Raw genomic sequence first — 45,478 nt, forward strand, 5'->3', positions numbered from 1 at the left:
AGGAGTCACTCCCATGAAAAGCGTAAGGGTTGTTGGGCTGGCGCTAGTCGCCAGTGCATTGCTTTCTGCTTCGCTGATGGTGGCACAGCAAATGTCGCAAGGCCCCCCCGTCGAGATGAAAGGCGTGAAGGCGCAGAAGAAGCACGAGGCAACGCTCGCTGGCTTTTTCACACCGATCAACGGCAAGCTCAAGATGCGAGCCACGGAGATCGAGATCGCGCCCCAAGGGTCAATCGGAGATCACTTGCACGTTGGCCCCGGCATCCGGTACTTGGTTGAGGGCGACCTGACACTCGTGGATGCCGATACCGGCAGAGAGCAACAGCTGCGAGCTGGCGATTATTTCGATGAATCTGGAGATCGTGACGTCCGTGCCCAGAACCGCGGCGCTGTGCCCGTCAAGATCGTGGTTGTCGAGTTGGTTCCGGGGGACTTGCAGGGCAGTGCGATGGTTCCGCTGAGTCGGCGTCCTGATTTGGAAAAGCAGGGCCCGCAGCTAAAGGAGGCGATCTGCGGCGCAAAGTAGAAGCGGCCCCCCCCCAGAATCTCATGATTGCGACGCCACACGGCGATGGCGTCAGGGCGGAGGACATCGAGCGGGCTCGAACAGGTCGCAGCCGAGTTGCGGGAAGTGCTACCACAGGGCACCCAGTATCCGGATCTGCGATCTCCCCACCCAGAAGGCCCCCGCAGGGGCGCCGCCGCCGACGCTTCTTGATAAGCCTTTGCCAAGTTGCCTCGTTCGAACGATTTCGGGTTAGTCGAGCACCGGCGACGACGAAGTTGGGGTTACGCGGGACCAAGCCGCCGTACACGTTCGAGAAGCTGTTCAGCAAGGCAGTCGAAGTTGGCAGCGACATCGGGTGCTGCAACCGTGTCGTGGAGCGCCTCGCCCATCATAGCCAGAACATCATGGAAATCATCGGGGAGGGCTTGATCCGTCAAGTCCCGTTCCCATTCTTCGGAGTTGGCAGAAAACAGGTCAACGGCCCAACAATTCGCATAGCTGCGGCCCACTCCCGCAAGATATTCCAGTAACTCCTCAAGGCTCTTCTTGAGCACTGCTAGGTCTAGCGGGTTTGAAAGGAGGGCGGAGTAAACCTGTTGCAGATAACGGGTTGCCATGTCCCACCTCCGGGGAGTTCAGCGATCTAGTGATTGAAAGATTTCAAGAGACTCCGCGAGCGAACCCCAGGCTCGCCATTCGGATCTTCCTTCAGCGTCTGCTCGAACTCCTGCTTCGCGCCAGAGGAATCCGTTAGCTGTAACAGAATACGGGCGCGCAAATAGTGGACGAAGGCGCGAATCTGCGGCGGCACGCTGCCTGGAGTCAATCGAAGGGCCTCTGTGACCTCGCGCAATGCCGCTGGGTAATCCTTCTTTCGGTTCAGCGCACGAGCCATCTCGAAGTGACTTTGCCAGGAGGAGGGCAGCAACCGTATTGCTCTTGGTAGGAAGACTAAAGCGTCGTCGCTTCGACCCGCATCGTTGTATACAGAGGCGAGCACCAGGCAAGAAAGCCCATAGGCAGGATCCGCATGGGTGGCTTCTTCGAGATCTGCTGTTGCCGCTCCGATTCGCCCTTCGTTCAGTTCTAAAATCCCACGAAGCGTCAACGCCACTGCGTACTTGGGGTAGCCGCCCAAAGCGCGAGACAGTTGCCTTTGTGCTTCAGGTTTGTCGTTGTGTGCAATTGCACGGGCAGCTTTTTCGACTGCGCTCCGTGCCTTAGCAGACACGAGCATTTGATTCCTCGTAACGCTCTGCTGTCCAGGGGTTCCTGCCAATCGTGCCACGCCAGGTATGGGCTTAGCGGAACCATCCTGAACCAAGGGCTGTTCGGCGGCAGAGGGCGATACAGGAATGCCGCCCGACTCCGGCGTGGAGGGTAATTGCTGTGAGCTGGCAGGAGGTGAGCAGAGCAGAAGAAGCACAAGCAGTGCACGTGAAGACTTCATGGTGGCCCCCTAAGAGGCGCACATTCGTTTCTCGATTCGGTTGTTCGTCCCGGGAACCGGGTCGCTCTGCCTCAGGGGGTGATGCACTTCCTTCGGCGGAAAACTGCTCTTCGGAGAGGCGAGTTGAAACGATCTCTTATCGCACTCGCGCACATGTGTCTGTGCTATATGTCACAGATATGTGTGAGAAATCGCCAGGCGTGAATTGTAGTCAACGAGCGATAAATCGACTAATGAGATGGTCCGCCGCTGGTCATGCCTCGTTGGCATGATGCAGCAACTCAGAAGCGGAGGATCATCTCATGCAGATCACGTCGGTTGGAATCGACTTCGGCAAGACCACGTTTCACTTCGTCGCCCTGGACGAGCACAGCAAGATTGTAACCATGAAAAAGTTCTCCCGTTAGCAACTGCTGGCCTACACGGCGAACCTGCCAAGTTCGCTGATTGGCATCGAAGCCTGCTCGGGCGCGCACTTCATCGGTGCGGCGCTGCGTGACCAAGGCCACGATGTGCGGCTGATTCCGGCGCAGTTCATAAAACCGTTTCTCAAGTCGAACAAGAACGACTTCCTGGATGCCGAAGCGATCGCGGAAGCGGTGGCGCGGCAGAACATGCGCTTTGTGCCCATCAAGACCGACGACCAGCTCGATCTGCAGGCGCTGCACCGCGTGCGCGACCGGCTGGTGCATCGTCGCACGGCGCCACTTCGCCCGCGCTCACGCCTTCGGGTATATGGCATGAATAAGCAGGAAGGTCAGCGCGGCGACTGCCGCGGAGGCTGGAATGGTGAGGATCCATGCCCACACAATACGAGCTGCGACCCCCCAACGCACCGCCGACAGCCGGTGGGTTGCGCCGACTCCCACGATGGCGCCGGTGATGGTGTGCGTAGTACTGACGGGAATGCCGGCGAGTGCGGTGCCGAATAGCGTGATGGCGCCCGCAGTTTCAGCGCAGAATCCGCCAACCGGGCGCAATTTGGTGATCTTGGAACCCATGGTATGCACGATTCGCCATCCGCCCAGGTAGGTGCCGGCCGCAATCGCGGCGTGCGCTCCCAGGATGATGAACCATTTGTAGGGTCCCCAATCTCCTGCCATCTGTTGCTTGCTCATGTAGCCGGCGGTGAACAAAGCGCCGGCGATGATGCCCATCGTTTTCTGCGCATCGTTGCCGCCGTGCCCCAGACTATAAGCGGCGGCCGACAATAATTGCGCCTTGCGGAAGATTCTGTCCACCTGCTGCGGAGACGTATGCTGGAAAATCCAGTACACGGCCACCATCAGCCCAAACCCCAGGACCAGGCCCATGACCGGCGCGACTACGATGAAAATCAGGGTCTTGGTCCAACCACCGGGAACAATGGCGCTCAACGCATGCGACGGGCCACGCACCAACGCCGCCCGCGCGATGGCCGCGCCAGCGTAGCCGCCGATCAGGGCATGGGAAGACGACGTGGGCAGGCCCAACAACCACGTCACGATGTCCCAGACAATTGCGCCCCACAGGCCTCCTAACACAACGAATTGGGTGACGATGCTGAGATCGACCATGCCCCTGCCAATCGTTTTGGCTACAGCGGTGCCGAGCAGGAAGGCGGCGACGAAGTTAAAGAAGGCCGCCCATGCTACCGCAAGTCGTGGCGACAGCACGCGCGTGGAGACTACGGTAGCGATGCTGTTGGCCGCGTCATGAAATCCATTGAGGAAGTCGAAGGTCAGCGCAACCACGACCGTGACCACAACCAGCACGAGGCCAGTGTCCACCTGCAGATCCTTTTTTTGCAGAGATTTACGCGCTCTTGACGGCTATTGACTCGAGCACGTTCGCGGCATCTTCCGCCTTGTCCGTTGCTTTCTCGAGCACTTCGATAAGTTCCTTGAACTTGATCAGCTGGATACAGTCTTTTTCGTTCTCGAACAAGGCGGCGACGGCCCGGCGCTCTACCTGGTCCGCCTCGTTTTCCAGGCGATTGATCTCCACACAGTGCCGCATCATTTCCTGGTTCTTGCCCAGCTTTGACAGAGCTGCCGCCAACTCTTCCGTTTGTCGAATGATGATGGTAGCCAGTACCGCCGCCGCGACCGGAGGAACAGCAATTTTGTAGTTCAGCAGACGTTCGGCAGCTCCGAGGATAAAGTCGAGAACATCATCGAGTGAAGTGGCCAGCTTGTGGATATCTTCGCGATCGAAAGGCGTGATGAACGTCTGGTTCAAGGCAACCATGATTTCATGGGTAATTTCGTCACCGCGATGTTCGATCGCCTTGATTTTCAGCACGCGCTCCTCAAGATCGCTGTAGTGCTGCAGGGTCTCGAGGAGCAGCCGCGCTCCCACACCCAGGTTCTTAGCCATGCCATGAAACATCTCCACGAACTTTGTGTCCCGAGGAATGAGACGTACCATCAGAAGGCTCTCCTGCTCGCAGCAAATGATTAAGACGATGTTAAAAAAGCTCGTAACTATCTCACGGCGCGGGCCCAATCGCCAAGGCTGTAGATCACACCCTGCAGGTAGCGATGAATGACGACAGCTGAAAGCCAGCTGCGATCAACGTCTAGTCTATCGAGACGCGGCCCGCTGCGGGCAATGACTCCACGTCGCCCGACGGCGCCGGCTGACAATTCGCGAGCGGTAGTGAGAAGAAAAATGTCGCACCGTGCCCGAGTTCGCTTTCCACTCGGACCTGGCCCGCGTGCGCTTGCACGATGTGCTTGACAATCGCCAACCCCAATCCAGTGCCACCGGCGTCGCGGGAGCGCGCCTTGTCAACACGGTAGAAGCGCTCGAATAGTCTGGAGTGATGTTGCGAACTTATTCCCGGGCCGAAATCGCGCACGAAAAACTCCACTTGCTGGGCTGCTTCCCGGGCCCCTACCACGACCCGCTTACCGCCCAGACCATACTTGATCGCATTGGCAATCAGATTTGCGAACACCCGGTGTATGGCATCGCGATCTGCGAGCACCAGCACCGACGTAGTGTTGTCGCACCCGAGTTCCATGCCGGCCATCTCTGCCTGGTGTCGTGAACTGTGAACCGCCTCCGCCAGCAGCTCGTCGGCCCTGACCGGGACAAAATTGTAACGTTCCTCGCCTGATTCAACCCTTGCCAATACCAGCAGGTCTGAGGTCAAACGAGTCATGCGGGTCGCGTTCTTGAGAATGATCTCCAGAAAATCCCGGTGAGTGGGGTCAGCATTGGCCGGTACAGACTCGATGAGCGTCTCGGCGTATCCCTGTATCGAGGTCAATGGCGTCCGCAGCTCGTGAGAGACATTTGCGATGAAGTCGCGCCGGGTTTTTTCGACGCGCTCGGATTCCGTGACGTCACGCAGCACCATCACCGCCCCCGCAGTTGCCATCGGAGCCGCGGTAAGCTCAAACACCCGGCCGAGAGCAAGGGATGATATCCGCGTTCTGCAGACCTCGTTGCGATGAAGCGCTCCATTCAGCGCGGCAAGGAAGCTGGGATCGCGGACGCTTTCGATAACCGGCGAACCGGTCTTGGCCGCCGCGGGCGCCAACGTCCTCATCAGATCATTTGCCCACAACACCTTTCCGTCACTGCTGACAGCGATGACGGCTTCCTGGATGCTGTTGAGCAGCGTCTCCATTTCATCCCGGCTGTTTTGCAAGGAATCGAAGGTGAGCTGCAGCTTTCGGGCGGTCTGATCCAGGGCGGCAGTTACCGCCGCCAGTTCATCCGTAGATAAATCAGCGATGCGCGCGTTCAAGTCGCCGGAGGTAATTTTCTGCGCGAATGCCGCCAGACGAGATAGTCGTTGCGATACTCGCCGGGCCAAAAGCGCAGCCAGCAAGCTGGCAAAGACCAGGGCGACGGTAGAGGCAAGAAGCAGCGAGCGGCGCACGCTGGAGAGGTCGTGCTGGATGCTCGAAAGCGAGTAGGCGAATCGCACGGCGCCGCCGCGAGTGGGAACAGCGACATACAAAAATGGAATTCCGACCGTTCGACTCAAGCGGGTGGAACTGCCGGTCCGCCCAGCTAATGCGCTGATGAATTCCGGGCGGGTAGCGTGGTTTTCCATGGTGGCTGAATCGGCAGACGAATCGGCAAGAACCCTGCCGGACGAGTCGATCACCGTAGCCCGCGCCTCCGCGGCAGCGGCTGCGTCATTGACCAACTGCTGCAAAGGAAGGGTCTTATTCGTTTCGACAGTGTGGGCGAAAAGCTGCGCCTTTCCGACCAGCCCACGTTCAATCTCGCGACGCAACGAATCTTCCCAGGTCCGCTGAATGACAATGTCCACCGTGACCATGGCAATGACGATCACGAGCAAAAATGCCGCGAGTAGCTTGACAAAAACGCCGTGTCTCACGAGGTCGCCTCAATCACAGGCTTGACGGTGCTATGTACCTGCTCCGACCGCACTCCACATGTTAGACATTGTACCGACACAACCTGCTGGAGAGCTCATTGGAGCGGCACTCCGCGATGTTATGTCGATTGCGAGCAGTTTGGCGGGTCGGCGGGACTTGCCACCGCCCGCAAGGCTTGGTTGCGCTCCCCCGGCGCTGCTTCCGCTGCTTTCCGCCTACTCCCCCGGCACGACTTTTTTGGGCCTTCGTTTCAAACGGGAATGCACGTCATAAGTTTCTCCTTCTCATCATCAACGCCGCACCCGCCGAGTGGTAGCGTGATGGTGTCTTCGCCCGGAACCGTGGGCAGTACGCGCATGGGCATTCCGCGCGCAGATGGAGAAACCGTGAGCCAGCAGATTGGGCCTCGCTCCAATGCGGCGGTACAAGCATTGGTGGTATGCCTGGATACGAGGACGATCGACCAGGTCGGCGAGGTGCTGCAAACGATGAGCATCGAGATGGAAACCTGCGTTGAGCCGCAGGCCGCCATCCGCCGCATGGGCCGGGAGAAGGTGGACGCGTTGTTTGTAGATTGGCACAACCGCGACGCCGCCCGGGAAGTGCTGCGATTTGTCCGCAATTCCTCCTCGAACCGCACCGTCATCGTGTTCGCCATCGCCGAGGGCAATGGCGACGCCGAGGACGCGTTTCGCAGCGGCGCGCATTTCGTCATCGAACGTCCGCTCACCAAATCACGTTTGATGCGCATCATGCGCACCACCTATGGGCTGATTCTTCGCGAGCGGCGCCGCTATTTCCGCTACCCGGTGGCGATCCCGGTGTTCTTTTCCAAGTCGTTTGGCCGGGAAGTTGAAACCGTAAGTTTAGACATCAGCGAACGCGGCATTGCCATCATGCTTCCGGAAGGAGCGAAAACCGGGGACGAAGTTTCCGTGCGCTTTCAATTGCCGGGAAAGACGGGGTTGCTGCGCCTGAAAGCGCAGGTTTGCTGGTGCGACGAGGGCAGGCGGGCCGGATTGCAGTTCGGCGCTGTGCCGTCTGAATACGCGAAGGAATTGCAGGAATGGATGGCGCGTCGCCTGGAGGAATGCACTCCTACAGCGATTCGAGCTGCCGTCGATTGTGTTCCGCAGTAGATGCGGCAGCTGCCAGGTAACGAACGAGGGAAGCTATGAACGATTCATCAATTTCGCTGAGCGCAATGCCGGCAGCCCGTTCCAGCGAACGACGCGCGGCGGGGTGGCTGGAACGCCGGCTCCAGGAAGTGAACCGCGAGCTGTGGCTGGTGCTGTCGATGTTCGTACTGGCGGCCTTCCTGAATTTCGCCGCCGGCACCGAACGGATGGTTCTGGGCTTCTACTCGCTGCCCACCCTTTTTTCCGCTTACGTGTACGGACGCAGGCACGCCGTGCTGAGCGCCTTCGCCAGCGCCTTCCTGGTGGGGCTGCTGAGTTATTTCAATCCGCAGCTGTTCACGCGCACGTCCGTAAGGCTGCCGGTGGATGATCGCTGGTTCGATCTCGTCATCTGGGCCGGGATCCTGGTCCTGACCGCCTATGCCATGGGCACGCTGTATGAACGGCGCGAGCGCAGCATGAGCGAGCTGCGCGATGCCTACCACGGAATCCTCCTCATCCTGCAGTCGGTCATCGCGAAAGACAAGGACATCGAGAACCATTCCTACCGCGTATCCATCTACGCTACGAGAATCGCGCAAATCATGCGAATGGAAGCGGAGCGGATTGAAGACCTCCGCTCGGCGGCGCTGTTGCACGAATTGGTAAACGTGGATATCGGCCACGACGTCCTGCTGAAGGCGGCCCGCAGTACCGGCGGCACCTCGCTGCAATCCCGCGGAGCCGCCCGCGCTGGCGGTTCGTTGCCGCGCGTGTTGCCCATTCTCCTGGCAGCCGGAGAAGCTCGCCAGGCGGGCGGAAGCGAACTTCCAATCGAAAGCCGGGTGCTTTCCGTGGCGGACGTGTTCGACTCGCTCACCAGCGACCGGCCGTATCGTAAGGCGATGTCGCCATTCGATGCCAAGGAGATCATCCTGCGCGGGGCCGGCAGCGATTTCGATCCCACCGTGGTCAGCGCGTTTGCATTCGCCTTCGACCGGCGGCAATTAGAACCACCGGCCTTCACCGGCACTGCCAGTGGATGATCGCTTGTACTGGTGTCGCTAACGGTGCGGCAGTTCCAATCGCGCTCCCACTTTTACCAGAACCGGCGGGCCCCAGGACGGGGTCGGAGTGCGGCCGACGATATAGCGCTGATCGAGAGCGTTCTCCGCGGCGCAGTAAAGCGAGACACCACGGGCGAGCCGCCGCGACGCAAATACGTCGAGATTGAACATGGAATCGAGCGGCAGCAGGTTCTGGTCGTCATCAAACTGGCGACTGGAGGCGCGCGCCTGTGCCGAGAAGGTCCACTTGTGCCCACTATAAGCGATAGCAGCGCTCATCGCGTGCCGTGGAACTTGCGGAATCACGAGGCCCACCAGCGCCAGGTTGGCGGGGGAGGTCAATACCGTCGCGTCCAGGAACTGGTACGCGGTGCGGATGGTAAAGCGGTGGGCAAGGCGCGACTCGAGCGATAGCTCCAGCCCGCGAGAACGCAAGCTGCCCAGGTTCTGGCGTTGGCGCGTGATCAGCTGCGGCGTGACCCGCAAGGTGGAGTTGGCGACCGGATCCGTCACCTGGTTCCAGAAAAAATTGGCGCGGGCGCGAATTGTGGCAGTCGAAAATCCGATCCCGGTTTCGGCGCCATCCAGGTGCTCAGGGTTGAGCGCCGGGTTGGCAAGGGTGAGGATATTGCCGACCCGAAAATTGCGGTACAGCTCATTCAGTGTCGGCACGCGAAACGAGCGGTAAGCCGAGCTTGTCCAGCTGAAGCCGCGACCGAGCGACACGACCGCGCCGGCATGGGGGCTGGCGGCCAAGCCGTCTCGTGAACCCTGGACAAGCAAAGGTTCGTTGCTCCAGCGGTCCAGCCGAGCGCCAAGAGTGAGGGTCAGGCGGCGAAAGCGGATGGAATCACCCACATAATTTCCGAACAGTGTCTGGCCTCCGCCGGCTGAAGACGGGGTTGCTTTGCCGCCGTTGAAGCTGATCTCGTTGCTGACGCCGCGAACCACCCGCAGCTCGCTGCCGGCAAAAATCGAGTGGCGATTTGCCAGCAGGCCCGTCCACTGCGCGCCGCCGCCGGCCTGCTGCGCCGGAACCAGCTGCCAGGAGGTCAACGTCTCACGCGAACGATCGACCGCGATGGCGGAGAATGTCTGCGAGTAACGTTGAGCGTCGCCGTAGGCCCGTAAAGCAAGGAGGCCCGGACCGGCGCGAAGGTCCAGCCCGGCGCGCACTTCCGCCAGGCGCGTGCTGTTCACCTGCAAAGGTGTTCCGTTGCCGCGCCCCTCGTTGAACAGAGACACGGAAGCGAAGGCATTGCCATCGCCGGCGAGGCGGCGTTGCAGGCGGGTGGCGACGCTGGCGTAGTGCAAGGTCAAGGGAGTATCGACGCTGCCACGATCCGGGCGCAGCACCGCCACGTAACCGTCGGTGCGAAATCCTTCCGCGGATGCGTTCAGAGTCCAAGGGCCGAACGGGTGGCTCGCGACGACGGAGCCCTCCGGCGTGTTCTGGTTGCCGAAGTTAATGTCGGCGGCAAGTTGTTCCGGGGGATGCTGCTGGAAGATGTTGACCACGCCGGCCAGGGCAGAACTGCCGTAGAGGTGGGAAGCGCCCCCGGCCATCAGTTCAACCGCGTCGATGGTCTCGGCCGGTACGCGATCCCAGTAAACCCAGCCTCCGAAGGGATCGTTGAGGGGAACGTCATCGTCGATGACCAGGAGTCTGCTGGCGCCGCTCGCCGCCAGTCCGCGCAGTGATGCGCCCTGGGTGGTGGGATTGGCAGCGCGGCTGCCGGTGCGCCGCAGCAGCGAGAATCCCGGCGCCTGGCGAAGTTTCTCGTCGAGCGTAGCGCCGCCGGAATCGGCAATTGCTTTCCCGGAAAAACGGACTACGGCGGCATCGGTCTGGGCGACCGGCGTGGCCGAGCGCTGCGGCGTCACCACGATTTCCTGGGTTAATGGAAGCACCGGCAACACTACGTCGATGCGTGCGCTGCGATCGATGACACGCTGCCGCACCGGGGAAAAGCCGGCGGCCTGCACCAGGAGTTCGGCACCGGGAGCAACGTCGGGAAAACTGAAGCGGCCACCTCCGTCCGAGACGCGTTCGGTGCGCTGCCCGGCATCGTCCACCACGATGCGTGCCCCGGGAATGACCGCGCCGGAGGCGTCGCGCACGGTGCCACGCAAGCCCTCCGCCTGGGCGCACAATGAGCACGCGGCCAACACGAAAACGGGGAACAGCTTGATCATAGTTGGGCCCGGCGTGTTATGCCAGGCGGCGATGCGACGGGCTGTCCCTGCAAATCCACCCACCCCGGGCAAGATAGTGCGGGACTTCCGAGAAGAGATGCGGAATCCAGAGTCTCAGGTTGGCAGCGGGCTGAAGTGGTGGATCGAAAGTGACGGATCGCGGAAAGAAGGCTGCAGGCGGCTCCGTATACAATCACTACGGAGAAAATCATGTCATCTGCTCTTCAAGACCTTGAACCGAAGCGGCTGTGGAAGCACTTTGAAGCGCTGGCGGCGATCCCGCGGGCGTCCACCAAGGAAGCGGCGGCGCGCGACTACGTGCTGGCACAGGCCAAGCGATTGGGCCTGGAGTCGGTACACGACAAGGTCGGCAACACGGTCATCCGTAAACCGGCGCGCAAGGGCCGCGAGAATGCTCCCATGGCGCTGCTGCAGGGACATCTCGACATGGTGTGCGAGAAGAATGAAGGCACCGCGCACAACTTCGAGCGCGATCCCATCAAGGTGGTGCGAGATGGTGATTGGCTGAAGGCCGACGGGACCACGCTGGGATCCGATAACGGTGTCGGGGTGGCGGCGGCCTTGGCAGTCTTGGAGAGCGACGACATCGCGCACGGGCCGCTGGAGTTCGCCTTCACCATCGACGAGGAAACGGGTCTCACGGGCGCCTCGGAATTTCCCGCCGGACTGCTAAAGTCAAAGTATTTCCTGAACCTGGATAACGAAGAGAAGGGAACGCTGTGCATCGGCTGCTCGGGAGGAATCAACACTACCGCGCGGCGCAAGGTGACGCTTCGCAAAGCCAAGGGCGGCGCGCCGTACCGGATCAAGGTTTCCGGGCTGAAGGGCGGCCATTCCGGGGTGGACATCCACCAGGGCCGCGGCAATGCCATTCGCATGCTGGGACGGGTCTTGCAGCGCGCGATGGAAGCCGTTTCCGTTGAGATTGCCGACCTGAAGGGCGGAAGCGCGCGCAACGCGATTCCGCGAGAAGCCTCGGCAACCGTGGTAACGGATGCGGCGCGTGAAAAAGACTTGCAGGCGCTGGTGGCCGAGATGCAGGCGGAATTCCAGTCTGACCTGGGGAATTTTGATCCTGGAGTACAGGTCGCGCTGGAGAAGAGCTCGGGCGCGCCTGAGGTGCTCGCCGCCGACGACGCGCGCAGCGCGGTGGACCTGCTGGCCAGCCTTCATCACGGAGTCCTGGCGATGAGCCCGGACATTGCCGGGCTGGTGCAGACCTCCACCAACCTTGCGACTGTGGGCCTGAACGATGGGGTACTGGAGATCGGCACCAGCCAACGCAGCGCGATCGCGAGCAGCAAAGACGCTGCCGCGCGCATGATCGCCACCATTTGCCGCCTGGCGGGGTTCGATACTTCCCATGGCGCCGGCTATCCGGGATGGAAGCCGGACCCGAATAGCGAAATCGTCAGGAAGATGCAGTCGGTGCACCAGGAACTTTTCGGCCAGCCGGCGAAGCTCATTGCCATGCACGCCGGCTTGGAGTGCGGCGTGATCGGCGAAAAGTATCCGGGAATGCAGATGATCTCGCTGGGGCCGCAGATCGAGAACCCCCACAGTCCCAACGAGCGCGTGCAAATCTCGTCGGTGGAGAGTTTTTGGAATTTCCTGAAGACAGCGCTGGAACGGATCTGAGGAATTAAGATTTTTGAGAATGCAGAATCCGTTATTCTTCATTTTGAATTTTTCATTCTGAATTGTGTCCAAAACTGCCCATGCAGTGCCGGAGCTACCGCCTACGCCGTTTCGCGATCCGGAAGGCGCCCGCCGCAACCTGGCGAAGATTGCCGAGCGCGTGCCGGCCGGGGTGTCGCGAGCGATTCCGGCGCTGCTCGCCGATGTTCCCGACCCGGACGCGGCGCTGAACCTGTTCGAACGTCTCACTGAAAGCGCGCCGGCGGAGTTGTTTCGTGCCTTCGACCGCGACCGGGTGCTGGCGCACTACGCCTTGGCGGTATTCGGATACAGCCACTTTCTCGGCGAAACCCTGATCCAGAACAGCGACCTGTTTCACATGCTGCAGCGCGACAAGATCCTGGACCACTCGCGCTCCCGCGAGGAGTACCGCGAGGCTTTCGCGCGCTTCCGGTCGCGATCCTTCGATACCGACCTGGCGCTGCTGCTGGCGCGCTTCAAGCGCCGCGAGTACGTGCGCATCATGCTGCGCGACGTGCTGGGCACGGCCACCTTGGCGGATACCACCAATGAAATTTCTTCCCTCGCCGACGTGCTGATCGAGGAGGCGCTGCGCGAGACCGACGCCGCCTTCCGCAGCCGCTACGGCCCGCCGCAGCACTTCGACGCGGAAGGCAGGCTGACCGACATTCCGGTGACGGTGGTGTCGCTGGGCAAGCTGGGCGGCAACGAGCTGAACTACAGCTCCGACATCGACCTGCTGTTTCTCTTTGGCGACGGCGAGGATGCGGGCACGACCTCGATTTCCGTTCGCGAGTATTTTGTCCGCCTGGCGCAAACCGTGACCGACACGCTGTCGCGGATCACGAAAGACGGTTCGGCATTTCGCGTCGACCTCCGCTTGCGGCCACAGGGCGGGGAAGGCGAGCCGGCGATCGGGCTATCGCAGGCGCTGCAATATTACGGCAACTCTGCCGCCGATTGGGAGCTGCAGGCGATGATCAAGGCGCGGCAGTCGGCAGGAGACGTATCGCTGGCCCGGAAATTCATTCGCGCCGTCCAGCCCTTCGTGTACCGCGAGCAGCTGAACTTCGCGGCGATTGAAACGGCGCTGAGGGCACGGGACCGAATCGGCGCCCGGCGCCGCGTGGCCACCGCGAAAGGCGGCACCATTGACGTCAAGCTCGATCGCGGCGGCATTCGCGACATCGAGTTCCTGGTGCAGTGCCTGCAGCGCGTTTACGGCGGCAACGAGCGCTGGCTGCGCTCCGGCGGCACCTTGTTCTCGCTGCAGAAGCTGCACGATAAAGAACACCTGGCCGGCCGCGACTTCAACGAGCTGACCACCGCTTACGAGTTTCTGCGAAAGCTGGAGCACCGGTTGCAACTTCGCCAGGGACAGCAGACGCACAAGCTACCCAAATCGCGGGAACAGCTGGAAGTCCTGGCGCGTTCGATGGCGAGCGGGCAGGTGGCACTGGCCGACGACCTGGAGCAGTCAGTGCGGCGGCGCATGGCGGCGGTCGCCGAAATCTACAACCGGATCATCCATCACCAGCAGTGGCAGCAACAGCGCGACACGCCGGAGTTTCACTTGGAAAGCGCGGAGCCGGGGCGCGACCAGAGCGAGCGGCAGATCATGGCGCGCCTGGCGGCCGATGCTCCCGCGCTGCACGAAGTCATGAGCAGCGCAAACCTGAAGGGTCCGGCGAGAAGGAACCTGCTTCGTTTTTTGTCAGCCGCTTTCACCAGCTCGGAGCGGTACGCAACCGTCGCGCGTGCGCCAGAAGCGGTGCAAGGCGCGGTAGAGATTCTGCGCCTGAGCGATTATCTGACCGACATTCTGACTCGGCATCCGGAAGAGATTGCCGGGCTGGCGAGCCGCGGAGGGGGCGCGGCACCGAACGGCGCCGGCCAGCTATTTGAGCAGGAGGAGGAAGAACAGCGCGCGTTTGGCGACCCCGTGTTCGCTTATCTGGCCTCAGCCGAAGTCGGCCATAACGAGAAGATGTCGTTGCTGCGCCGCCACTATCGGCACCGCGTATTTGCCTCCGGCGCGCGCGACGTGGTGGAAAACCGCAACGTGTACGAGTCCCTGGCGGAAAATAGCGCCGCTGCCGACGAGGCGATTGCGGCCGCATTGGCCATCGCAGGACAACCGCCCGGATTCGCGGTGCTGGCGCTAGGGCGGCTGGGCACCAGCGAGTTCGACCTGCTTTCCGACGCGGACTTGCTGTTTGTGCGCGATGAATCGCTGGATGCCGCCGCCGCCACGCACGCCGCCGAACAGCTGATGCACACCTTGTCCGCATATACGCGCGAGGGTACCGTGTTCCCCGTGGATGCGCGGCTGCGTCCGCGCGGCGCGGAAGGCGAACTGGTGATGAGCGTTGCCTACCTGGGGGAGTATTTCCGCCGCGAGGCGCAGGCCTGGGAGGCGCTGAGCTTCACCAAGCTGCGGCATGTCGCCGGAAACGTCGGCCTGTTCACCAGCGCCACCGCGAATGTCTCGGCGCTGCTGGCGCGATTCTCCGCCGATGAAGGGTTTATCGAAGCAGTCCGGGAGATGCGTTCCAAGCTCGACAAATCCGACCCGGGCGAATTCAGCTTGAAGACCGGTGCCGGCGGCATGTACGACGTGGACTTCCTGGTCTCGGCGCTGGCGGTGAAACACCGCGTCGCACTGCGCGGGAACACGCGCCAGCGGCTGCGCGCCCTGCGTTATGCGCGGCTGCTCGGCGACAGCGAATTCGAGTTGCTGGACCGGGCGGCGGAGTTTTATCGCGTCCTGGACCACGCCATTCGCCTCGTCACTGGCCGGCGGCGCCGGGCCTTGCCGGTCGGCGAACAGGCACGCAGCGCGATCGAAGAACTGGCTGCGCGTATGCTCGGCGGCGCCCTGGACGGAGATGTAGCGGCCCAGTTAGAACGAACCTCGACGGCGGTGCGCGCCCTCTATGAGCACGTGATGGTGTGACCGCCAACACCAGCTTCTTGTCCATGCCGGTCTTGCGGCGGGAATTCCGGTCCAACGCAGCCGGGTCAGGATCCTGCCACCCATGCGGGGAACCGGCGCTGCTGCTGATTTTCAGCTGCTGCTTTCGAAATCCGCACCCGCCACTCCGGACGACGGTATCCTGAGGGAGCTGGACGGCATGGTCACTCGTCACATTCTTTAGTGATCTGCGTCATGCCCCCTTGTACAACCCGTGGGCCTATAATTGGCGAGTCTCTGATAACCCCGAGGAGGTGGTTGATGGCGGATTCTTATAACGGCCTTCCTGTGCCGAAGGACGGCGCCCGAATTACTTACAGCAACGGCAAGTTCAATATTCCTGATAATCCCATCATTCCGTTCATTGAAGGTGATGGAACCGGCCGCGACATCTGGAAAGCCTCAGTGCGCGTGTTCGACGCGGCGGTAAAAAAGGCCTACGGCGGCAAGCGCCGCATCGTGTGGTACGAAGTGTTCGCCGGCGAAAAGGCGATGTCCACGTTCAAGAACTGGCTTCCCGAAGGCACCATCGAGGCGCTGAAGGACATGCGCGTCAGCATCAAGGGCCCGCTGACCACGCCCGTCGGCGGCGGCATCCGCTCGCTGAACGTCGCGCTCCGCCAGATCCTGGATCTGTATGACTGCGTGCGCCCCGTGAAGCACTATGGCGCGCCCTCCCCGGTGAAGCACCCCGAGCGTATGAACGTGGTCATCCATCGCGAGAACACGGAAGACGTCTACGCCGGCATCGAGTGGGAAGAGGGAAGCGACAAGGTCAAGAAGCTGATCAGCTTCCTGAACAACGAGATGCTGGCCGGCACGGGCAAGAAGATCCGCGAGGACAGCGGCGTCGGTATCAAGCCCATCTCCATCACCGGCACCAAGCGACTGGTCCGCAATGCCATCAAAGACGCACTGCGGAGCGGCCGCAAGAAGGTCACGCTCGTCCACAAGGGCAACATCCAGAAATTCACCGAAGGCGCTTTCCGCGCCTGGGGCTACGAACTGGCCACCAGCGAATTCCGCGACCAGGTGGTCACCGAGCGCGAGAGCTGGATCCTCGACAATAAGGACAAGAACCCGAACATCACCATCGAGCAGAACGCTGCCCTGGTCGAGCCGGGCCTGGAGTACGCTGCCAAGGAGTTCCAACAGACCGTGTACAAAGAAGTGAAAGACGTGTTGGACAAGATCTACAAGTCGCACGGCAACGGCCAGTGGAAGAAGAAGCTGATGGTCAATGACCGCATCGCAGACTCCATCTTCCAGCAGGTCGTAACCCGCGCCGACGAGTACGACATCCTGGCGACACCCAATCTGAACGGCGACTACATCAGCGACGCCTGCGCGGCTCAGATCGGCGGCCTGGGCATCGCAGCCGGCGCCAACATCGGCGATGGCTATGCCATCTTCGAAGCCACCCACGGTACGGCGCCCAAGTATGCCGACCTGGACGTCATTAACCCGACCTCGGTCATCCTGTCGGGCGCCATGATGTTCGAATTCCTGGGATGGAAAGAAGCGGCGAAACTGATCGAAGACGGCGTGCGCAAGACCATCGAGCAGAAGAAGGTCACCTATGACTTCCACCGCTTGATGGATGGCGCCACCAAGGTGAAATGCAGCGAGTTCGGCAGCTACATTATCGAGAACATGAACGCCTCGTCTTCGGCGGCGGCCGACTGATCGCAGCCGCGGGAAGGTCACAGTTTTTGAAATGGGGCGGGTCCCGACCCGCCCCGCTTTTTCGCCGGCGATGCGTACGCAAACCGCAATTTTGGGCGTAGACTAATCCGTTTTCATCCACGGGCAGGCCGCACCGAGCGTGCCCGCCAGAAGGGATTCATACCATGCGCAAGAAAGTAACGGTCGTGGGCTCGGGCAATGTAGGCGCGACGGCCGCGCACTGGATCGCGGCGGCCGAGCTTGCCGACGTGACCCTGATCGACATCATTGAGGGCGTACCCGAAGGCAAAGGCCTGGATTTGCTGGAGGCCATGCCCATCATCAAGAAGGATTCGTACGTGGTCGGAACCGAAAATTACGCCGACACGGCGAATTCCGACATCGTGGTCATCACCGCCGGGGTGCCGCGCAAGCCCGGCATGAGCCGCGACGACCTACTGAACATCAATCACAAGATCATGAAGGACGTGGTCAGCAAGGTGGTGCAGTATTCGCGCGACTGCATCCTGATCATCGTTTCCAATCCGCTGGACGCGATGGCGCAGGCGGCTTACAAGCTGAGCGGCTTTTCGCGCAACCGCGTGATCGGCATGGCCGGCGTGCTCGATTCGGCGCGCTTCCGCGCCTTCATCGCGCAGGAGTTGAAGGTGTCGGTGGAGAACGTCACCGCGTTCGTACTGGGCGGGCATGGTGACACCATGGTTCCACTGGCTCGTTATTCCACGGTCGCCGGCATCCCGTTGCCCGAGCTGATGGACCAGGCCACCATCGATCGCCTGGTGCAGCGCACGCGCGACGGCGGCGCCGAGATCGTCAAGTACCTCAAGACCGGCAGCGCCTATTACGCGCCCTCGGCTGCGGTCGCGGAAATGGTGGAAGCGATCTTGAAAGACAAGAAGAAGATCCTGCCCTGCGCCGCGTATCTGGAAGGCGAATACGGGATCAACGGCTTATTCGTCGGCGTGCCCTGCAAGCTGGGAGCGCGCGGAATTGAAGACGTCATCCAGATCCGGCTCACTGCCGAAGAGAAAGCGGCGCTGGAAAAGAGCGCCGGCGCGGTGAAGGATCTGGTCGCCGTGATCGGAGTGTAGCCGCAATCGCGGCGAAACTTGGCAGGCCCCGCGCCATCGCCGGGGCCTGTCTTACTTCAGTGGGCCGATTTCGCAACTCCTACCAGGTAAGCGCCGATCGCTTCCTTCCAGTGTCCCATCTTGGCGGCGTAATTTGCTTCCGTGAGTTGTTCGACGAAGAGGTTGCCGTGCCGGGACAGGCCGACGTAGGAATCGGTTACCTCCACCTCAACCCGTCCAGCACCCGCCGGACGACACCGCACTTCGATGTTCCGCACTACGAAATCAGGCGCCACCACGTTGTACGCGACTAGGTGATGGGTCGGGTCGTAACGCACCACGGTCCATGTCAGCACCATGTCGCCGTGGTCACGCGTGCGGAACACCATGCCTTCCGAGATGTCGCGGTCGCGCGGGTACAGCACCTCGGGATCCCACCCTTTCGCCCAGTGCCGCTCGCCCTGCGGCGTAAACAGGTCGAAGATGGTGGCCATCGCTCCTTCAAATTCCAGGTGACCAGTTCGGGTAATGGCCGCGGCGGTGAACTGCTCCGGCGAACCCTCAGGAGCAACGGCAGCACCCAGGACAGCGGCCGCCAGAGCTACCAGGACTTGTGTCGTCATGTTTCCCTCCAAAAGGAAAACGCCCGCACGCGTTGCGCGCGTACGGGCGGAATTTCGCTGCAAAATGCAAAACGCCCGCGCCGGAGAGCACGGGCGTTGCACTGAAAAAATTCTAGCCTGTCTTCTTGCTCCGGGCAATAACTATTCTGGCCTGCGCGGCTACTTCTTCGGGGATGCGCGTCGGACCCGAGCCGTGGAGTTGGCGGCGACCGCGGACCGGATCAATTCCTTGAAGGCGGCCTGGTTGAGCTTTTCGCCTTCGCGAATGTCGATGGCTCGGCGCGTGTTCCCCTCAAGGCTGGAGTTAAACAGCCTCTGTGGGTCCCGGAGGGAAGCGCCCCGGGCGAAGGTGAGCTTCACGACCTGTTTATAGGTTTCCCCCGTGCAGACGATCCCGTCGTGGGACCAGACCGGGATCCCCGGGGACTTTGCCTTTGCCCATTTCCATTCCTCCTGGATCTCGCGGTCCGCGTCGTGGATGAGCCGGCGAACCCGGGCGAGCGTCTCGCCCCTCCAGTCCCCCAGCTCCTGGATTCTTTTCGTGATGTTCTCAGAAGCAGCCGTGCTGCTCTCGACACGTTTCGACGTCATGATCTCTCCGACCCGAGACTCTATCTCGCCCAGGAGCTCGCCGGCGTGGCCTGCGGACGGCGCCCAAACGAAGTACTAGAGCCCCCAGAGACGCCGGTGACCGCCGCCCTGTGTCCCACGCCTCCGGCATCGCCCCCCCGAACGGCTTACGCGCGCTCGATCTTCACCGACTTTACGGTGACATCCTTCAGCGGCTTGTCTTGCGCGTTGCGGCCTACACTCACAATTTTGTTCACCACGTCTTCTCCTTCGACCACCTCGCCGAAGATGGTATGGTTCCCGGTGAGCCAGGGAGTCGCCGCAACCGTGATGAAAAATTGGCTGCCGTTGGTGTTAGGGCCGGCATTGGCCATCGCCAGCTTGCCGGGTTTGTCGAACTTGTGAGGCGAGCCCTTGGTCTCGTCCTCGAAGCGGTATCCGGGGCCGCCGAAACCGGTGCCGGCCGGGTCTCCGCCCTGGATCATGAAGCCCGGAATCACGCGATGGAAGATGGTTCCGTCGTACAGCCGGTTGGTGGACTTCTGGTGCGTGACCGGATGCGTCCACTCGCGCTTTCCTTCCGCCAGGTCAACAAAGTTCTGCACTGTTTTGGGGGCATCTTTTTCAAAGAGCCTGCAGACAATGGTTCCTTCCGATGTCTCCAAATTCGCGTATGTTCCCGGTTGGCGTGCCATGGCGCGTCCTTTCTGGCATCGAATCTCGATCCGTATGTGGGTTGACGGGTCTTTCAGTCCGCCAGTCTTTCAGTCATTCGGTATATCGCCGAGGCTGGAAATTGCCTCACGACGGATGGACTGACGGCCTGATCGACTCAAGAGCTCTGAAGAAATCCTGTCGGTTTCATTTCACTTTTTCGATGCAGCGCCTCCGGGAACGATCTTGATATGCGTAATTCGTACCGGCGTGGTGGGCTTGTCGGTTGCATCACGTGGGACGTGAGCGATCTTGCTCACCAGCGAAACCGGTTCGCACTGACCGAAAATGGTGTGCCGCCCGTTCAAGTGCGGGGTGGGAACCTCGGTGATGAAAAACTGCGAGCCATTGGTGTTGGGGCCGGAGTTGGCCATGGCGAGGCGGCCGGGACGATCGAACTTCAGCGTGGGATCAAATTCATCCTTGAATTTATAGCCGGGATCACCGGTGCCGTTACCGGCCGGGTCGCCGCCCTGGATCATGAAGTTGGGAATCACGCGGTGAAAGATGGTGCCGTCATAGAGTGGCGTGTTGTGCTTCTTGGCGCCGGAAGCCGGGTTGGTCCAGTCCTTCGTGCCTTGGGCAAGGCCGATAAAATTCTCCACCGTGACGGGCGCCTTGTCCTTAAACAGCGAGCAGTTGAAAGTGCCCATCGTGGTCTCGATGACGGCGGTGGGATTGCCGTTGGCATCGGCCGCCAGCAGCAGGGAAGGGACGCAGAGGCAAAAAAGCGCAATCAGTTTTCGCATAATCACCTTGATCAAGTGTTATCGGTTGTCAGTTATCGGTGGTCGGTTTTGGAACCGAACATTTTACTCGTGGCTGCCAGTTTTTGCGTTGAGTTCGCGGCTGACCTGTTCCACCTGACGGAATACGCGCAGCAGGTTGCCGCCCAGAATTCCCCGGATCTGCGTGGCGGTGTAGCCGCGATCGAGCAGCGCCTGCGTGATCTTGGGCAGGTCGGCGGCGGAATCCATGCCCTGCGGCATGGCGGGATTGCCGTCAAAATCAGAACCCAATCCGACGTGCTCCACGCCGGCAACCTTGGCGATGTGGTCGATGTGGTCGATCAGCACCTTGAACGGTGGACGCGGCAGCTTGGCAGCCCACTCTTTTTCCACGTCCTCTTCGACGTCGGCATAATTGAGAGGCTTGCCTGCGGCGCGCATCTTCTCTTCATGGGCTTTGACGGCGGCGTCTCGCTCCGGCGCCTGCGCGTCGAAGGCGCGGCGAAAGTCTTCATCGAGAAACGCGTCGAAGAAATTGACCATCACCACGCCGCCATTTTTCGTCATTGCTTTCAGCATGTCGTCGGTCATGTTACGCGGCGCCTGCGTCAGCGCCCGCGCCGAGGAATGTGAGGCGATGATCGGCGCCTTGCTCACGGCGATCGTGTCCCAGAACGTCTTGTCGGCGACGTGCGAAATATCCACCATCATTCCCAGGCGATTCATCTCTTCGACCACCTGCTTGCCGAACGGCGTCAGGCCGTCATGGTGGCTGATTTTCGGATTGTTGATGTCGCCCGATGAATCCGCCCATTCATTGGTGTTGGACCAGGTCAGCGTCATGTAGCGCACGCCGAGGCGGTAGAAAGCACGGAGCAGATGGATGTCGTTCTCGATGGCGTGGCCGCCTTCGAGCCCGAGCAGCGCGGCAAATTTCTTGTTCTTGCCAGTGCGCGCCCGCATGATGTCATCCGCGCTATAGGCCATCACCATCCGGTCGGGATGACGGCGCGCTTGCTCGTAGACGGAATCGATCAGGTCCATCGCGCGCCGGGCGTAATGTCCGCCGAAATACCCGGGTTCGACCCAAATGGAAAAGAACTCGGCGCCCAGATTGCCTTGCGAGATCTTCTCCAGATCGATGCTGCCGGTGCGGGTCACGGCCGCGATGTCGAAGCCCTGGTCAAGAAAGTTTTGCGGGGTGTCGGCGTGCGTGTCGATCACAATCGCTGCCTCATGGATCTGGCGCGCCTTTGCCGAAACCGTGGGACCTGAATCAGGCATGGTTTGTCCGCCGGCAGCAAGACACCACGACAGGGCGAGCAAGGCCGCCGTCGCCGGAAAATAAGGATGATGATCGGGATCAGTTGGAGTTGCGCGTCGCGCCCGCAGCCACCGCAAGTTTTTCGCTATCACGCCACGAAGTATAACGGTCGGAGACCATTACGTGAAAGCAGGCCTGGCGGCGCTCTTCCACGGCTTCCACCAGTCCGAGGTTGCGCAGGTTGACGAGATACTTTTCCGCGAACGCGCGCTGGCGGCGCGTCATGCCGCGTTTCGCGATGTCGACGGTAAGGCCGGCAAGATGCGACGATGCGGTCTCGCCTTCGGCGGGCGCTGCGTTGTGGTTGTAGCGGGCAAGCCGTTCCTGCTGTTCGACGGTGCGGACCGCCGAGTTCACCTGGATGGGCTGGTGAAATTCTTTGTAGTACGCCTGGCCAAAGTCTTCCAGGAACAGGCGCGTCCACGGACGGCAGTAGCGGCGCGATTCTTCCAGGCGTGGATCCACGCGAACGAAATTGCTCTGCGGCAGGCCGACCAGCTGGTCGCGCGCGATTAATTCTTCGAGGTCGTGGTCGTTCTGAATCCGCACCAGTTGCAGGCGATCGATTTCCGCGTTCTGCTTGACCAGGGACTCATGCGAGCCCTTCAGCATGACCGGAACCCAGCGTATGTGCCGGAGGTGATGGTAGGAGCTGTGGCGATAGCGCGTCTTGATGGTCGCGGCGAATGATGCGGTGGATAGCATCACCAGCAGGATTACGGTGATACCGGCCCGAAAAGTGGCGCGCAAACGGCCCCCTGAACTCGACAGAGTAGTTGGATGATGACTCTTTTGGAAGTGTAAACCCAAGTCTCACGCCTCTGACTCAGGTTTATCTCCTACCGCACCAAGAAAAGCAAGGGTCCGGGCTTAATCCCGTGGGTCCGGGGGGAGTTACTTTCGTCACCGGCTAAACAAATCGGCAATTGCCTGTTTCATGACCGCGCCTCCCACCTCCGCGATGGAGCGGGTGAGGGGGATGTCCTTGGGACAGACCTCGACGCAGTTCTGGGCGTATCCGCACTCGTGAATTCCGCCGTCGCCCATCAGCGCGTGCAACCGTTCGCTCCTGAGCGCCTTGCCGGTGGGATGGGTGTTGAACAGGCGCACCTGGGAAATCGTGGCGGCGCCCACGAATCCCGTGGACTCGTTGAACTGCGGGCAGGCTTCCATGCAGCAGCAGCAGGAGATGCAGCGCGACAACGGGTAAGCCTGCTCCTGGTCTTCCGGCATCAGCCGCGGTCCGGAGCCGAGGTCATAAGTGCCGTCCACCGGGACCCAAGCCTTCACCTTCTTCAGATTCTCGAACAGGACGGAGCGGTCCACCTGCAGGTCGCGGATTGTCGGGAACTTGCTGAACGGTTCCAGGACAATCGGCTGCTCGAGATGGTCCACCAGCGCGGAACAGGCCATGCGGGTGCGGCCGTTGATGAGCATGGCGCAGGAACCGCAAACTTCTTCCAGGCAGTTGGAATCGTAAATGATGGGCGTGGTCGGCTTGCCGTCGCGGGTCACCGGGTTTACGGCAATCTCCATCAGCACCGAGATCACGTTCATGTTCGGGCGGTAGGGAATCTCAAATTCTTCCCATACCGCTTTGTGCTGCGGGTTGCTCTGGCGCTTGATTTTCAGAATGATCGATTTGTTGGCCATGTTATGAGTGCCTTGTCAAAACAGTCGAAATAACTTAACCACAAAGGACAGCTGCTCGGCTCACAGTTTCTGGAGTAGTCGCAGTAGCTGTGCCAGCATTCATTTCCTTCGTGTCCCCTCGTGCCCTTCGTAGTTTAATTTTTCACCGATAAAGAACGCCTGTAATCAACAGTAAAATTCCGCCTATAAGCAAAAGTGCGAACGGAATGCCCGGCAGGATCAAATGAAATACCAGGCCGCAAACGATCATCAGAACACCGATAACGATGTCAACGATCAGCAGCGCCGGGATGCGTTTTCCGTTCATGCGTTCTCTGGCAAACTATGCGGAAGCTACGCCAGCATTCATTTCCTGCATGTTCCTCCGCGTCCTCTGTGGCAAAACTTTTTCATTTTGCGACATCGTATTTTCTCGGCCGCGGCGGGATGAGCGACGTATCCACCGCCTCGAATTCAAACCGGGGCTCGTCGGCGTCGGGCGCGAAGTAAGCCTTCGTCGTCTTCAAGAAGTTCTTGTCGTCGCGCTCGGGGAAATCCGGCTTGTAGTGCGCGCCGCGCGATTCGTTGCGCATGGCCGCCCCCTGCGTGATCACGCGCGCCAACTGCAGCATGTTGTAAAGTTGCCGGGCAAAGGCGAAGGTGCTGTTCGCCCATTGCGTCTTGTCGCTCAAGTTCACCTTGCGGAAGCGCTCTAGAAGTTCCACTAACTTCGTGTCCGTCTCCTGCAAATTCTTGTTGTAGCGGATGACGGTGCAATTGCGCGTCATCACGTCGCCCAGTTCGCGCCAAATCCTGAACGGGTTCTCGTTGCCCTGGTTGTTGAGGAGCAGGGCATTGGCTTCTTCCTGGCGCTTGCGCTCGGCATCGAAGGCGCCATTGCTCGCCGCCGTTGTCTGAGAACCCGCGTATTGCACCGCCGCCGGTCCACCGATGAAGCCACCCCAGATGCAGGAAACCAGCGAGTTCGCGCCCAAACGATTGGCGCCATGATATTGGTACTCGCATTCGCCGGCGGCAAACAGGCCGGGGATGTTGGTGGCCTGCTTGAAATCTACCCATAAGCCGCCCATGGTGTAGTGCATGCCGGGGAAGATTTTCATCGGGATGTCGCGCGGGTCGTCGCCGACGAATTTCTCGTAAATCTCAAGTATGCCTTCAAGTTTACGGTCCAGCACCTTGCGGTCAATATGGGTTAGGTCGAGATAAACCATGGGGCCGCCATCGATGCCCAGGCCATCCTCGTAAACCACTTTGTGGATCTCGCGGGTAGCAATGTCGCGCGGCACCAGGTTGCCGTACTTGGGATAGCGCTCCTCCAGGAAGTAATAGCGCTCGTTTTCAGGAATGCTCTTGGCATCGCGCTTGTCGCCCTTCTTCTTGGGAACCCAGACGCGCCCGCCCTCGCCGCGCGCCGATTCCGACATCAGACGCAACTTGTCTTCGCCGGGGATCGCCGTCGGGTGCACCTGGATGAATTCGCCGTTGGCGTAGAACGCGCCCTGCTGATAGAGAGCCGACTGCGCCGAACCGGTGCAGACCACTGAGTTGGTGGATTTCCCGAAGATGGCGCCGATGCCTCCGGTGCAGATGATGACCGCGTCGGCGGGAAAGGTGACCACCTGCATGGAACGCAAATCCATGGCGCAGATGCCGCGGCAAATGCCCTTGGAATCGAGCACCGCGGACAGGAATTCCCAGTGCTCGTACTTCTTGACCTTGCCCTCGGCTTCGTGACGGCGCACCTGCTCATCGAGCGCGTAGAGCAGTTGCTGGCCAGTGGTCGCTCCCGCGAAGGCAGTGCGGTTGTAGAGCGTGCCGCCGAAGCGGCGGAAATCGAGCAGTCCTTCGGGCGTGCGGTTGAAGGGAACGCCCATGCGGTCGAGCAGGTCGATGATGCCGGGCGCGGCATCACACATCGCCTTCACCGGGGGCTGGTTGGCAAGGAAGTCGCCGCCGAATACGGTGTCATCAAAGTGCTGCCAGGTGGAGTCGCCCTCGCCCTTCAGGTTCTTGGCGGCGTTGATCCCGCCCTGGGCGCAGACAGAGTGCGACCGCTTCACGGGCACGATGGAGAACAGGTCCACTTGCCCGCCCATTTCGGCGATCTTGATCACGGCCGCCAGGCCGGCCAGACCGCCGCCAACTACGATGATCTTAGGATTGGATGCCATATGAAATTTCCCGCAGGGCCGAACCGCTCATGAATTCAATTCTGGTAAGACGTACGCTGCTGAAGAGTGCTGCTGCTGCCGGAACTCCTCCATATGAGGCACCTGCGCTTCGGGTGTAGTGACGAATGCGTAGAGCGAGCTGGCGGCCAGCCCGGTCAGCGCCAGCCCGATCACCAAGCAGACATAGCCGAACTTCTTCCGTCCCTGCTCGCCCACAATGAAGCCCCATTTCGCGGCAAACAGCCAGATGCCGTAAGCGAAATGCCACGATGCCGCCACCAGTCCGATCGCGTAGAACGCCACCAGCCATGGGTTCTGCAGCTCAGCCCACACCTTGGCATAGGCGAGGTCGGAATGGGTAATGATGTGCGCCCCGGTAAAGCGCATGGTCCAGGTGTGGTAGCCGATGTAGAAGAAGGCCACGATGCCGGTGTAGCGCTGCGCCGTGTACATCCAGTTTCCGATCCAGGGGTAGTCGGTGACATTGGATTCGCCGCGCCACCAGATCCAGAAGCCGTAAAGCGCGTGGTAGGCGATGGGGATGTAAATGAAGCAGATTTCCAGGACCAGCACGAAGGGCAGGCCGGTCAGGAACTTCACGTTCTCGTTGTACGCAGCGCCGCCATTGACGGCGAAGGCATTGGAGAAAAAATGCTCGAGCAGGAAAAAGCCGATGGGAAAAATGCCGCTGACGGAGTGCAGGCGTCGCCAGAGGAAAGAATTGCCCTGGCCCGCGCGCAGCGCCGGAACTCCTGCCGCCACCCGGGCCGCGCCTGCCTGTGCCGCAGAACTGACCGATGTCGCCACGGTGCAGCTCCTTATAAGAGTATGAATTGTAAGAACGAACCGCTCATTATTGGCCCGCTACGTCACCAAGTCAAGAAACGCCGGTCACCCATTTATGTGATGTCACGCCGGGGTGTGACGATTCCGCCGCCGCCGTTCCGGCGCGGAACAGGCGCATTTTCCGGGAAAACAGGGTTTTGAAATCCCTCGCCAGCCGCTTGTTCGCCCTCATCGCTCGATATAATGACCTCCGAAAAGCTCCCCCGCGGCGCAGGAGAATACCCATGATGGCGACACTGGCGTCGTCCTTTGTGCAGCTGGCCGAGGAGTGCGAAAGGGAGGGATTGACGCTCAAGAACGCGGAAAAAATCGGCCATGAGCTGGCCCAGTTCTTCGGCGTCAAGCAGGACGAGGTCGGGATCCTGCGGCTGGAGCACAAAAACCTGGTGTTCTGTTACCCGGCAAAGCTTCATGACGTGGGCAGCATTCCATTAAATACTTCCACGTCGGTCGCGGTGCGCGCTGCCAATACCCATCGCGGCGAGGTGATCAACAATTTCGCGCAAGTGAAGCACACCAGCATCTTCGAGGCGGTGGACCTGGGGGCGGACAGGACGTCGCACCTGGTGGGGGACGAAAAGCCCGATCAGCACGTGCACGTGATTCAGAAGCTGATGGCGGCCCCGGTCATGGCGGCGGAAGGAGCCCTCGGAGTGATCGAGATTTCGCGTAAAGGGGTTTCGGCGCCCGTTTCAGGACCCGACTTCACTACTGTCGACCTGCAAAAGCTGGTAGCCTGCGCCTCGGCATTGGCAAAGTGCTTCAAGTAGCAAGCGTCGCTGGCGGGCATCGCTCATCGCCGGGCCTCCTTTTCGAACCACTCTAGAAATTTTCGAAACGCGGCCCCGCGATGGCTCACCTGCGCCTTCTCCTCCGCTGTCAGCTCGGCAAATGTTTTTTTCAGCGCCGGGAAGTAGAACAGCGGATCGTAGCCGAAGCCCCCGCTGCCCCGTGCGATGCGCATGATCTGTCCTTCGGCGGCGCCCTGGAACGTGGCCAGCGTCCGTCCGTCACGCGCTGCGGCGATGGCGCAAACGAATTGCGCACTGCGTTCGCTGTCGCGGACCGATGCAAGTTCGCGCAACAAGCGGCGGTTGTTGGCTTCGTCGGAGGAGTTGGTTCGATCGTGTGCGGCGGCGTAGCGGGCCGAGTGCACCCCTGGCGCCCCACTCAGCGCATCCACCATCAGGCCGGAATCATCCGCCACCACCAGTTCACCGGGGACGTACTGGCTGTAGTGCTCGGCTTTTTTGCGCGCATTGGCGTCGAAGGTGGCGCCGTCTTCCGTTGCCTCGGGTAACTCGGCGAAGCCGGGCAGCGTGGCGACCTCCACGCCGTGTGCGGCGGCTGCGGCCGCAAAATCGCGCAGCTTGCCGGCATTGGAGGTGGCAATCAGTATGCGGCGCATGTGGCGTAGGTTAGCAGACAGGATTTGTATTCAAGAAGAGTAGGGGTGAGACAACATCAAAACGTGAAGGCTTCGCGATCCTGCCCACCCTCCCCAGAGAGGCCGGACGCGAAGCCTTCAGGTCTGGAATGGGGAGAGCATCGCCCGGGATTAACCGGTCTGGCTAGTCTCCATTTGGCGTAGGCACAAGGTGCTAGCCCAAAGTACTAGCCGTTTTGGTTAGAGAAAAGAGCGTCACAGTTGCACCGCAGGCACTTAGCTTTGCTGCCGTCGAAATCCGGTGCCGCCGATTTTACCTTCGCGAAAGTTAAGGTTTGCCCGAGCGCATCGCCCGTCGTTCGTCCTTCGCCCGGCACTGCACTTTGGTAATGCAGAATTTGTGTTGCCGGGGCAGTGGGACGGAGTTATGGTGTCGCGAAAACAACCTGGTTGGGAAAACCACTGTCCTTTGCGGCGAAACCGGAGGCAATATGAGTTGCAAAGAGCGCGAACAACTCCGCAAGGTTCAACAGGAAGCGTTTGAGGAGTGGTACAAGCACAGAAGTGAGTTGGAAAGGCTTGCAACCCTCAAGAAGCACAGCTCCATGGGCAAAGTACGTCTGGTGGCGGATAAGGCCTACACGAGACTGCGCCAGTCGATGGATGCTCTTATCAGTCACAACCGCGAACATGATTGCCGCAAAGGTCGGTAGCTAACCTTCCGAACCTCGCTGCACTCTGCTCGTTGGGAGATTTTCCGCGACTTCACAACGCCGCCGCGGGCTCGAACACCGCCTGCGCCTTCCCTTGCTCTAAATGGCCCGCCCGCCACCTGCACAGCGATTGTGCAAATCCGGGTTGGTCCCAAAATGGGAATCACGGGATGTTAGCGTTGATTTTAACGTTAGCGAAAGCGTATTCGGGCGTACGTTCGTAAAACGATTCCTAATGGCCGTCCGGTGATGACGCACTTGTTCTGAGTGATACGCGGAGGGGCACATGACTGGAAACCCGATTCCCACAACCTCGTTTTTGCGGACGGAAACGAGGAAGACGGCCGACGAAGTCACTATCTGCTGCTCCGGCCAGTTCACCCTGAAGAGCTGTGAGCAGATTCAAAAGACCGTTCGAGGGTTGGTTCCTGCGAGCAAACGTGTCGTACTCGATTTTGCGCAGGTCAACTACATTGAGAAAGCTGCGCTGGGTTCGATTGTCGGCCTGTACCTGTCCTCGAAGCACCTCGGCTGTCAACTCAACGTGCACAATATGCCCCCGTGGGCGATTGATCTGCTGAGCAGGTGGCCCGAGGACGCGTTCGAGACAGGAAAGTCAATTCCCGCACGCCCACAGGCGCTTAGAACGAACACATAACGGCTTGGGCTCTGGGGATCAGAAGATGATTTCGTGAAGCGTCTGCGTCCACGCGACGCTCTAGCGCAAGTTAAAATTCTGCACTTGGCCGCGGCTGCTTGGAGGGACTTGCAAGCGCGCAGATCGGAGCAATCTTGTGGATTGCTCCGTGCTACCTACTCACAACTCTCCCAAGCACGAGCAAACGGGCGTACATGGCGACCACCGGCAGGCCCTTTTTTTCCCATTCGTCGGTGAACGGCTAGGGATCACTGTGATATGCTCTGCCCACTCCGCGCCATTCCTGCGGCATTATCCGGGCCCCAAATTCCAATCGTGAAAGAGGGATATAAAGTGAGAAGAACAGCTTATGCGCTTGTTGTGATCTGCCTGTTGTTATCCGCCTCACCGCTCCTGGCACAGTCGAAGCCCTACCACAACGGATCGGTCTGGGAGATCCAATTGATTCACGTTAAAGCGGGGATGGAAGACCGGTATGCCCGTTACCTGGCAGGGGACTGGAAAAAAGAGATGGATGCCATGAAAAAAGCGGGCTATCTGATCAGTTACAAAGTCCTGGCAACGGAATCGCACACTCCCACAGAGGCGAATGTGGTCCTGATGACCGAGTACAAAGATCTAGCCAGCATGGAAGCCAACCAGGACAAGGCGGAGCAATTGGGGCAGCAACTGTTCGGCGGGACGCCGAAAATTGAAGCTGGCTACGTCGACCGGGCTTCCTACAGGGACGTCGTCGGCAGCCGGTTGGCACGCGAGATCATCCTGGAAGCGAAATAGTGAGACTCTCCCAACCTTCTCCAAACGCGCCCTGTATAAAACAGGGCGTTTTCGTGCCGCACGGCGGGCGCTTTGACGCTCCTGGCGGGCCCGCGAGCAGCCGCGAATCAGCGGCAAAATTCTGCTCAACTTCTGCCCCACAGCCACGGACGGCAACAAACAAACGGCGCAGTGGGGGAATCGGCCTCCGCTAGCAAGCCAGTAGCACAGATGGGTTGCCGGTCCGCCTATACCGCTCAAAACGCAGTAAGATGGCGCGCCCTGAGAGATTCGAACTCCCGACCTTCTGGTTCGTAGCCAGACGCTCTATCCAGCTGAGCTAAGGGCGCGCTCCGGTGATTATACCGGAGGCTTCGCGCGCGCCGCCACCGCCGCAGCGGCGAAACTAGAACGCCGACAAGCAACAGAGCAAATCTAAAAAAAGAGCACCGGATTGCTCCGGTGCTCCCGGCTCGTACCCTCCCCCAGGTACTTCGCCAAACTTGAGGCGCTTACGCGGCATGGGCGAAGCAGGAGCCCGCGCGCCGAAATCAGCTCAGACTACTGCAGCGGGCTGTCGCTGGCGCTGGCGGTCTGGCTGACGTTGAAGCGAATCACGCCCGACTGGTCGCTGAAGAAGTGCCGCTGACCGGTCTGCGAGTTCTGCGGGTCGCCATTGATGGTATAGATCGTCGCTGCGCCGCCGCCGCTGGGGGCGCCGCTGGTCACCACGGAGAACACATAGCCGCTCTTGGTGCCGCTGGCTAACACGGAATCCAGCAAGCCAGCGCCGGTGTCGCCAACTGAGCCTGAGCTCGGCGGCCCAAGGTTAGCCAAGGTGGCAAAGCCATGGTTTGGATAGGTGGAAGCAAAGGTGACTTCCGCGGTGTTGATGGTGCGAGTCGAGCCCACCGCTGACGCTTCATTCGCGGCAATTCGCGAACGCAGCAGGTTGGGAATCGCGATCGCGGCGATAATCAAAATGATCGCCACTACGATCAGCAACTCGATCAGTGAGAAACCCTTCTGTTTGCGCATTGTGTCTTCACTCTCCGAACCTGGATACCAGGAATATCCGGGGAATTTGCATTTTGTGCACCAAGGTGACCAGCCTGCATCCCTTTGGTAACCGACCGTGCGTTAAGTGAAAGCAGGCAGGGTGATTAAGACTGAACCAGAATGGCGTTTCGGGGCTGCGCAGCAGGCGCTCGCTTGGACAGAAACCCGTTTTCCGACAAAAATTGTCACGCATCGAACCGTATTTGTCATCCGAACGATACGCCACCGTTTCTGTGCAAACAAAAAAGAGCACCGGATTGCTCCGGTGCTCCCGGCTCGTACCCTCCCCCAGGTACTTCGCCAAACTTACAAGTCAGACTACTGCAGCGGGCTGTCGCTGGCGCTGGCGGTCTGGCTGACGTTGAAGCGGATCACGCCCGACTGGTCGCTGAAGAAGTGCCGCTGACCGGTCTGCGAGTTCTGCGGGTCGCCATTGATGGTATAGATCGTCGCTGCGCCGCCGCCGCTGGGGGCGCCGCTGGTTACGACGGAAAACACGTAACCGCTCTTGGTACCGCTGGCCAACACGGAATCCAGCAAGCCGGCGCCGGTGTCGCCAACCGAGCCCGAGCTCGGCGGGCCGAGGTCGGCCAAAACGGCAAAGCCGTGGTTCGGATAGGTGGAAGCAAAGGTGACTTCCGCGGTGTTGATGGTGCGAGTCGAGCCCACCGCTGACGCTTCATTCGCGGCAATTCGCGAACGCAGCAGGTTGGGAATCGCGATCGCGGCGATGATCAGGATGATCGCCACCACGATCAGCAACTCGATCAGTGAGAAACCTTTCTGTTTGCGCATTGTGTCGAATCTCCCCTAGCAGATCTTTTGTAGCCCGTCCGCTGGCACAATAGTGGGGCAAGCGTGCTGCCAGAATCGGCGTCGAGCGGTATACGAGCCGATTCCCGAAGTAACATGCCTGTATTTCAACGAGCTTCGAGGCACTTTCGTGGATTGTAAAGAGTTGTTCGTCGAGATTTCCGATGACCGAATTCGGCAATCATGACAGTTTTTGTCAGATGAGCATCGCATTTTGCCAACTTTGGTTCCAGTTTGAGACGGAGCTTGAGACGGGAATGGCCTCGGCTACAATGTACTGACCGATCCCCAGCTGGAACCATTCGCAATGTTCGCAGAGCCAGGCGAGTCCGCCAAGCCGCGTTTTTCGACCCCAGTCCTGTTGGGAATTGTCCTGGCGGTCACCTTTCTGGTTTATGTCGGCACGCTGCAGTTCGAATTTGTCTATGACGACCTGGGGCAGATCGTCGCCAATCCGGCGGTCCAGAGCTGGAAGTACTTTCCGCTGTATTTTCGGGCCAATGTCTGGATGCAGCAGTTCTCCGTGGGAAACTACTACCGGCCGCTGTTCCTGGCCTGGTTCCTGGTCAATCACACGCTATTCGGCTTACATCCGTCATTCTGGCATCTGACCACGGTTTTGGCGCATGTTGGAGTCACCGCGCTGGTCTTTGTCCTGACTCTGCGCTTGACCCGTGATCGCCGCGTGGCGCTGATTGCGGCGTTGCTGTTCGGCTTGCACCCCGTGCACCTGGAATCGGTGGCTTGGATTTCCGGCGTCACCGATTCGCTGATGGCGCTGCTGCTCATCCCGGCGTTCCTCTCGTATTTGAATTATCGCGAGCGGCGTGGCCAAGGCTGGCTGATCCTATCGCTTGCTCTTTACGCGCTGGCGCTGCTCTCGAAAGAAACGGCGGTGGTGCTTCCGGCGCTTCTATTTGCCTACGAATGTACGTATGGCGCCGACGCCCGGAGCTGGCATGCCCGTGTGCGTGGCGCGCTGCTGCCGCTGCTTTCCTTCGTGGTAGTGACCGGCGCATACCTGGTGGCGCGCGCGCAAGCGCTGCATGGCATCGCGCACAAAACTGTAGAGCTGCCGCTCAGCATAGCGCTGCTTACGGTGCCGTCGGCGCTGTGGTGGTACATCCGACTGCTGGTTGCGCCGTTCGGGCTGAGTGTTTTTTATGACACGCCGTACGTAACGCAGGTCAGCATGAAATACGTCATGTGGCCGGCGGTCGGAATCGCGCTTACCGCCGGGTTGCTGGGGTGGTGGTGGAGGAAAAAGCGATCGCCGCTGGTTGCCTTCGCTTCGGTGTGGCTGTTGGTTCCCATCCTGCCGCTGCTGAATCTGACGGTGCTGCCGATGGGCGACTTCATCCACGACCGCTATCTTTACCTGCCGTCAGTGGGCTTCTCGCTGCTGCTGGCGACGGCGCTGGCGCAGCTCGACACGCGGGAGATTTTCGGGCGCCCGGCGGGACTGGTGGCCGCCATCGCGCTGGCGGTGGTCATGGCATTTGCCACCGTGGCACAGAGCGTGCCCTGGGCGAATGACGTGGTGCTCTACTACCACGGGATGGCGGTTGCGCCGAACAACGATCTGCCGCGCAACAAGCTGGCGGCAACGTTTGTGCAGCGCGGGATGTATGACCAGGGCATCCGGCTCTATCACGCGGTGCTGGCCGACGATCCCGATTACTGGTACGCGAACTACCGCATGGGATACGCCCAGTACATGACCGGACACTACTTGGAAGCCGAACGTTACCTGGTGCGCGCCACCGAACTGCACGGCACGCCCGACGAGTTCTACTACCTTGGATTGGCACAGGTGAAATTGGGCCGCAAGGAAGCTGCCGGCCATTCCTTGCAACAAGCGGTCCGCATGCAGCCGGACTCGTCGGAATACAAACAAGCACTAGCCTCCTTGGGGCAGCAGAGTAGATAACTGATCGCAGCCATGGGAACGCCAACCACACAAACATTGATTGCGGCAACGCCAACCGCCCCGCGAACGGCAGCGGAATCATGGTGGAGTATGCACGCTGACGGCCTGCTGCTGCGGCTGGCGCTGCTGCTTACCTTCGCCGCGTACGCGCGCACCATCGTCTTCGATTTCGTCTTTGACGACCACCTCCAGATCGCCCTGAACGCCTGGGTGCAAGCGTGGGAGTTTGTGCCGCATTACTTCACCGGCCACGTCTGGCACTTCCAGCAGCCGAACTGGGCCGGAAACTATTACCGTCCGTTGTTCCTGTTGTGGCTGCGGGTCAACCATGCGGTGTTTGGCCTGACCCCCGCCTGGTGGCACCTGATGAGCATTGCGCTGCAAGTGCTGGCGACATGGCTGGTCTATCGTCTCGGTTTACGTCTGCTGGGTTCGCCGCGGGCGGCGGCAGTGGCGGCGCTGCTGTTCGGCGTGAATCCGGTCCACATCGAGGCCGTTGCCTGGGTCTCCGGCAACACCGAAACCTTGGTGGGAGTCGCCTGCATGGCGTCGTTCCTTGCCTACCTGAACTGGCGAGACGGCGGGGCAAAGCGGACGTGGTGGCTGGCGGCTTCGGTCGCTCTCTACGTCGTGTGCGTGTTGCTGAAAGAAACCGGCCTGGTGGTGCCGGGAGTCATTCTGGCGTACGAGATTCTCTCGCCCGACCGCGAAGATTCCGGACGTCGATGGAACTTTCGGCAGACTGCTCTTCTGCTGGCGCCGTATGCCGTCGTCACGCTTGCGTATCTGGCGGCCCGCGGCGCAGTGTTGCGAGGAGTGGTCAGCCCGATGCATCACCGGCCGCTCGCCTCTGTCGTGCTGACATGGCCGAAAATCCTGTGGTCTTATTTGGCCCTGCTGGCTTGGCCATTCGGTCTGAACGCCTACTACGACGACTTTGACCTGGTGAAGGCGGTGGGGTCGCGAAATTTCGTGCTCCCCACGCTTGCCATTGTGGCGGTGCTGGCTGCATACATCGCGTTGTTTCGCCGTTCGCGACGAATGTTGTTAGCAGGAATTGCGATCCTGCTGCCGCTGGCGCCGGTGGTCGTGGGCTCCGTGGTTTTCCAGATGCACGATTTCATTCACGACCGGTTTCTCTATGTCCCTTCGATAGCGCCCGCATTTATGCTCGCAGCTCTGCTCATGCGGACCTCATCCAGAGGTCAATTCGGCGGGTCGCGTCCGGGCCAGCATGACGATTGGAGGCTAGCCGCAGCGCTCGCGCTGGGCTTGGTGCTGACAGTTTCCACCGTCGTGCAGACTGGTGCCTGGGACAATGACATCGCGCTGTTCACGCACGCCCGCAAGCTGGCGCCTCACAATGTTCGCGCCACCGAAGGACTCGCCGAGGCCTACGGCATGATCGGCGATCTGGATAATGCCGTGCGCATTCAGCGTGAGGCCACCGTCGAAAGGCCGACCTACTGGGCAGGGTGGTGCAACCTGGGGATTTATCAGTACCGGGCCAAGGATTTCGCGGCAGCGGAGCGTACACTCATGCACGCCATCGAGATTTGGCCGCAGGAAATCCAGCCCATGAGCGGAGGCCAGTTCTATTACCTGGGAATGTCTCGCCTGCAGCAGGGCCGGGCCGCCGATGCGGAACCGCCTTTGCGCCGCGCCGTCGAGTTGCGCGGCGACTCGCCCGGATATCATTTCGCATTGGCGACGGCGCTGAAACAGTTGGGAAGGCCCCAGGAAGCTGAGGCGGAACTTCGCGCCGAGGCTGTGAATCGCAAGATTGTCGATGAGCAGATGAAGGTGCTGGCCAACGCCATTCGCTAGGCCGCGAGCTGTTCGCGCGAGATCTTCAAACCGTTCAGGTTGCCCAACACCGTCACCGCGATGTGCTCGGGCTTGAAGAATTCATTCGCCAACTTGACGAGATCTTCCTTCGTCACCTTCTCAATGCTGTTCAGGATTTCATCCAGGCCAATGAAACGGTCGAAGTACATCTCCTGCCGCGCCAGGTTGGACATGCGCGCGGTGGAGGATTCCAGGCTCAGCATCAGGCTGCCTTTGAGCTGGTCCTTGGCGCGGCGCAATTCCTCTTCCGGGATTGCCTCCGCCTTCAGATTGTGGAATTCGTTCACAATCGACAGCACGACCTTGGGCGCCGACTCGCGCGAGGTCCCGGCGTAAATCGAGAGGCAGCCGGTATCGCGATAAGGGTTCAGCTCGCTGTAGATCGCGTAGGCTAGCCCCTGGCGCTCGCGAATGTTCTGGAACAGCCGGGAACTCATGCCGCCGCCCAGGACGGTGCTCAGGATGTAGCCGGCATAACGGCTCTCGTGGCCGACGGGATGGGAAGGCACGCCGACGCAGATCTGCACCTGCTCCAGCGCCTTTTTATTGCGCATGATGATGCGCGCGGAAACTTTCGGCGGCGCCTGGTGGAAACCATTCTTGCCCGCCTGCAACCCCAGGAATTTCTCTTTTACCAGGTCGACGAAACGCTCGTGGTTGAGGTTGCCAGCGGCGGAGATGATCATGTTGTTGGGGATGAAAAATCTCTGCCAGTAATTGAGCAGCAGGTCCTGCTCGAACCGGCGCACCGTGTCCTTAGTGCCCAGGATGGGCTTGCCCAGGGGGTGATCCTTCCAGAAATTCTGGGTGAAGATCTCATGGACAAGGTAGTCGGGATTGTCCTCGTCCATCTTGATCTCTTCCATGATCACGCCGCGCTCGCGGGTGATGTCCTTCATGTCGAAGACCGGGTTCAGCACCAGGTCGCTGAGCACGTCCATGGCGATGGGCAGGTGCTCGTCGAGGACCTTGATATCAAACGAAATGCATTCCTTGGCGGTGAAAGCGTCAAGGTTGCCGCCGATGGAATCGACTTGGCGGGCAATGTCTTCGGCGGTGCGGGATTTGGTCCCCTTAAACACCATGTGTTCCACGAAATGGGAAATGCCGTTGAGTTCCGCTTCCTCGTGGCGCGAACCAGTCTTGATCCAAATGCCGATCGAGATCGATCGGATGTGCTGCATCTCCTCGGTCAGCACGATCAGACCGTTGGGCAGCACCTCGCGCCGAATATTACGGAGCTCTTCCACCATGACACGTTCCAATTCAAGGAGCCGGCAGCCTTCGCCCAAACCCCACACTAAAGATTCTTACACACCGCAGCCTAACCCGCGCACAAACATTAAAGTAATAGAATCAGCGGCTTAGGACCTGTTCTTTCACCTGTCCCGGGAACCGGAACCGGCCGTCGCAGGAGATACAATGGGGACAGCCAGTTAACCCGATACTTCTTATTAGATGCATGCGAGTAGCTCCGGAAATCACGCTTTTGGGCCTTAATGCTCAAGAGCTTACGGCGATTGCGACGGAAGCGGGGCAGCCCGCCTACCGGGGACGCCAGCTGTTCGAAGCGGTCTATCGCAACCGGGTCGAGACGGTAAATCAGATCACAACGCTTCCTGCCGCTTGGCGGAGCGAGCTGGCGAAAAATTATGTCGTCGGCTTGCCGCAGGTGCAAAAGCAATTCCTCTCGGTCGATGGCACCCGGCGTTACCTGATCGGCTTTGTTGACGGACAGAGCGTCGAAACAGTCTGGATGCCCGAGGGCGACGACGGCGAACAGGGCGATGGCAGCGAAGGTGGGTTCAAACGCGCCACCATCTGCGTCTCCAGCCAGGCGGGCTGCGCGGTTGATTGCCGGTTTTGCATGACCGCGCTGCTCGGCTTGCTGCGCAACCTCAGCCCCGGGGAGATCGTCGGCCAAATCCTGCGCGTGCTTCAGGACCGTAAAATCTCGCTAGAAAGCGAGCGCATCAACCTGGTATTCATGGGCCAGGGTGAGCCGTTCCTGAATTACGACAACTTCATGAAGGCAGTGCGCTTGCTGGTGGATGGCGTCGGCATACCGGCATCGCGCATGACGGTTTCCACCGCCGGTATCGTGCCCCGCATCCGCGATTTTGCAAGGGAAGCGGTCCGGCCCAAGCTGGCGATTTCGCTCAATGCGTCGAGTGACGAATTACGCGACCGGGTCATGCCGATCAATCGCAAGTGGAACCTGGCAGCGCTGATGAAGGCGGCGCGCGAATTCCCGCTTCGTCCGCGAGAGCGCCTGACCTTCGAATACGTGCTGCTCGATGGGGTCAACGACAGCGTCGAAAACGCGGGCGAGGTGGCCACCCTGATCAAGGGACTGAACGCCAAGGTCAACCTGATTGCGCTCAATCCCGGCCCGGAAATTCCGTTTTCCACGCCGGAAGAACAGCGCGTCCAGGCTTTCCAGCAGACCCTCATTGGCGCTGGTATTCCGGCATTTCTCCGGCGTCCCCGCGGGCGCGACATCTATGCCGCCTGCGGACAGCTGAAGCGCGCGGAAGTGGTGCAGATCAGCGCATGAAAAGCGGCTGCGAGCCTCGATCAAGCCAACTGCGCGCTCTCTTCGTTCATCTTGAATGTAAGCGCCTGCTCTAAGGGCGCGCTCCGGGCTCATGACCAGATCGCGGCTCCTCGCTACCACGGGAATTCTTGTCGTATTCGCAGCCATGCTGGCGGGATGCACTATCCCCCAGAGGCAATTCGCCCGCGCTGAACGATTGGAGCGCGAAGGCCGTAACGCCGAAGCTGCCGCCCTTTATCAAAAAATGGTGGACGAAATTCCGTTGCGCGAAACGCGCGCTCGTTCGCAGGTTTATTTCCGCCTGGGCGAATGTCTCTACCGTCTTGAACACATCGCCGAAGCTTTCAACGCATTTGAGAAGGCCGCCGAGGTAGAACCCGGCAACATGGCGGCTCAGTTGCGTCTGGGCGAGGTCTTGTTGGTCGCGGGAGCGGCGGACCGCGCGCGCGAACAAGCGGAGATCGTGTTGCGGCATTCGCCGGCAAATGCCGAAGCCATGGCGCTGCTGGCGGGCTCGCTGGCCGCCTCCGGAAAAACCGAGCAGGCCAAGGAGGAGTATCGAAGCGTGTTGCGGAGCGATGCCCATCTCGTCTCCGCGGCCATCGCCCTGGCCGACATCTACAACCGGGAGAACCGCGTCGATGAGGCGCGCCGCGTGCTGCACGAGTCAGCGGCGGCAAACCCGAACCGTGCAGCACCATGGCTGGCGCTCGGCCGCCTCAACGAACAGGAGGGCGATGCTGCCGCTGCCGAACAATGTTATCGGCAGGCGGTGGCCGCCGAGGACATCCCCGAATCCAACATGCGGTTCGCGCAATTTCTCCAGCGCACTACACGCATTAACGAAGCCGAGCAGGTGCTGCGGCGGGTGGACGCGCAGCGTCCCACTCAACCCACGGCCTTGCCCGACTTCGAACTGATTGCCGGCAAGCCGGACACCGCCTTGCAACGCTACCAGGCAGCTCTGAGTTCCGCCGGGGCCAGTTTGTCAGGAAAGAAACCCCAACCCTGGATGGCGCTGGATCAGCTTCGCGACCGTGCGCTGCTGGCGACCCGCCTGGTAGAAGCCGACATCAACGTGGCCGAGCAGAAATCGGGACCGGACAAGGCTGACGCTCTGCAGCGCGCGCATGCGCACCTGGCGCAGTACCGCCTTGACTTGGACCCGGCGACCATTTCCATCCTGCAGGCGGAGATCGCACTGGCGGATTCGGACCTGCCGGCTGCGAGCCTGCAGTCGAAGGCGGCGGTTGCGCTGGCGCCGCAATCGGCGCCCGCGCATTACGTGCTGGGTACCGCTACTTACCGCTCAGGAAATAAGGCGGACGGGCGAGCGCAATGGCTGGCGGCGCTGGATTCGGATTCGCACTTCGTGCCCGCGCGCTTGGCGCTGGCGAACGATGCCGTTGCCACCGGCAATGCCAAGCTGGCGGAGCGATACATCATGGCCGTGGTGCGGGACGAGCCCGGCAACGTCAGCGCGCTGAACCTGTTCGCGCGCGTGCTGCTGGCGGAAAAACGCACTGACGCTGCCGCCATGATGGCGCGGCGCGCGCTGGCGGTTGACACCGCGTCTGCCCCCGCTCGCGTCATCCTGGGCGAGATTGCGCTGCAGCAGCAGCGCGTGGGCGAGGCTCTCCTGCAGTTCGAACAGGCAGTGCTGGCGCAACCACACTCGGTGGAAGCAATCGACGGGCTGACCCGCGTCTACCGCACCGGCACCATCACGCGGCCGATGCTGGCGAAGATGGAGAAGATCGCGGCCGCGGCACCTGCGTCGGCGACGCTGATGGAAATAGCCGGCCGTCTTTATGCCGACCGCGGGTGGCTCGACGATGCCAAGCGAGCGCTGCAGGCTGCGCTCCGCATCGATCCGCAGTGCGCCACCGCGGCCTCCGCTCTGGCGCGCCTTTATGCCGGGAACGGGGAACTCTCCGCCGCCGCCGACTCCGCGTCGCACACTGGGGGAAACTCCGCCGCGCTGCTGGCCGGGGTCCGCGCCCAGGAGCAGAACGACACCACCGCGGCCATCCAGAACTACGAGCGCGCCATCCGCGAAGGCGAGCACTCGGGCGTCGCTGCCAACAACCTGGCATGGTTGTACGTGGAGCAGGGAACCAACCTCGACCGGGCGCTGCAGCTGGCGGAAACGGCGCGCTCCCTGGCGCCGGATAGCCCGGCGGTCATGGATACCGTCGGTGTGGTGCGGCTGCGGCTGCGCAAGTACTCGGAGGCGATCAGCGCGCTGGAATCTGCGCGCAAGCTTGCTGGAACTCACCCCGCCGACCCGGAACTTCTGGCGCAGATTCGCCGTCATCTTTCCGAAGCCTATTTCCGGGCAGGGAAGACTGCCGCTGCCGCGGCGGTTGACGCAACGAAGAATTAAAGACGCGGTCCCGAAGAGGGGCAGCTGCTCCTGTCAGTCTGTTAATTCTTCATTCCTCTGCCCACCGCGGCCACCGCCGCCGCATCCCATCGAACATCCCACCAAGAGGAGGAATGCAGATGGCTTCCAAAGATCTCGACGGAGTTCGCGTCGCCATTATTTTGGATACCGACTTCGAACAAGTGGAAATGACGGAGCCGCGCAAGGCCCTGGAGGAAGCGGGCGCAACCTGCAAGCTGATTTCGCCGAAGAGCGAGGTTATCGGCGTCAAGCACGATGAGAAGAAGGACACGTTCAAAGTGGACCTGCCGCTGGACCGCGCCCAGCCTGACGAGTTCGACGCCGTGTTGCTGCCTGGCGGGGCGCTCAATGCCGACGCCCTGCGCGTCAATCACGCGGCCCAGGAGTTCGTCCGCAAAATCGACGAGGCCGGCAAACCGATGGCCATCATCTGCCATGCCCCGTGGCTGCTGGTTTCCGCAGGCCTGGCGAAGGGCCGCCACCTGACCAGCTACCACACCATTCAAGACGACATGATCAACGCCGGGGCTAACTGGGAGGACCGGGAGGTGATCGTGGATCGCAACCTGGTGAGCAGTCGCCAACCATCCGACATTCCCGCATTCAATCGCGAGATGATTCGCCTGTTCGCGGAAGCCAAGCGCGGCAAACTGCGGGCGGCGTAACTCGGTCTCCAATTCGTACAACTGGCAGCGCCGGAAACCCATGGTTTTCGGCGCTTTTTTGTCCCCTCAGATTTCTCCTGATAGGCTGCACGGATGGCGGGCGCCGACCGTTACGAGCTGCGCGATTCCCGGCCGGCTGATTTCCGCCGGCTCTGGCAGATCGACCAGATATGTTTTGCGCCCGGCATCGCGTATTCCCAGCGCGAACTCGCCTACTACATGAAAATGCGCGGCGCCTTCACCATCGTCGCCGTCAAAAGTGCGTCGGCGGCGGAGGTTAGGGGAGGGAAGGGCGTCGTCGGTTTCGTGGTTGGGCAAATCCTTGCCCGCGGGCTCGGCCACGTAGTCACCATCGACGTGATGCCGGAAGTCCGCCGCGCCGGTCTCGGCACGTTGCTCATGAACGAATGCGAAGCTCGCCTGCGGGCTGCCGGCTGCCGGGCGGTGTACCTGGAGAGCGCTGTCGACAATGAGCCCGCGCTGCGGTTTTACAAGCTCCACGGATATTCAGTGCTGAAAACAATTCCCCGCTATTACATGAACACCATTGACGCCCTGATGCTGGGCAAAAATCTGTAGCCAAAACGAAAGGAGCGTCGCGGAGACGCTCCTTTGTTCAAATTCGCGCCGGGATCAAGCGACGTCTTTTTTCCGGATGTCATCCCTGCGCATGTCATCGCGAACTTTATCGCCTTTGTCCTTCATTTTGTCGGCCAAGTCGCGACCGGCGTCCTTCACTTTGCCGACGCCCTTTTGCACCTTGCCTTCGACCTGTTTGGCGGCGCCTTCAGCTTCCAGATCCTTGCGGCCCGTCCACTCGCCGACCTGACGCTCCACGCGCCCCGCGATGTCCTTGCTTTTGCCCTTCACCGTGTCCTTGTCCATGTTTCCTCCCCTTGAGTTTAGATCCGTGGTTCTTTCACACCGTACTGCGGCCGGTGAGCAACTGGAATACCAGCGCCACCACCGCGAGCACGAGCAGAATGTGGATAAATCCTCCCAGCGTGTAGCTGCTGATAACGCCGACCAGCCACAGCACCAGCAGGATGATGAATAAAGTCCAAAGCATTCCGCACTCCTCCCTTCGAGACGGTACGCTCGGTACTCCTCCAAGGTCTGGTGCGGACAGGGAATAGGAAGTTGTACAAATTCGCGAGTAGCTTCACGATTACAAACTGCTGCCCTTTATACTCGGAGGCTTAGGGACAAGGTGAACTGCCGGCCGGAAAAAACGGGAATTGAGTTCCCCGCTCAAGCCCATTTTTTCGCTTGAGTGATTTCAGAGAGGACACGAAAGCCATGCGCATAGCTATCCAGGGAGAACTCGGGTCGTTCAGCGATGAGGCGGCGCGTACTTTCCTGCCCGGCTGCTCGGTGGTGCCATGTGTCACCTCGTCTGACGTTTTTGATCGCCTCGACTCTGGTCGCGTAGGCGCAGCCCTGGTGCCAATCGAGAACTCCCTGGCCGGGCCGGTTGCCCAACACCTGGACCTGCTGCTGGCGCGCGACGCCTTCGTCCAACGCGAGTTCCACCTGCGCATCCGGCACAACCTGATCGCCGCGCCCGGCGTGAATCTGAAGGACGTCCGGCGGGTGTTCTCCCACCCCGTCGCGCTGGAGCAGTGCCGCGAGTTCTTCCGCCGTCATCGGCAAGCGCGGGCCGAATCTTTCTACGATACCGCCGGCAGCGTCCGTTACGTGGTCGGCGACAACCTGCGGGATGCCGCCGCGATTGCCGGCAGCCGCGCCGCCAGTGTGTACAAGGGCCGCGTTCTGCTGCGCGGGTTGGAAGACGACAAGCAGAACTTCACCCGCTTTTTTCTCGTCGGCCGCTCCCCCAAGATTCATCGCAACGCCAACAAAACTTCGATTGCGGTCGCGCTGAAGAATGCGCCCGGAGCGCTGTTCAAGGCGCTAAGCGTGTTTGCGCTGCGCGACATCGATCTCAGCAAGATCGAGTCGCGGCCGCTGCGTGGCCGCCCGTTCGAGTACGTGTTCTTCATCGACTACCTGCGCGCCGATGACGACGCCGCGCGCAAGGCGTTGGCGCACCTCTCCGAGATTGCTGAATTTGTAAAAATTCTCGGCATCTATCCCGCGGCCTGATCCCGGGTTCCGCGATGAGGTAATCTGCTTCCGCGAGGTCAATCATGAAAGCTACCCTGCTGTTGTTGTGCCTGACGCTGATCGCGACCTTGGCGCCTGCCCAAGCCCAACCGGAATCGAAGCCGGCTGCTGCCGCCGCCAATCCATCCGACGTGAGGTCCATCGACAACATCCTTGCGGCCCTGTACGACGTCATTTCCGGACCCGCCGGGCAGGCGCGCGATTGGAACCGCTTCCGCACTTTGTTCTGGCCGAGCGCTCGGCTCATACCGCTGGTGCCTAAACCGGACAAGAGCGGCTACGAGCCGCGCGAGTTCACCGTCGATAGCTACATCACCCGCAGTGAGCCGTTTTTCGCCAAGGAAGCGTTTTACGAAAGCGCGGTCGCCAACCGGATTGAGCAGTGGGCGCACATTGCCATCGTTTTCAGCACTTACGAATCCCGTCATGCCAAGGCTGAAAAACCATTTGCCCGCGGCATCAACAGCATTCAGCTGTTCAACGACGGACAGCGCTGGTGGGTCACCAGCATCTTCTGGGAATCGGAATCGCCGCAGAACCCGCTGCCGGATGCAATGCTGAAGCCGCCGGGCGGCAAGTGATCGTTGAATTCTCTTCAGAATGTAATATGCGGGTTCCGGGTTCATACGTGCGTGAAACCATGCTGATGCGCCGCCACATTGCTGCCGCAGCGCTCGTCTTCATCGCGACCGCCTCCGGTGCCGCCGATCTGCCGAGTTACTCCGCGAAACCCGGGCCTCACCACGTTCTCACCGTTCAGTTAGCGCTCCACGATGCCGCTCGTAACAAAGATGTGCCGCTGAAAATTTATTATCCCGAGGACGCTGGCCCCTTTCCCCTCATCGTGTTTTCGCATGGCTTGTATGCCTCGAAGGAGTCGTACTCGGCCTTGGCGAAATACTGGGCCAGCTACGGATATGTCAGTATCCATCCGTCGCACGACGACTCCCGCCAGGACCGCGATTATCGCGGCTCGCTCCGCCAGGCCATGGCCGATCCCCGGCTGTGGCGCAGCCGCCCGAAAGATATTTCTTTCGTGATTGACTCGCTGCCGCAGATCGAAAAGCTGGCGCCCGCGCTGAAAGGGAAGTTGGACCGCAATCGCATCGGGGTCGGCGGACATTCGTATGGCGCCTATACCGCGGTCGCAATCGGAGGCGCCACAGTGCAGATGCCCGGCGCGAAGAGTCCCGTCAGCTTCGCCGACAAGCGGGTGAAGGCAATTGTTGTGCTGTCACCTCAAGGCGAAGGCGAGATGGGGCTGACCTCGAAGTCGTGGGAAAACGTCAACGTGCCTATGCTGGCGATGTACGGCTCACGCGATTTCGGCACGCAACGCCGCACCCCCGACTGGCGAAGCCAGCCCTTTAACGGCGCCCCTCCCGGCGATAAGTACGATGTTGAACTGGAAGGCGCAACCCACTTTACCTTCGTCGGTCCGTTCCGCCAGCGCGGCATCGAGACCCCGCTGTTCCAGTGCGCGAAGCTGGAGACGCTCGCTTTCTGGGACACCTACCTGAAGGACGACGAGGCAGCGCGCCAGTACCTGGCCTACGAAGGTTTGAAGTCATCGTGCCAGGCGGCGCGGATCGACCGCAAGTGATCAGTTGCGGGTGGTGATAGGGATCCAGGTTTCTTGTCGGTTTCCCGGCCCATGTTCGATCAACCGCCGGAAACAGAAATGGTAGGATAGTGAGTGCCGCCGGAATTGGCGGCTTTTTGTAGACCACTCGTCCTTACCGGCGCGGAGAGGTGCGTGAGTGGTTGAAACGATCCGCCTCGAAAGCGGACATACCTTGACGGGTATCGGGGGTTCGAATCCCTCCCTCTCCGCCAG

The 45,478-nt window shown here is 60.7% G+C and carries 42 protein-coding genes, 2 tRNA genes and 1 pseudogene; 22 read left to right on the forward strand and 23 right to left on the reverse strand.

Annotation, left to right across the window (positions count from 1 at the left end; genetic code table 11):
* Window positions 1-526 (forward strand): cupin domain-containing protein (locus VFI82_16610; GenBank protein ID HET7186308.1); only part of this gene is annotated, 526 nt, incomplete at its 5' end.
* 263 nt (window positions 527-789) lie between these two features.
* Here the strand turns inward: VFI82_16610 and VFI82_16615 are convergent.
* Window positions 790-1,125: a hypothetical protein gene (locus VFI82_16615; protein ID HET7186309.1), complete on the reverse strand. Its 336-nt coding sequence runs from the start codon at window positions 1,123-1,125 to the stop codon at window positions 790-792.
* A 26-nt stretch (window positions 1,126-1,151) separates the two neighbouring features.
* Window positions 1,152-1,958, reverse strand: a complete 807-nt coding sequence (locus tag VFI82_16620; protein HET7186310.1) for a tetratricopeptide repeat protein — start codon at window positions 1,956-1,958, stop codon at window positions 1,152-1,154.
* A gap of 452 nt (window positions 1,959-2,410) precedes the next feature.
* Here VFI82_16620 and VFI82_16625 point away from each other — a divergent pair.
* Window positions 2,411-2,602, forward strand: a pseudogene (locus tag VFI82_16625) (IS110 family transposase).
* A gap of 75 nt (window positions 2,603-2,677) precedes the next feature.
* Here VFI82_16625 and VFI82_16630 read toward each other — a convergent pair.
* The 3 genes from VFI82_16630 to VFI82_16640 all read right to left on the reverse strand — a co-directional run bounded on the left by VFI82_16630 (window position 2,678) and on the right by VFI82_16640 (window position 6,300).
* A complete protein-coding gene (locus VFI82_16630) occupies window positions 2,678-3,727 on the reverse strand; it encodes an inorganic phosphate transporter (GenBank protein HET7186311.1) in 1,050 nt (349 codons plus the stop codon).
* Between the two features lie 25 nt (window positions 3,728-3,752).
* A complete protein-coding gene (locus tag VFI82_16635; GenBank protein HET7186312.1) occupies window positions 3,753-4,316 on the reverse strand; it encodes a DUF47 family protein in 564 nt (187 codons plus the stop codon).
* Window positions 4,317-4,518: 202 nt separating this feature from the next.
* On the reverse strand, window positions 4,519-6,300 hold the full coding sequence (locus VFI82_16640; protein HET7186313.1) for an ATP-binding protein: 1,782 nt from the start codon (window positions 6,298-6,300) through the stop codon (window positions 4,519-4,521).
* A gap of 387 nt (window positions 6,301-6,687) precedes the next feature.
* Between VFI82_16640 and VFI82_16645 the strand changes: the two genes are divergently transcribed.
* Together VFI82_16645 and VFI82_16650 are read left to right on the forward strand one after the other, a co-directional pair.
* On the forward strand, window positions 6,688-7,440 hold the full coding sequence (locus VFI82_16645; GenBank protein ID HET7186314.1) for a PilZ domain-containing protein: 753 nt from the start codon (window positions 6,688-6,690) through the stop codon (window positions 7,438-7,440).
* 35 nt (window positions 7,441-7,475) lie between these two features.
* Window positions 7,476-8,465, forward strand: coding sequence for an HD domain-containing phosphohydrolase (locus VFI82_16650; protein HET7186315.1), 990 nt, complete (start codon window positions 7,476-7,478; stop codon window positions 8,463-8,465).
* A gap of 18 nt (window positions 8,466-8,483) precedes the next feature.
* Here the strand turns inward: VFI82_16650 and VFI82_16655 are convergent, their stop codons facing one another.
* The gene (locus VFI82_16655) at window positions 8,484-10,682 is read right to left on the reverse strand and encodes a TonB-dependent receptor (GenBank protein ID HET7186316.1); all 2,199 of its coding nucleotides are present in this window, start codon (window positions 10,680-10,682) and stop codon (window positions 8,484-8,486) included.
* Window positions 10,683-10,892: 210 nt separating this feature from the next.
* Here VFI82_16655 and VFI82_16660 point away from each other — a divergent pair, with 210 nt between their 5' ends.
* The 4 genes from VFI82_16660 (at window position 10,893) to mdh (ending at window position 18,113) form a co-directional block, all read left to right on the forward strand.
* Window positions 10,893-12,341 (forward strand): aminoacyl-histidine dipeptidase, encoded by a 1,449-nt coding sequence (locus VFI82_16660; protein HET7186317.1) that lies wholly within the window; start codon window positions 10,893-10,895, stop codon window positions 12,339-12,341.
* Window positions 12,342-12,405: 64 nt separating this feature from the next.
* Window positions 12,406-15,318, forward strand: a complete 2,913-nt coding sequence (locus VFI82_16665; GenBank protein ID HET7186318.1) for a putative nucleotidyltransferase substrate binding domain-containing protein — start codon at window positions 12,406-12,408, stop codon at window positions 15,316-15,318.
* Window positions 15,319-15,597: 279 nt separating this feature from the next.
* Complete coding sequence (locus VFI82_16670) at window positions 15,598-17,022, forward strand: NADP-dependent isocitrate dehydrogenase (GenBank protein ID HET7186319.1); 1,425 nt, start codon at window positions 15,598-15,600, stop codon at window positions 17,020-17,022.
* Between the two features lie 164 nt (window positions 17,023-17,186).
* On the forward strand, window positions 17,187-18,113 hold the full coding sequence (mdh, locus tag VFI82_16675; GenBank protein HET7186320.1) for a malate dehydrogenase: 927 nt from the start codon (window positions 17,187-17,189) through the stop codon (window positions 18,111-18,113).
* A gap of 56 nt (window positions 18,114-18,169) precedes the next feature.
* Here the strand turns inward: mdh and VFI82_16680 are convergent, their stop codons facing one another.
* From VFI82_16680 to VFI82_16725, 10 genes are all read right to left on the reverse strand, one after another.
* Window positions 18,170-18,715 carry an SRPBCC family protein gene (locus VFI82_16680; GenBank protein HET7186321.1) on the reverse strand — a complete coding sequence of 182 codons (546 nt, stop codon included), beginning with the start codon at window positions 18,713-18,715 and terminating at the stop codon, window positions 18,170-18,172.
* A gap of 159 nt (window positions 18,716-18,874) precedes the next feature.
* Window positions 18,875-19,306: a DUF1801 domain-containing protein gene (locus tag VFI82_16685; protein HET7186322.1), complete on the reverse strand. Its 432-nt coding sequence runs from the start codon at window positions 19,304-19,306 to the stop codon at window positions 18,875-18,877.
* Between the two features lie 146 nt (window positions 19,307-19,452).
* Complete coding sequence (locus tag VFI82_16690; GenBank protein ID HET7186323.1) at window positions 19,453-19,980, reverse strand: peptidylprolyl isomerase; 528 nt, start codon at window positions 19,978-19,980, stop codon at window positions 19,453-19,455.
* A 171-nt stretch (window positions 19,981-20,151) separates the two neighbouring features.
* Window positions 20,152-20,748, reverse strand: coding sequence for a peptidylprolyl isomerase (locus tag VFI82_16695; protein ID HET7186324.1), 597 nt, complete (start codon window positions 20,746-20,748; stop codon window positions 20,152-20,154).
* A 63-nt stretch (window positions 20,749-20,811) separates the two neighbouring features.
* A complete protein-coding gene (locus VFI82_16700) occupies window positions 20,812-22,011 on the reverse strand; it encodes a dipeptidase (GenBank protein HET7186325.1) in 1,200 nt (399 codons plus the stop codon).
* 79 nt (window positions 22,012-22,090) lie between these two features.
* Complete coding sequence (locus VFI82_16705) at window positions 22,091-22,801, reverse strand: DUF5715 family protein (protein HET7186326.1); 711 nt, start codon at window positions 22,799-22,801, stop codon at window positions 22,091-22,093.
* Window positions 22,802-22,954: 153 nt separating this feature from the next.
* Window positions 22,955-23,704: a succinate dehydrogenase iron-sulfur subunit gene (gene sdhB, locus VFI82_16710; GenBank protein ID HET7186327.1), complete on the reverse strand. Its 750-nt coding sequence runs from the start codon at window positions 23,702-23,704 to the stop codon at window positions 22,955-22,957.
* Between the two features lie 142 nt (window positions 23,705-23,846).
* Window positions 23,847-24,011 (reverse strand): hypothetical protein, encoded by a 165-nt coding sequence (locus VFI82_16715; GenBank protein ID HET7186328.1) that lies wholly within the window; start codon window positions 24,009-24,011, stop codon window positions 23,847-23,849.
* Between the two features lie 82 nt (window positions 24,012-24,093).
* On the reverse strand, window positions 24,094-25,875 hold the full coding sequence (sdhA, locus tag VFI82_16720; GenBank protein ID HET7186329.1) for a succinate dehydrogenase flavoprotein subunit: 1,782 nt from the start codon (window positions 25,873-25,875) through the stop codon (window positions 24,094-24,096).
* Window positions 25,876-25,902: 27 nt separating this feature from the next.
* Complete coding sequence (locus VFI82_16725; GenBank protein HET7186330.1) at window positions 25,903-26,682, reverse strand: succinate dehydrogenase; 780 nt, start codon at window positions 26,680-26,682, stop codon at window positions 25,903-25,905.
* A 263-nt stretch (window positions 26,683-26,945) separates the two neighbouring features.
* On the opposite strand from VFI82_16725, the gene VFI82_16730 reads away from it, so the two are divergent.
* Window positions 26,946-27,491, forward strand: a complete 546-nt coding sequence (locus VFI82_16730; protein ID HET7186331.1) for a hypothetical protein — start codon at window positions 26,946-26,948, stop codon at window positions 27,489-27,491.
* 23 nt (window positions 27,492-27,514) lie between these two features.
* Here the strand turns inward: VFI82_16730 and rdgB are convergent, their stop codons facing one another.
* Complete coding sequence (gene rdgB, locus VFI82_16735) at window positions 27,515-28,129, reverse strand: RdgB/HAM1 family non-canonical purine NTP pyrophosphatase (protein HET7186332.1); 615 nt, start codon at window positions 28,127-28,129, stop codon at window positions 27,515-27,517.
* 470 nt (window positions 28,130-28,599) lie between these two features.
* Between rdgB and VFI82_16740 the strand changes: the two genes are divergently transcribed.
* The 3 genes from VFI82_16740 (at window position 28,600) to VFI82_16750 (ending at window position 30,256) form a co-directional block, all read left to right on the forward strand.
* Window positions 28,600-28,821 (forward strand): hypothetical protein, encoded by a 222-nt coding sequence (locus VFI82_16740; protein HET7186333.1) that lies wholly within the window; start codon window positions 28,600-28,602, stop codon window positions 28,819-28,821.
* A gap of 286 nt (window positions 28,822-29,107) precedes the next feature.
* Window positions 29,108-29,479 (forward strand): STAS domain-containing protein, encoded by a 372-nt coding sequence (locus VFI82_16745; protein HET7186334.1) that lies wholly within the window; start codon window positions 29,108-29,110, stop codon window positions 29,477-29,479.
* Between the two features lie 333 nt (window positions 29,480-29,812).
* Complete coding sequence (locus VFI82_16750; protein ID HET7186335.1) at window positions 29,813-30,256, forward strand: hypothetical protein; 444 nt, start codon at window positions 29,813-29,815, stop codon at window positions 30,254-30,256.
* A gap of 252 nt (window positions 30,257-30,508) precedes the next feature.
* Here the strand turns inward: VFI82_16750 and VFI82_16755 are convergent.
* From VFI82_16755 to VFI82_16765, 3 genes are all read right to left on the reverse strand, one after another.
* Window positions 30,509-30,585: transfer RNA gene (locus tag VFI82_16755), tRNA-Arg, on the reverse strand.
* 211 nt (window positions 30,586-30,796) lie between these two features.
* Entirely contained in the window at window positions 30,797-31,273 is a 477-nt protein-coding gene (locus tag VFI82_16760; GenBank protein HET7186336.1) for a prepilin-type N-terminal cleavage/methylation domain-containing protein, read from the reverse strand.
* A 339-nt stretch (window positions 31,274-31,612) separates the two neighbouring features.
* Entirely contained in the window at window positions 31,613-32,089 is a 477-nt protein-coding gene (locus VFI82_16765) for a prepilin-type N-terminal cleavage/methylation domain-containing protein (protein HET7186337.1), read from the reverse strand.
* Between the two features lie 325 nt (window positions 32,090-32,414).
* Between VFI82_16765 and VFI82_16770 the strand changes: the two genes are divergently transcribed.
* Both VFI82_16770 and VFI82_16775 read left to right on the forward strand, forming a co-directional pair.
* A complete protein-coding gene (locus VFI82_16770; protein ID HET7186338.1) occupies window positions 32,415-34,037 on the forward strand; it encodes a tetratricopeptide repeat protein in 1,623 nt (540 codons plus the stop codon).
* Between the two features lie 90 nt (window positions 34,038-34,127).
* Window positions 34,128-35,864 carry a tetratricopeptide repeat protein gene (locus VFI82_16775; protein HET7186339.1) on the forward strand — a complete coding sequence of 579 codons (1,737 nt, stop codon included), beginning with the start codon at window positions 34,128-34,130 and terminating at the stop codon, window positions 35,862-35,864.
* Here VFI82_16775 and VFI82_16780 read toward each other — a convergent pair.
* Complete coding sequence (locus VFI82_16780) at window positions 35,861-37,138, reverse strand: pitrilysin family protein (GenBank protein ID HET7186340.1); 1,278 nt, start codon at window positions 37,136-37,138, stop codon at window positions 35,861-35,863. The genes VFI82_16775 and VFI82_16780 overlap by 4 nt on opposite strands.
* Window positions 37,139-37,347: 209 nt before the next feature.
* On the opposite strand from VFI82_16780, the gene rlmN reads away from it, so the two are divergent.
* From rlmN to VFI82_16800, 4 genes are all read left to right on the forward strand, one after another.
* Complete coding sequence (gene rlmN, locus VFI82_16785) at window positions 37,348-38,442, forward strand: 23S rRNA (adenine(2503)-C(2))-methyltransferase RlmN (GenBank protein ID HET7186341.1); 1,095 nt, start codon at window positions 37,348-37,350, stop codon at window positions 38,440-38,442.
* Window positions 38,443-38,533: 91 nt separating this feature from the next.
* A complete protein-coding gene (locus VFI82_16790; GenBank protein HET7186342.1) occupies window positions 38,534-40,828 on the forward strand; it encodes a tetratricopeptide repeat protein in 2,295 nt (764 codons plus the stop codon).
* 119 nt (window positions 40,829-40,947) lie between these two features.
* Window positions 40,948-41,514, forward strand: a complete 567-nt coding sequence (locus tag VFI82_16795) for a type 1 glutamine amidotransferase domain-containing protein (protein HET7186343.1) — start codon at window positions 40,948-40,950, stop codon at window positions 41,512-41,514.
* A 93-nt stretch (window positions 41,515-41,607) separates the two neighbouring features.
* Window positions 41,608-42,093 carry an N-acetyltransferase gene (locus VFI82_16800; protein HET7186344.1) on the forward strand — a complete coding sequence of 162 codons (486 nt, stop codon included), beginning with the start codon at window positions 41,608-41,610 and terminating at the stop codon, window positions 42,091-42,093.
* A 54-nt stretch (window positions 42,094-42,147) separates the two neighbouring features.
* Here VFI82_16800 and VFI82_16805 read toward each other — a convergent pair whose 3' ends face one another.
* Both VFI82_16805 and VFI82_16810 read right to left on the reverse strand, forming a co-directional pair.
* Window positions 42,148-42,399, reverse strand: a complete 252-nt coding sequence (locus VFI82_16805; protein HET7186345.1) for a CsbD family protein — start codon at window positions 42,397-42,399, stop codon at window positions 42,148-42,150.
* 34 nt (window positions 42,400-42,433) lie between these two features.
* Entirely contained in the window at window positions 42,434-42,583 is a 150-nt protein-coding gene (locus VFI82_16810) for a lmo0937 family membrane protein (protein HET7186346.1), read from the reverse strand.
* A gap of 230 nt (window positions 42,584-42,813) precedes the next feature.
* Between VFI82_16810 and pheA the strand changes: the two genes are divergently transcribed.
* The 4 genes from pheA to VFI82_16830 all read left to right on the forward strand — a co-directional run bounded on the left by pheA (window position 42,814) and on the right by VFI82_16830 (window position 45,477).
* Window positions 42,814-43,620 (forward strand): prephenate dehydratase, encoded by an 807-nt coding sequence (gene pheA, locus VFI82_16815; GenBank protein ID HET7186347.1) that lies wholly within the window; start codon window positions 42,814-42,816, stop codon window positions 43,618-43,620.
* A 44-nt stretch (window positions 43,621-43,664) separates the two neighbouring features.
* Window positions 43,665-44,222, forward strand: a complete 558-nt coding sequence (locus VFI82_16820) for a hypothetical protein (GenBank protein ID HET7186348.1) — start codon at window positions 43,665-43,667, stop codon at window positions 44,220-44,222.
* A gap of 26 nt (window positions 44,223-44,248) precedes the next feature.
* A complete protein-coding gene (locus VFI82_16825; protein ID HET7186349.1) occupies window positions 44,249-45,244 on the forward strand; it encodes an alpha/beta fold hydrolase in 996 nt (331 codons plus the stop codon).
* Window positions 45,245-45,387: 143 nt separating this feature from the next.
* A tRNA-Ser gene (locus VFI82_16830) sits at window positions 45,388-45,477 on the forward strand.
* Window position 45,478 lies beyond the last annotated feature (1 nt).

It is taken from the genome of Terriglobales bacterium, from assembly GCA_035691485.1.
Lineage (GTDB): Bacteria > Acidobacteriota > Terriglobia > Terriglobales > Acidobacteriaceae > JAIQGF01.

Excerpts from the sequence above, each read along its gene's own strand:
- VFI82_16615 (HET7186309.1), bottom strand. The coding sequence starts at position 1,125 with ATGGCAACCCGTTATCTGCAACAGGTTTACTCCGCCCTCCTTTCAAAC.
- VFI82_16620 (HET7186310.1), bottom strand. The coding sequence starts at position 1,958 with ATGAAGTCTTCACGTGCACTGCTTGTGCTTCTTCTGCTCTGCTCACCT.
- VFI82_16635 (HET7186312.1), bottom strand. The coding sequence starts at position 4,316 with ATGGCTAAGAACCTGGGTGTGGGAGCGCGGCTGCTCCTCGAGACCCTG.
- VFI82_16650 (HET7186315.1), top strand. The coding sequence starts at position 7,476 with ATGAACGATTCATCAATTTCGCTGAGCGCAATGCCGGCAGCCCGTTCC.
- VFI82_16655 (HET7186316.1), bottom strand. The coding sequence starts at position 10,682 with ATGATCAAGCTGTTCCCCGTTTTCGTGTTGGCCGCGTGCTCATTGTGC.
- VFI82_16660 (HET7186317.1), top strand. The coding sequence starts at position 10,893 with ATGTCATCTGCTCTTCAAGACCTTGAACCGAAGCGGCTGTGGAAGCAC.
- VFI82_16670 (HET7186319.1), top strand. The coding sequence starts at position 15,598 with ATGGCGGATTCTTATAACGGCCTTCCTGTGCCGAAGGACGGCGCCCGA.
- mdh (HET7186320.1), top strand. The coding sequence starts at position 17,187 with ATGCGCAAGAAAGTAACGGTCGTGGGCTCGGGCAATGTAGGCGCGACG.
- VFI82_16680 (HET7186321.1), bottom strand. The coding sequence starts at position 18,715 with ATGACGACACAAGTCCTGGTAGCTCTGGCGGCCGCTGTCCTGGGTGCT.
- VFI82_16685 (HET7186322.1), bottom strand. The coding sequence starts at position 19,306 with ATGACGTCGAAACGTGTCGAGAGCAGCACGGCTGCTTCTGAGAACATC.
- VFI82_16690 (HET7186323.1), bottom strand. The coding sequence starts at position 19,980 with ATGGCACGCCAACCGGGAACATACGCGAATTTGGAGACATCGGAAGGA.
- VFI82_16695 (HET7186324.1), bottom strand. The coding sequence starts at position 20,748 with ATGCGAAAACTGATTGCGCTTTTTTGCCTCTGCGTCCCTTCCCTGCTG.
- VFI82_16700 (HET7186325.1), bottom strand. The coding sequence starts at position 22,011 with ATGCCTGATTCAGGTCCCACGGTTTCGGCAAAGGCGCGCCAGATCCAT.
- sdhB (HET7186327.1), bottom strand. The coding sequence starts at position 23,704 with ATGGCCAACAAATCGATCATTCTGAAAATCAAGCGCCAGAGCAACCCG.
- VFI82_16715 (HET7186328.1), bottom strand. The coding sequence starts at position 24,011 with ATGAACGGAAAACGCATCCCGGCGCTGCTGATCGTTGACATCGTTATC.
- sdhA (HET7186329.1), bottom strand. The coding sequence starts at position 25,875 with ATGGCATCCAATCCTAAGATCATCGTAGTTGGCGGCGGTCTGGCCGGC.
- VFI82_16730 (HET7186331.1), top strand. The coding sequence starts at position 26,946 with ATGATGGCGACACTGGCGTCGTCCTTTGTGCAGCTGGCCGAGGAGTGC.
- rdgB (HET7186332.1), bottom strand. The coding sequence starts at position 28,129 with ATGCGCCGCATACTGATTGCCACCTCCAATGCCGGCAAGCTGCGCGAT.
- VFI82_16740 (HET7186333.1), top strand. The coding sequence starts at position 28,600 with ATGAGTTGCAAAGAGCGCGAACAACTCCGCAAGGTTCAACAGGAAGCG.
- VFI82_16745 (HET7186334.1), top strand. The coding sequence starts at position 29,108 with ATGACTGGAAACCCGATTCCCACAACCTCGTTTTTGCGGACGGAAACG.
- VFI82_16760 (HET7186336.1), bottom strand. The coding sequence starts at position 31,273 with ATGCGCAAACAGAAGGGTTTCTCACTGATCGAGTTGCTGATCGTAGTG.
- VFI82_16765 (HET7186337.1), bottom strand. The coding sequence starts at position 32,089 with ATGCGCAAACAGAAAGGTTTCTCACTGATCGAGTTGCTGATCGTGGTG.
- VFI82_16770 (HET7186338.1), top strand. The coding sequence starts at position 32,415 with ATGTTCGCAGAGCCAGGCGAGTCCGCCAAGCCGCGTTTTTCGACCCCA.
- VFI82_16775 (HET7186339.1), top strand. The coding sequence starts at position 34,128 with ATGCACGCTGACGGCCTGCTGCTGCGGCTGGCGCTGCTGCTTACCTTC.
- VFI82_16780 (HET7186340.1), bottom strand. The coding sequence starts at position 37,138 with ATGGTGGAAGAGCTCCGTAATATTCGGCGCGAGGTGCTGCCCAACGGT.
- rlmN (HET7186341.1), top strand. The coding sequence starts at position 37,348 with ATGCGAGTAGCTCCGGAAATCACGCTTTTGGGCCTTAATGCTCAAGAG.
- VFI82_16790 (HET7186342.1), top strand. The coding sequence starts at position 38,534 with ATGACCAGATCGCGGCTCCTCGCTACCACGGGAATTCTTGTCGTATTC.
- VFI82_16795 (HET7186343.1), top strand. The coding sequence starts at position 40,948 with ATGGCTTCCAAAGATCTCGACGGAGTTCGCGTCGCCATTATTTTGGAT.
- VFI82_16800 (HET7186344.1), top strand. The coding sequence starts at position 41,608 with ATGGCGGGCGCCGACCGTTACGAGCTGCGCGATTCCCGGCCGGCTGAT.
- VFI82_16805 (HET7186345.1), bottom strand. The coding sequence starts at position 42,399 with ATGGACAAGGACACGGTGAAGGGCAAAAGCAAGGACATCGCGGGGCGC.
- VFI82_16810 (HET7186346.1), bottom strand. The coding sequence starts at position 42,583 with ATGCTTTGGACTTTATTCATCATCCTGCTGGTGCTGTGGCTGGTCGGC.
- pheA (HET7186347.1), top strand. The coding sequence starts at position 42,814 with ATGCGCATAGCTATCCAGGGAGAACTCGGGTCGTTCAGCGATGAGGCG.
- VFI82_16820 (HET7186348.1), top strand. The coding sequence starts at position 43,665 with ATGAAAGCTACCCTGCTGTTGTTGTGCCTGACGCTGATCGCGACCTTG.
- VFI82_16825 (HET7186349.1), top strand. The coding sequence starts at position 44,249 with ATGCGGGTTCCGGGTTCATACGTGCGTGAAACCATGCTGATGCGCCGC.